This is a genomic window from Sphingobacteriales bacterium, from assembly GCA_016719635.1.
Classification (GTDB): Bacteria; Bacteroidota; Bacteroidia; order Chitinophagales; family JADIYW01; genus JADJSS01.
Genome location: JADJYT010000016.1, coordinates 230,686 through 288,356 on the forward strand (window position 1 = coordinate 230,686; position 57,671 = coordinate 288,356).

General features: G+C 42.1%; 51 protein-coding genes and 1 pseudogene (1 of these 52 running past the window's edge). 20 read left to right on the plus strand and 32 right to left on the minus strand.

Annotation, left to right across the window (positions count from 1 at the left end; all coding sequences use genetic code 11):
* The 6 genes from IPM95_15745 to IPM95_15770 all read right to left on the minus strand — a co-directional run.
* Positions 1-399, minus strand: partial view of an amidase gene (locus IPM95_15745; GenBank protein MBK9330710.1) — the 5' portion only. It extends 1,020 nt beyond the left edge of the window; 399 of the gene's 1,419 nt are visible here — the first part of the coding sequence; it begins with the start codon at positions 397-399; the stop codon falls past the left edge of the window.
* A 23-nt stretch (positions 400-422) separates the two neighbouring features.
* A complete protein-coding gene (locus IPM95_15750) occupies positions 423-1,847 on the minus strand; it encodes an arylsulfatase (GenBank protein MBK9330711.1) in 1,425 nt (474 codons plus the stop codon).
* An 18-nt stretch (positions 1,848-1,865) separates the two neighbouring features.
* Entirely contained in the window at positions 1,866-2,465 is a 600-nt protein-coding gene (locus tag IPM95_15755) for a hypothetical protein (protein ID MBK9330712.1), read from the minus strand.
* Positions 2,466-2,660: 195 nt separating this feature from the next.
* Positions 2,661-3,239 carry a class II aldolase/adducin family protein gene (locus IPM95_15760; GenBank protein MBK9330713.1) on the minus strand — a complete coding sequence of 193 codons (579 nt, stop codon included), beginning with the start codon at positions 3,237-3,239 and terminating at the stop codon, positions 2,661-2,663.
* Positions 3,240-3,244: 5 nt separating this feature from the next.
* On the minus strand, positions 3,245-4,774 hold the full coding sequence (locus IPM95_15765) for an FGGY-family carbohydrate kinase (protein MBK9330714.1): 1,530 nt from the start codon (positions 4,772-4,774) through the stop codon (positions 3,245-3,247).
* The gene (locus tag IPM95_15770; GenBank protein MBK9330715.1) at positions 4,774-6,225 is read right to left on the minus strand and encodes an aminotransferase class III-fold pyridoxal phosphate-dependent enzyme; all 1,452 of its coding nucleotides are present in this window, start codon (positions 6,223-6,225) and stop codon (positions 4,774-4,776) included. Before IPM95_15770 ends, IPM95_15765 begins: the two co-directional genes overlap by 1 nt.
* Before the next feature lie 118 nt (positions 6,226-6,343).
* On the opposite strand from IPM95_15770, the gene IPM95_15775 reads away from it, so the two are divergent.
* The 6 genes from IPM95_15775 (at position 6,344) to IPM95_15800 (ending at position 9,668) form a co-directional block, all read left to right on the plus strand.
* Positions 6,344-6,925: a Crp/Fnr family transcriptional regulator gene (locus tag IPM95_15775; GenBank protein ID MBK9330716.1), complete on the plus strand. Its 582-nt coding sequence runs from the start codon at positions 6,344-6,346 to the stop codon at positions 6,923-6,925.
* A 33-nt stretch (positions 6,926-6,958) separates the two neighbouring features.
* Positions 6,959-7,492, plus strand: a complete 534-nt coding sequence (locus tag IPM95_15780) for an RNA polymerase sigma factor (protein MBK9330717.1) — start codon at positions 6,959-6,961, stop codon at positions 7,490-7,492.
* A gap of 35 nt (positions 7,493-7,527) precedes the next feature.
* A complete protein-coding gene (locus tag IPM95_15785) occupies positions 7,528-8,154 on the plus strand; it encodes a hypothetical protein (GenBank protein MBK9330718.1) in 627 nt (208 codons plus the stop codon).
* A 21-nt stretch (positions 8,155-8,175) separates the two neighbouring features.
* Positions 8,176-8,670, plus strand: a complete 495-nt coding sequence (locus IPM95_15790; GenBank protein ID MBK9330719.1) for a hypothetical protein — start codon at positions 8,176-8,178, stop codon at positions 8,668-8,670.
* A gap of 438 nt (positions 8,671-9,108) precedes the next feature.
* Entirely contained in the window at positions 9,109-9,309 is a 201-nt protein-coding gene (locus IPM95_15795; protein MBK9330720.1) for a hypothetical protein, read from the plus strand.
* The gene (locus IPM95_15800; GenBank protein ID MBK9330721.1) at positions 9,306-9,668 is read left to right on the plus strand and encodes a hypothetical protein; all 363 of its coding nucleotides are present in this window, start codon (positions 9,306-9,308) and stop codon (positions 9,666-9,668) included. The genes IPM95_15795 and IPM95_15800 overlap by 4 nt, the downstream gene beginning before the upstream one ends.
* Before the next feature lie 66 nt (positions 9,669-9,734).
* Here IPM95_15800 and recQ read toward each other — a convergent pair whose 3' ends face one another.
* Positions 9,735-11,942: a DNA helicase RecQ gene (gene recQ / locus IPM95_15805; protein ID MBK9330722.1), complete on the minus strand. Its 2,208-nt coding sequence runs from the start codon at positions 11,940-11,942 to the stop codon at positions 9,735-9,737.
* A gap of 206 nt (positions 11,943-12,148) precedes the next feature.
* Between recQ and IPM95_15810 the strand changes: the two genes are divergently transcribed.
* Complete coding sequence (locus tag IPM95_15810; GenBank protein ID MBK9330723.1) at positions 12,149-13,231, plus strand: mannose-1-phosphate guanylyltransferase; 1,083 nt, start codon at positions 12,149-12,151, stop codon at positions 13,229-13,231.
* 77 nt (positions 13,232-13,308) lie between these two features.
* Positions 13,309-14,949: an amino acid permease gene (locus IPM95_15815; protein ID MBK9330724.1), complete on the plus strand. Its 1,641-nt coding sequence runs from the start codon at positions 13,309-13,311 to the stop codon at positions 14,947-14,949.
* Positions 14,950-14,961: 12 nt separating this feature from the next.
* On the opposite strand, the gene IPM95_15820 is transcribed toward IPM95_15815, so the two are convergent.
* From IPM95_15820 to IPM95_15855, 8 genes are all read right to left on the minus strand, one after another.
* Positions 14,962-16,491 (minus strand): DEAD/DEAH box helicase, encoded by a 1,530-nt coding sequence (locus IPM95_15820; GenBank protein MBK9330725.1) that lies wholly within the window; start codon positions 16,489-16,491, stop codon positions 14,962-14,964.
* Positions 16,492-16,611: 120 nt separating this feature from the next.
* Positions 16,612-17,511 (minus strand): GHMP kinase, encoded by a 900-nt coding sequence (locus IPM95_15825; protein ID MBK9330726.1) that lies wholly within the window; start codon positions 17,509-17,511, stop codon positions 16,612-16,614.
* A 19-nt stretch (positions 17,512-17,530) separates the two neighbouring features.
* Entirely contained in the window at positions 17,531-18,850 is a 1,320-nt protein-coding gene (locus IPM95_15830) for a hydroxymethylglutaryl-CoA reductase, degradative (protein MBK9330727.1), read from the minus strand.
* A gap of 13 nt (positions 18,851-18,863) precedes the next feature.
* Positions 18,864-19,445, minus strand: coding sequence for an NAD(P)H-dependent oxidoreductase (locus tag IPM95_15835; protein MBK9330728.1), 582 nt, complete (start codon positions 19,443-19,445; stop codon positions 18,864-18,866).
* A 13-nt stretch (positions 19,446-19,458) separates the two neighbouring features.
* Positions 19,459-20,511 (minus strand): type 2 isopentenyl-diphosphate Delta-isomerase, encoded by a 1,053-nt coding sequence (locus IPM95_15840; protein MBK9330729.1) that lies wholly within the window; start codon positions 20,509-20,511, stop codon positions 19,459-19,461.
* 65 nt (positions 20,512-20,576) lie between these two features.
* A complete protein-coding gene (locus IPM95_15845) occupies positions 20,577-21,104 on the minus strand; it encodes a hypothetical protein (protein ID MBK9330730.1) in 528 nt (175 codons plus the stop codon).
* A gap of 36 nt (positions 21,105-21,140) precedes the next feature.
* Positions 21,141-21,872 carry a M48 family metallopeptidase gene (locus IPM95_15850; protein MBK9330731.1) on the minus strand — a complete coding sequence of 244 codons (732 nt, stop codon included), beginning with the start codon at positions 21,870-21,872 and terminating at the stop codon, positions 21,141-21,143.
* 41 nt (positions 21,873-21,913) lie between these two features.
* Entirely contained in the window at positions 21,914-22,582 is a 669-nt protein-coding gene (locus IPM95_15855; protein ID MBK9330732.1) for a metal-dependent transcriptional regulator, read from the minus strand.
* Between the two features lie 89 nt (positions 22,583-22,671).
* Between IPM95_15855 and IPM95_15860 the strand changes: the two genes are divergently transcribed.
* The gene (locus IPM95_15860; GenBank protein ID MBK9330733.1) at positions 22,672-23,997 is read left to right on the plus strand and encodes an Nramp family divalent metal transporter; all 1,326 of its coding nucleotides are present in this window, start codon (positions 22,672-22,674) and stop codon (positions 23,995-23,997) included.
* On the opposite strand, the gene IPM95_15865 is transcribed toward IPM95_15860, so the two are convergent.
* The 6 genes from IPM95_15865 to IPM95_15890 form a co-directional block, all read right to left on the minus strand.
* Positions 23,989-24,519 carry a hypothetical protein gene (locus IPM95_15865; GenBank protein MBK9330734.1) on the minus strand — a complete coding sequence of 177 codons (531 nt, stop codon included), beginning with the start codon at positions 24,517-24,519 and terminating at the stop codon, positions 23,989-23,991. The genes IPM95_15860 and IPM95_15865 overlap by 9 nt on opposite strands.
* The gene (locus IPM95_15870; GenBank protein MBK9330735.1) at positions 24,503-25,054 is read right to left on the minus strand and encodes a CopD family protein; all 552 of its coding nucleotides are present in this window, start codon (positions 25,052-25,054) and stop codon (positions 24,503-24,505) included. The genes IPM95_15865 and IPM95_15870 overlap by 17 nt, the downstream gene beginning before the upstream one ends.
* A gap of 140 nt (positions 25,055-25,194) precedes the next feature.
* Positions 25,195-26,562, minus strand: a complete 1,368-nt coding sequence (locus IPM95_15875) for a hypothetical protein (protein MBK9330736.1) — start codon at positions 26,560-26,562, stop codon at positions 25,195-25,197.
* 17 nt (positions 26,563-26,579) lie between these two features.
* The gene (locus tag IPM95_15880) at positions 26,580-27,983 is read right to left on the minus strand and encodes a hypothetical protein (GenBank protein MBK9330737.1); all 1,404 of its coding nucleotides are present in this window, start codon (positions 27,981-27,983) and stop codon (positions 26,580-26,582) included.
* Positions 27,976-28,695: a type III pantothenate kinase gene (locus tag IPM95_15885; GenBank protein ID MBK9330738.1), complete on the minus strand. Its 720-nt coding sequence runs from the start codon at positions 28,693-28,695 to the stop codon at positions 27,976-27,978. Before IPM95_15885 ends, IPM95_15880 begins: the two co-directional genes overlap by 8 nt.
* A 16-nt stretch (positions 28,696-28,711) precedes the next feature.
* Positions 28,712-29,890 carry an amidohydrolase family protein gene (locus tag IPM95_15890; GenBank protein MBK9330739.1) on the minus strand — a complete coding sequence of 393 codons (1,179 nt, stop codon included), beginning with the start codon at positions 29,888-29,890 and terminating at the stop codon, positions 28,712-28,714.
* 57 nt (positions 29,891-29,947) lie between these two features.
* Here IPM95_15890 and rlmN point away from each other — a divergent pair, with 57 nt between their 5' ends.
* The gene (gene rlmN, locus IPM95_15895) at positions 29,948-30,988 is read left to right on the plus strand and encodes a 23S rRNA (adenine(2503)-C(2))-methyltransferase RlmN (protein ID MBK9330740.1); all 1,041 of its coding nucleotides are present in this window, start codon (positions 29,948-29,950) and stop codon (positions 30,986-30,988) included.
* Between the two features lie 29 nt (positions 30,989-31,017).
* On the opposite strand, the gene IPM95_15900 is transcribed toward rlmN, so the two are convergent.
* Entirely contained in the window at positions 31,018-31,890 is an 873-nt protein-coding gene (locus IPM95_15900; GenBank protein ID MBK9330741.1) for a hypothetical protein, read from the minus strand.
* 51 nt (positions 31,891-31,941) lie between these two features.
* Complete coding sequence (locus IPM95_15905) at positions 31,942-32,349, minus strand: hypothetical protein (protein MBK9330742.1); 408 nt, start codon at positions 32,347-32,349, stop codon at positions 31,942-31,944.
* 201 nt (positions 32,350-32,550) lie between these two features.
* Here IPM95_15905 and IPM95_15910 point away from each other — a divergent pair, with 201 nt between their 5' ends.
* Entirely contained in the window at positions 32,551-33,030 is a 480-nt protein-coding gene (locus IPM95_15910) for an RNA polymerase sigma factor (GenBank protein MBK9330743.1), read from the plus strand.
* Entirely contained in the window at positions 33,027-33,665 is a 639-nt protein-coding gene (locus IPM95_15915) for a hypothetical protein (protein ID MBK9330744.1), read from the plus strand. Before IPM95_15910 ends, IPM95_15915 begins: the two co-directional genes overlap by 4 nt.
* A 98-nt stretch (positions 33,666-33,763) precedes the next feature.
* Here the strand turns inward: IPM95_15915 and IPM95_15920 are convergent, their stop codons facing one another.
* Entirely contained in the window at positions 33,764-34,702 is a 939-nt protein-coding gene (locus IPM95_15920; protein ID MBK9330745.1) for a LysR family transcriptional regulator, read from the minus strand.
* 83 nt (positions 34,703-34,785) lie between these two features.
* Between IPM95_15920 and IPM95_15925 the strand changes: the two genes are divergently transcribed.
* From IPM95_15925 to IPM95_15935, 3 genes are all read left to right on the plus strand, one after another.
* Positions 34,786-35,271, plus strand: a complete 486-nt coding sequence (locus tag IPM95_15925) for a DNA starvation/stationary phase protection protein (GenBank protein ID MBK9330746.1) — start codon at positions 34,786-34,788, stop codon at positions 35,269-35,271.
* A gap of 47 nt (positions 35,272-35,318) precedes the next feature.
* Positions 35,319-35,864 carry a peroxiredoxin gene (locus IPM95_15930; protein MBK9330747.1) on the plus strand — a complete coding sequence of 182 codons (546 nt, stop codon included), beginning with the start codon at positions 35,319-35,321 and terminating at the stop codon, positions 35,862-35,864.
* Positions 35,865-35,946: 82 nt separating this feature from the next.
* Entirely contained in the window at positions 35,947-36,522 is a 576-nt protein-coding gene (locus tag IPM95_15935; GenBank protein MBK9330748.1) for a carboxymuconolactone decarboxylase family protein, read from the plus strand.
* Positions 36,523-36,748: 226 nt separating this feature from the next.
* Here the strand turns inward: IPM95_15935 and IPM95_15940 are convergent, their stop codons facing one another.
* Positions 36,749-41,047 carry a PKD domain-containing protein gene (locus IPM95_15940; GenBank protein MBK9330749.1) on the minus strand — a complete coding sequence of 1,433 codons (4,299 nt, stop codon included), beginning with the start codon at positions 41,045-41,047 and terminating at the stop codon, positions 36,749-36,751.
* Between the two features lie 15 nt (positions 41,048-41,062).
* Positions 41,063-42,142: a PorP/SprF family type IX secretion system membrane protein gene (locus IPM95_15945; protein MBK9330750.1), complete on the minus strand. Its 1,080-nt coding sequence runs from the start codon at positions 42,140-42,142 to the stop codon at positions 41,063-41,065.
* A gap of 246 nt (positions 42,143-42,388) precedes the next feature.
* Between IPM95_15945 and IPM95_15950 the strand changes: the two genes are divergently transcribed.
* The 4 genes and pseudogenes from IPM95_15950 to IPM95_15965 all read left to right on the plus strand — a co-directional run bounded on the left by IPM95_15950 (position 42,389) and on the right by IPM95_15965 (position 46,369).
* Positions 42,389-42,766: a hypothetical protein gene (locus tag IPM95_15950; protein ID MBK9330751.1), complete on the plus strand. Its 378-nt coding sequence runs from the start codon at positions 42,389-42,391 to the stop codon at positions 42,764-42,766.
* Positions 42,767-42,787: 21 nt separating this feature from the next.
* Positions 42,788-43,195 carry a heavy-metal-associated domain-containing protein gene (locus IPM95_15955; protein MBK9330752.1) on the plus strand — a complete coding sequence of 136 codons (408 nt, stop codon included), beginning with the start codon at positions 42,788-42,790 and terminating at the stop codon, positions 43,193-43,195.
* A 139-nt stretch (positions 43,196-43,334) separates the two neighbouring features.
* A pseudogene (locus IPM95_15960) lies at positions 43,335-45,422 on the plus strand (sodium-translocating pyrophosphatase).
* Between the two features lie 521 nt (positions 45,423-45,943).
* Positions 45,944-46,369, plus strand: coding sequence for a hypothetical protein (locus IPM95_15965; GenBank protein ID MBK9330753.1), 426 nt, complete (start codon positions 45,944-45,946; stop codon positions 46,367-46,369).
* A gap of 21 nt (positions 46,370-46,390) precedes the next feature.
* Here IPM95_15965 and IPM95_15970 read toward each other — a convergent pair whose 3' ends face one another.
* Positions 46,391-47,101, minus strand: coding sequence for a hypothetical protein (locus IPM95_15970; protein MBK9330754.1), 711 nt, complete (start codon positions 47,099-47,101; stop codon positions 46,391-46,393).
* A gap of 152 nt (positions 47,102-47,253) precedes the next feature.
* Entirely contained in the window at positions 47,254-48,747 is a 1,494-nt protein-coding gene (locus IPM95_15975) for an alpha/beta hydrolase (protein ID MBK9330755.1), read from the minus strand.
* A 145-nt stretch (positions 48,748-48,892) separates the two neighbouring features.
* Here IPM95_15975 and mfd point away from each other — a divergent pair, with 145 nt between their 5' ends.
* On the plus strand, positions 48,893-52,279 hold the full coding sequence (gene mfd, locus IPM95_15980; GenBank protein MBK9330756.1) for a transcription-repair coupling factor: 3,387 nt from the start codon (positions 48,893-48,895) through the stop codon (positions 52,277-52,279).
* A gap of 189 nt (positions 52,280-52,468) precedes the next feature.
* Here mfd and IPM95_15985 read toward each other — a convergent pair whose 3' ends face one another.
* Genes IPM95_15985 through IPM95_16000 form a run of 4 tightly spaced genes read right to left on the minus strand, consistent with a single transcriptional unit; the run spans position 52,469 to position 57,053 of the window.
* On the minus strand, positions 52,469-54,070 hold the full coding sequence (locus IPM95_15985; GenBank protein MBK9330757.1) for an alpha-glucosidase: 1,602 nt from the start codon (positions 54,068-54,070) through the stop codon (positions 52,469-52,471).
* Between the two features lie 47 nt (positions 54,071-54,117).
* A complete protein-coding gene (gene hemN, locus IPM95_15990) occupies positions 54,118-55,485 on the minus strand; it encodes an oxygen-independent coproporphyrinogen III oxidase (GenBank protein ID MBK9330758.1) in 1,368 nt (455 codons plus the stop codon).
* A gap of 43 nt (positions 55,486-55,528) precedes the next feature.
* Positions 55,529-56,125: an FMN-binding negative transcriptional regulator gene (locus IPM95_15995; protein ID MBK9330759.1), complete on the minus strand. Its 597-nt coding sequence runs from the start codon at positions 56,123-56,125 to the stop codon at positions 55,529-55,531.
* A 37-nt stretch (positions 56,126-56,162) separates the two neighbouring features.
* Positions 56,163-57,053, minus strand: coding sequence for a hypothetical protein (locus IPM95_16000; protein MBK9330760.1), 891 nt, complete (start codon positions 57,051-57,053; stop codon positions 56,163-56,165).
* Between the last annotated feature and the right edge of the window lie 618 nt (positions 57,054-57,671).

Here is a 57,671-nt window from a genome sequence, read left to right on the forward strand (position 1 = left end):
AGGCAGCAATCCAAATTCGGATGTACTGCTTTTACCCAAGATCACACTGCCGGTGATGGATAAAATCTGGTCGACAATCTTATCATTTTTTTTCGCCGGTAATACTTTAAAGGCGCTCGAACCCTTTAAGGTGGGAAGGCCCTGCACATCGTTTAAGTCTTTTATAAAAGTAGGCACCCCCGCAAAGGTTCCGGTATGCGGCTGCCTGGAAGTTTCTATTGCCTTGGGGTAATCGTGATTTACGATGGCATTGATGACACCATCGGATGCTTTTGCTCGCTCGATGGCACAAGCGACAGCTTCCTGTGATGAAATTTCCCCTGCTTTAATTTTCATCGCAGTTTCTGAAGCATCCATATCGCCTAAGATGCCGATATGGTAAGTACTTATTTTGTTCATCTTAATAATTTTAGATACTCTCTCTAGAACTTGAATGCCGCATTGAATGTATGTGCCTTTCTCATTAATTCTATCATGTGTTTCAGAATTTCAGGATACTGCCCTGAGACATCTTTCGTTTCCGAAACATCTTTTTCCAGGTCATATAATTCTATTCTGGTCTTGGCGGAATGCATAACGTTTAATTTTATTGCTTTCCATTTACCCTCTCTTATCGCCTGCTTTCCGCCTTCTTCGTGAAACTCCCAATATAAATACGGGTGTTGCATCTGCAAGTCCAGCTGGTCAAATATAACAGAATAAAGAGAAACACCATCCACATTTTTAAGCGGCTCCGTATGAATGATATCAGCAAATGTCGGCATCAAATCCCAGTTAGCGGAGATGAAATCTGATTTGCCGGATTTTATTTTTCCTGGCCAACTCATGATAAGCGGAACGCGGATGCCTCCTTCGTATAGATCTCTTTTGTATCCTCTCAATCCGCCGTTGCTGTTGAAGTAATCGGGAGCGGCGCCGCCTTCTTTGTGGGGTCCGTTATCGGAGGTAAAGATGATGATGGTATTGTCGTAGATACCTTCTTCTTTCAGTTTTGCAATCATCTGTCCCACCTGATCATCCAGCACATTTATCATTGCTGCAAAAGCCGCCTTTGGTGATTTTTGTGCATCGTAGGCACCAAACCTCGTTGCTACCTTAATCGTTTTAATTCCTTTATACGGTTGCTCTTCGCCAAATTTATCCTTGTATTTTGACATATAGGATTCAGGTGCTGCCAATTCCGCGTGTGGTATCGTGGTGGGCAAATACAGGAAGAAAGGGCGATTCTTATTCCTCTCTATAAACGTCAGTACACTATCCTGAATCAAGGCTGGAGCGTACACATTATTACTGTAATGATTATTCTTGTTGATGAAAAATTTGTCATCGTTGTTCCAGAGATATTCGGGATAATAATTGTGCGCTGCAAGGTGCCCGTAATATCCGAAAAAAAAATCCGTTCCTTTGTTGATTACATCTCCGGAAGAACCAGGATAACCCAATCCCCATTTTCCAAACATGCCTGTAGTGTAGCCTTCTTTTTGGAACATTTGCTGTATGGTAACGTCGGCCTCCGGCAAAGGATAATCTCCTTCCTTATTGGTTTTCCTATTGCCTCTGATGCTTGCATGTCCGGTGTGTCTGCCGGTCAGCAAAGCGCAACGCGAAGGTGCACAAACCGGCGCTCCGGCATAATGCTGGGTGAAAAGCATACCCTCTTTTGCAAGCTGGTCAATGTTTGGCGTATGGAATTTAGTCTGGCCATAGCAACTTACATCACCGTAACCTAAATCATCCGCTACAATAAGAATAACATTGGGTAACAAAGGCGGAGGCCCCTGTTTCTTATTAAAACTGCTGAGCAATATGAAAATAAAAAGGAGCGTTATGGTGGATTTTATCTTCATTTTTATTCCGGCAGCAATTTACTTGTTTTTCTTCGCTTCTTTAGAATATTTGAACTGATAAAATTTATGCATCAGCCAGGCTTCCAGCTTATTTATGGATTTTGCACCCCCCAGGTATTCTGCTTCAATAAAAGCCTTGGAGGTTTTCTCCAGAAGTTGTGCAGCCACATACGCTTCTTCCATATCATTACCCATACAGATGCTCTTACCATCCGGCAGGATGGAAGCAAATCGCCCGCATAGCGAATGCTCGACATCTTTCTCGGATTTGGCAATGCGAACGGAAACACCTAACAGTTGAGCCTGGTCGTCTAAAATAGGAGGTATGTCGCGTCTTACCTTTGACGCATACTCCTGTTGTGTCAACAGGATAACCTGTATGTTTCTTCTTTTTGAGAAAATCCCGTGAAAGAAAGAATTGCTTTTATCCTCACTTATTTCCGATATTGTAAGGGACGCCAAAGAAGCGTTTTTATCGGTTAGTAAAATATCATTATTATCTAATCGAACGGCAATCTGAACGACCTCCACCTTTCCCCAGCTTTTATATCCTGCCCCCTGCTGTTCAAAATAGTTGGCTGCATTTAAGAGTATCTGTATCGCTTCTTCTTTGTTCATCAATATCTAATTTTTTAAACACATAGGCACATAGTTTTTTATTTATAGCATATTCAGACATTGCAATTCTGTTCATTCGTTCAGATACGCATAGCTGTAAGCAATGCTTACACTATGATTACTATAACAAACTACAAATTACTGCTTACCATTTTTACTATCTTTATTACTATGTCTCTATGTGTTTTACTATTATTATGCGACTTGTTTTTTTGAAGCAATGAAAAGTTCACAGGCTTTTTCCAGTGTTCGTGCCACTTCAAAGGCGTTTTCCAAAGAAGTGCCAATACACACCACGCCATGATTGGACATCAGCGCAGCATTCGATTGCCCGATAGCATTTTCGGTTTCCACCGTAATCTTTTTAGTGTTGGGCAATGCATAAGGAGCCGCTTTAATGATTTTAGCTCCCAATATCTTCTGATGCTCTTCATCCAGTACCACAACATCATTTTGCGCCGCCGCTACAATGGATGCATACATCTGGTGGGTATGAATGACGGCATTTATATTTGGCCGTGTTTTATATACCTGACAATGCAACTTCAACTCGGAAGATGGTTTTATACAACCCTCATACTTTAATGTATAAATATCCACCAGTACCATATCGTCGGGTGTCAGCTCATCATATTTCCTGCCGCTTGGCGTAATGACCATTTGATGGTCATTCACCCTAATGCTTACATTTCCCCATGTCCGTGCCACCAGTCCCTCTTTCAGCAATTGTTTGCCGGCATCGCATACCTGTAGTTTAATTATGTCAATATCCATTGCTATTATATTTCAAAGCGTGCGCTGTTAACACCGTCATAGGTTTTCCTCAATTGATGGAAAACCGATTTATATTTTCCAAACAGCAGATTGTAAATTTCTTTATTTTCAGTATGGGGGGTATAGTTAGCTGTTGTATGAATCAACTGCTGAATGTCACTAAAACTTTTACAGGTACCGCTGCCCACCATGGCACACATGGCAGCACCTAATGCGCCTGCATTTTTAGGCTGGGAAGTGGTAATAATTTTCCGCTGGGTGATATCGGCGATGATCTGCATCCATGTCTTATTAAAACAGCCACCCCCGGCAATCTTTAGCTCACGAATATCAAACCCAAAATCTTTTTCAAAATTTTCAATAGTCCACCGCAGGTTATAAGCTATCCCTTCAAAATGTGCACGTGTGATGTGACCCCGGCTGTGCTGATGCGATAAATTGAAAATAGTAGCCCGCGTTGTGGTACTGCTTACCGGGCATCGCTCACCTAAAAACCAAGGCGTTAGAATCAGATACTCTGCTCCTGCGGGAGTTTGTTTGAATTCGTTCTCCATCAACTCATACAATGCTGCCGGTGGCAGGGTTGATTTTTCATGTCTGTAAAATGTAGATAACAGCCACTCTGTATTGGCTCCGGCAGATTCAGTAATTCCCAATACTAAATTCATATCGGGATCTGCACTCTGCATGGTCATTGCCGAATTTTTAAACCCTCTGTCATTTGCTGTTGCAACACCCACCCAGGCAGAAGTACCCACGTAAATATGAGCTTCCCCCTCTTCGGTGGCAGTGGTGCCCAATGCGGCACTTTGTGTATCATCACAGCCTCCGTAAACGCTTATGCCTTCACATAAACCCATCTCCTGCGCTGCCTGTGCCGTCAGTTTTCCGGCTTCATCGATGGAGCGTATTAAATCCGGTAATTTATCCGTGCCGGCTCCTGTCAGTTTAAAAAATAACCGCTCCCAATCCTTCTTTTTTACACTAAATGAATAAGAGCAGGCACCTGACCATTCCGTCATCATCTTTCCTGTACATTTGTAACGCAGATAGCCGTTTACATCCAGAAATTTATAGGTATTGTTGAATATATCCGGACGGTTTTCTTTGAGCCAGAGCATTTTGGGAATGACATCTTTTCCCATCAGGGCGACACCGATAATAAGCTGGATTAATTTCTTGCCGCCAAACCGGTTCATGACTCGGCGGGATTGTTTTTCGGCTCTTCCGTCCACCCACGAAATATTCCGATGCAGCACATTGCCTGAATTATCTACCGGAATCAAACCCATAGCCTGAGTAGTAAATGCAATCCCTTTGATATCCTTCAAAGCAATCTGTGTATCAGCTATCATCTTTCGGGTAGTCTTGCAGACCGCCTCCCAGTAATCCTGCGGGTCCTGTTCCGCCCATCCCGGACGAGGCATATACAAAGGATATTCTTCTATTGCAGAAGCAATGATAGTTCCGGCTTCATCCACGAGAATGGATTTTACGCTGCTGGTTCCTACATCATATGCTAAAAAACAGCTCATTATTTCTGTACATTTTTAAACACCCTTTCAAACCGATTCAGCGCCTCGTCAATTACCTCATCCGTATCTGCCAGGCTCATATAAAGCCGGCTGCCGGCCAATGTAACAATACCTTCCGCCATATAGGCAGCTCCATATTCTTCCATCAGTTTTTTTCTGAGATCAATCTCTTGCAGCACCTGTATTATTTTCAGGTATTTGATCTTCACATACAATGTGCCGGCAGTTTCCAGGTGTACGATAGCACCCTGGTTGAACGCAACAAACGGCAAACCGTATTTATCAATAAGGGCATTTAATCCCTTGGTCAACCGATCACCTGCTCTTCCTGCTTTTTCACAGGCGTTGGTACGTTCGATTTCCATTAAGGTATGATAACCGGCGCAGCAGCTTAAGGGATTTCCGGCAAGCGTACCGCCCACCTTTACTTTTTTACCCCCTTCCAGCCCGGCCGCCAGCCCCTGCATATATTTTGCCTTGCCGCCAATACCGCCTGCGGAAGGATAACCACCCGCTACCACCTTTCCAAAAATAGTCAAATCCGGCATGACATTCAAATATCCCTGAGCACCGCTTAATCCTATTCGGAAGGCGGTAACAACTTCATCAAAAATCAACAACGCACCATACTTGTCGCAAAGAGCACGCACCTGGCTGCAATATTCCTTATACAAAGGATATGTGCCGCTTTCCGGACCCATCGGCTCCAGTATCACCGCAGCCGTTCCGCCTCTGAGCTGATTGATTCTCATTGTCCACTCCAATGCCTTAATATTATTCGGGGGGACAGATTGTGTGTGCCAGGAACTGGCAAACGGAATTCCTTTCGCATCAAAAATAAAAGTGCCGGGTATGCGAAGACTATACACCATCTGGTCGCTCCAGCCATGATAGGCGCCGCCCATCTTAATCACCTTCTTTTTACCGGTTACAAGACGCGCAAGACGCAAGGCGCCCATAACGGCTTCCGTACCGCTGCCCAGCATCCTGAACATCTCTACGGATGGCATATGTTTACAGATAACCTCTGCCAGTTTTAATTCATATTCATGAAACAATCCTGTAGAGGGGCCGCACTCATTGATCAATTCTATCGATTTCTGTTTAACCAATTCGTAATTGCTGCCCAAAACCGTAGGTCCGCCGGCTTGTAAAAAATCGATGTATTTGTTTCCGTCCACATCATACAGGTAAGCTCCTTCTGCTTTGGCAAAAGCAATGGGAAACGGATAATTAAAGGCAAGATTATGTTGTACGCCACCGGGAATATATTTCTTAGCCTCATCAATCATTTTTTTAGAGGACGTACATTTAGTTTGGAAATAATTCAGATACTCCTGCATGGCCTGTGGTTGGATCTGCTGCAATGGCAGGGCAACCAATTTATTCAGTTTCTCATAAATCGGTTTGATATCATGGTATTTGCTTATTGAAAATCCGGTAGAAGACATCTATTTATTTTTTATCTTTAGAAAGTAATTTGATTGCAAGATAGTGTGAACGACACCTTTGCCAAACAAAGTTGAGACAATAACAGATAGTATTGTTTGATAAAAGTCAAATAAAAAAATGAGTAAAAGCAACAAAAAATCATTCAGTGCCTTATTGAAGAAATATGAAGATCTTCCGGAAGACCTGGCCATCCATATTGAGTCTCTACTGGAAACAGTTGAACTGCCCAGAAAGACAATCTTACTGAAAGCGGGAAAGGTTTGTGATTATTTGTATTTTATGGAGAGGGGAATGGCACGAAACTATTTCACGGATGAAGGCAAAGAATTGACCAATGATATTGTAATTGAGGGCGAACTGCTGGTCTCTTTTTCAAGTTTCATTTCACGGGAACCTTCCAACGAGTCAATTGAATTGATTGAAGACAGCATTCTGCACGCCATCCATTACAATGATTTGCAGGAATTATACAGAACCTACCCTATCATGGAGCGCATAGGAAGAAAGATGGCCGAGTATCATTATAATTCTCTCGCATCCAGAACCTACCGTCTAAAATTCAGCAGCTCTGCCGAACGTTATGATTATCTTTTCAAGAATAAAATAGAAATCATTCGAAGGGCTCCTATTGGAATCATTGCCTCTTACTTAGGCATGACGTTTGAGACCTTAAGTCGTATTCGGAGTAATTACGATTAAACCTTTGCTGTTTTTCAGCGTCTAATGTGTCATATGCCTTTAACTGACGAAGAAATTTTATCCCTGTTTAAGGACCCCGCCTCCAAGGAGAAGGCATTTCGTCATTTATTAGCCAACTATCAGGAAAAGCTGTACTATCACGTGCGCAGGTATGTTCATCATCATGAAGATGCGAATGACGTGCTGCAAAATACCTTCATAAAGGTATGGGGTGGGATGGATCATTTCAGAGGGGAGTCGGGATTATATACATGGCTATACCGAATAGCCGGCAATGAGGCTATTACTTACTTAAACAAAGCCAGGAAGCACGCAACGGCAGATATTTCGGAAACGACCGCTCACTACAGAGGAGGAACCGACACAACGGATGCTGATATATTAACGGCTAAACTGCAGAAAGCGATTGATGCCCTTCCGGATAAACAGAAACAGGTATTTATCATGCGGTACTATGATGAGATGCCTTATGAACAGATTTCCACTGTTGTGAACACTTCTGTCGGCGCCTTAAAAGCCTCTTACCACCATGCCGTAAAAAAAATTGAAGAAATGCTGACCGCCTGATTAAACCTTTTAAAAAATAATGAGTCAAAATTACAATGAGCAACTCAACAGAAATATTGGATGAACTGAAAGCTATTTCTCCCGTTCTTTTCAAATTAAAGAAAGAGGAGCAAACTATATCCATTCCGGCTAATTACTTTGTTAATCTGGAAAATGTCATTTTTGAGCACATTCAGGCGAGACCGGGTATCCTGTCTTCAATAAACAAACAAAAACAGGAGGTTCCGGAAAGATATTTTGATACGTTTTCAGATATACTCTTAGCTAAGATTAAAACGGAAGAATCCATCCTTCAGAAAGGAAAAATTATTCCGATCATTTCCGGGAAGAACTCCATTATACAATTATTTTCCCGTGCTGCCCTGGCGGCATCCGTTATAGGATTGGTAGTGGTATTGGGTGCCAGCCTGTTCAACAACCAATCTATCGCTACAGATGATTGCAAAGATGGAATTGCCTGCCTGACACAGGAGGAAATTTATAATTACATGTACAAAAACAGCTATGACTTTGATGTGCATCAGGTTCAGGATATGGTAAAACCTGAAATAACCAGTAGGGAGCAAAAGACGATTGAAATCAACAAACAGGAGATTAATCAATACATTGAGCAGAATGCCGGAACTTTTGAGCTGGAGGATGCCTCCACGGATATCTTTTAACAACAATTAAAATTAACTATCATGCAAACAATACTCAACATTTTTATTTTGATGCTTAGCGTGACTACTTCGCTTTTGGCAGAACCATTACCCCCGGAAGGACAGGGAAATGAAAAGATTGAAGCCCTGAAAATCGGGTTTATTACCAATAAGCTCAAGCTGACCCCTGAAGAATCCCAGAAGTTCTGGCCGGTTTTTAATCAGTACGAAGCGGAAAAGAAACAAATCCGTCAGTCCACCATCGGAATGGTAAAAGAACTGAAAGAAGACGGAGACTTTACCAATGCGGAAGCCGAACAGGCCATTGCCAAATATGTAGAATTTAAGGCCAAAGATCTGGACCTGATAAAAAAGTACGTCTCTGAGTTCAGAAAAATCCTGCCAGCTACGAAGGTTGCCAAGCTGATAACGGCCGAAGAACATTTCAAAAAGATGCTGATGAAACAGGCGCAACAAGGCGGGCCGAACAAACCAGGTGGACAAGGACCTAAACCATGGAAAGGGCAGGGACAATAAACCAAGCATCGCATATCTTACCTGAAGAGCGGCATATATAAACTGCCGCTCTTTCTGGTTTGATTGCCGGTCAAGTTTGATTACTTTTAATACTCTAAAGAAATCTTATGAAAAAGGTTATCCGGGTTGTTTCGCTTTGTCTGGTTGCATTTACCTTTACATCATCCTGCTCAAACGACTCACCGGGGCCCTCAATCATCAGTACCATTCCTTCGAATTAATTGTAAAAGAGAAAAGCATAAGCGGGAATTTTGATTCTGTTGTTTTAAATATCCGCTTATTCTCCCATTCAGACACAATATTTGCAGACAGCATCTATGACAACATAGGGCATACAAGTGTGTTGATTAACACGTCCAGATTTGCACAGAACCGCTTTGTCTATTTCGGAAAAGATGAAGATTTAAGTGAATATGATGGAGATACCGTTGCCTATCTGTGCTTTTGGATGATGACAACAGAATATGCGGCGTCAATGACAATTATGCCATAAACAGGAATAATCCGTTTCAGGTGAGCGGTCAGGTTGGCTTCACCTATGACAGCGATAACAGCATAAAGGAACTGCCGTATTATGGTTATGAAACCAATAGCGGTTATTCCCCCTATATGCTTACATCCACCGGTCAGTTTTTTTGAATGCTGGCAGAAAGGACAGCCTTGTTGTCGTCTCAGAAGGGCCATCCTGCGGTTCGTGTCCTTATTGTATCGATACCGTAATTGTAACCTTTCTAGGCACCAAGAACTATACCAACGTATGCTCCCTGTCATTTCCTTCCATGCCCTCCGGTTACTATCCGTCTTCCAATGATTACTTACAAATGCTCTCCTTCCTTCCCTTTCCAAAGATGAATGGTAAACTGATTGATAACATCTATTATTCAACCAATCATACCAGATATAGCAATACATACACTTTTGATACAGCTGGCAGAGTAAAGACTGCCAGGATATTATTTTTCGGCTCTTCCGAAAAATTAATAGAATTTAATTATTAAACATCCCGCTTAAAAAGATAAAAAGCCGGACACAAGTGTCCGACTTTTTATCTTTTAATAACCTTTCTAATTGGCCACTTCACTCAGGAATTTGAGTCGGACCAGTTGTATTTCGCGCAGTTCGATATCTTCTGCTTTCAATTTTTTATAGGCAACATTAACATCATCACTTTCCGCCTGCATGAAGTAATCATAAATCTCTTCCTGAATATCTTCATCAACCGCATCATCGAGGTAATAATTGATATTTACCTTAGTGCCTGAATTAACAATGGAATCGAGTTCCGTTATCAAATCCTCCATGTTCAATCCGAATGAACTGGCGATGTGTTCCAGCGGCATTTTCTTATCGATGGATTTAATGATATTGACTTTGATATTGGAGTTCTTGTCTGCTGTCTTGATGATGGAAAAATCGGCAGAACGCTCAATATTATTATCTTCCACATACTTTTTAATCGCTTTCAGGAACGGCTCTCCGAATTTTTGCGCTTTCGCCGTATTGACACCGTGCATTTTGGATAATTCTTCCTTATCAAAAGGAAAAAACGTTGCCATCTCTTCGAGAGACTGTTCGGAGAAGATGGCATAAGGCGGTAATTTCAGCCTTGCACCTTCCGATTTTCGGATACTTGTGAGAATAGACATCAATGCAGGTTCCAGCACACTGCCGGATTTTCCATTTAACTGCAACTCTTCATCATCTTCCCCATCTTCAAATTTATTGTTCAAGACAATCTTTACCGAGGACGGTTTTTTAATGAATCTCTTTCCTTCATCCGTGAGTTTCAAAACACCATACTGTTCAATATCCTTCTCCAGCAAATTCAGGAGTATGGCCTTACGCACCGCCGAATTCCAAAACAGCATGTCGTGTTCCGCACCTTTCCCGAAAATCTTTAATTTATCGTAATTATTGGTAGTGATATCTGCAGACTTTCTGCCAATCAGGATGTTGATGGTGTTCGGAATATTGACTCGTTCACTGGTTTCGGCCGCTACCTGAAGGGCTAATTTAATTTCCTCCTTGGCTTCCAGTTGTTCCTTCGGGTGTAGGCAGTTGTCGCACTTGCCGCAGTTGCCCATCTCTTCACCGAAATAATGCAGCACAAATTTCTTGCGGCATTCTCCGCTTTCCGCATAGGCCTCCACCTCGCTCAGCTGCATCACGGCGATTTCTTTTTCCGATACCGATTTCTCTTTATTGGATAAGATGAATTTTTCAAACTTATGTATTTCCTTCGGAGAATAATAGGCGATACAGTTTCCTTCCAACCCGTCACGTCCGGCACGACCGGTTTCCTGATAATAATTTTCGAGTGATTTGGGGATATCAAAATGAATGACAAAACGAACATCGGGTTTATCGATACCCATACCGAATGCAATGGTTGCCACTATCACCTGCACGTCTTCCATCAGGAACTGGTCCTGACGCTCACTCCGCACGTGCGCATCCAGTCCGGCATGATAGGCGGCCGCATTGACACCGTTCACCTGTAATATTTCCGCCAGCTCTTCCGTAGAATTGCGGCTCAGGCAATAAATGATACCGGATTTGCTGCCTTCTTTTTTGATGAAGCGGATAATATCCTTTATGGCGTCCTGTTTGCTTGGCTTCGGACGTATTTCATAATACAGATTGTCTCTTAAAAAAGAAGAAATAAACACATTCGGTTTTTTCATGCCCAGTGTTTTGACGATATCCGACTGCACTTTCGGTGTGGCGGTGGCAGTAAGGGCGACTATCGGAATATTATCTTCAATCTCGTTGAGCATCCCTTTTATTTTACGGTACTCAGGGCGGAAGTCATGTCCCCACTCGGAAATACAGTGTGCCTCATCAACGGCCACAAAAGAAATCTTGATGGTTTTAAGAAAATCGATGTTTTCCTGTTTTACCAAAGACTCGGGAGCCACATACAGCAGCTTACATTTTCCGGTGGTGATGTCTTTCTTGACAATATTGATTTGAGACTTGTTTAACTGAGAATTGATAAAGTGTGCTATAGTATCCGTGCTGCTGTATCCGCGGATTAAGTCCACCTGGTTTTTCATCAGGGCAATTAACGGGGAAACGATAATGGCTGTTCCTTCCGAAATAATGGCCGGTAACTGATAGCAGAGTGATTTGCCTCCGCCGGTCGGCATGATTACAAAAGTATCATCCCCGGAAAGTATACTTTCAATAATGGTTTGCTGGTTGCCTTTAAATTTTTCAAAACCGAAATACTCTTTTAATGCACCTGAAATAGAAATGGGTTGAGCTGTCATAAAATCTGTTGTTAGAATAAAAACGTTCTCGCAAATGGAGAACGCAATTACTACATTAATATACTCAAAAATACCGAAATACCTGCGGTTTTAAGTGTTAAAATTGATTATCGCTGTTTTAATTAATTGTATATTCATACTACCTTCAAATAACAGGCAGGTATTCTTTTTTTCAGCGGTTGATTTGTTTATCTTTGCATCTGACTATGAGCAACAACACGTATGCAGCCATCATGGCGGGAGGTATAGGCAGCCGTTTCTGGCCTGCCAGCCGTACAGCAGTTCCAAAACAATTTTTAGACATTCTCGGTGTCGGCAGAACGCTGATACAATGCACCTATGACCGCTTCCTGAAGATTTGTCCTAAAGAGAATATTTTTATCCTTACACATGCCGATTACATTGATCTGGTCAAATCACAGCTTCCTGACATTACCGATGAGCAGATATTGACCGAACCTGCACGTAAAAACACGGCACCCTGCATAGCTTACAGCGCATTCAAAATCAACAAGTTAAATCCGGACGCCAACATTATTGTTGCTCCTTCTGACCATATTATCTTAAACGAGGAGGAATTTCTGCGGATTTCCAATCTGGCAATAGATTTTGTATCCAAAAACAATGCTTTATGCACATTGGGTATCCGTCCGACCCGACCCGATACGGGATATGGTTACATCCAGTATTTTGAAGAGGAAGTAAGCGAAGGCATACACAAAGTAAAAACGTTTACAGAAAAGCCACAAAAGGAAGTTGCCAAACAGTTTCTGGCAAGCGGCGATTTTTTATGGAATGGTGGTATTTTCATCTGGAATGTAAAAAGTATTCTGATTTCTCTGGAAAAGAATCTGTTGGAAGTATATGATGCCTTTGTAGAAGCGGAATCCAGCCTGCTCACCGGAAATGAAAAAAATGCCGTTGAAAAAGCATTTATCACCTGCCCGAACATTTCCATTGATTACGGAATTATGGAAAAAGCCGACAATGTGTACACGTTGCCTTCCAGTTTCGGATGGAGCGATTTAGGCACCTGGGCTTCCCTCTATGCGGAAAAAGAGAAAGATTATTTCAATAACGCGGTCAATGGAAAGAATGTGGTGGTTTACGAATCCACCAATAATATCATAAACGTTCCCAACGATAAATTAGTCGTGATTCAGGGTTTGGAAAATTTTATTGTGGTTGACACCAAAGATGTCCTTTTGATCTGTAATAAGGACGAAGAACAGCGTATTAAAGAATTTACCCACGATATTAAAATGAAAAAGGGCGATAAATACCTGTAGCTGAACGTAAATATTCAGGTATAATTTCTATATTCACTCTGTAAATATTTCATTTTACTTATCCATAACCTATTCCTATGGCCAACCTGTTCGCTAGAAAACCCCTACACCTGTTAATGCAGGAAGCAGATGAATCTGAGAAAGGATTAAAGAAAACACTGGGAGCAGGCGGCCTCATTGCCTTAGGCATCGGAGCCATTATCGGAGCCGGATTATTTTCCATCACCGGCGGCGCTGCTGCAAATAATGCAGGCCCTGCCGTCACGCTTTCTTTTGTAATTGCGGGGATTGGCTGTGCTTTTGCTGGATTATGTTATGCCGAGTTTGCATCGATGATTCCCATTGCCGGCAGTGCCTATACCTACTCCTATGCAACGATGGGAGAATTTGTGGCATGGATTATTGGGTGGGATCTGGTACTGGAATATGCGGTGGGTGCAGCAACGGTAGCCATCAGCTGGAGCAGGTACCTTGTAAAGTTTTTTTCCAATCTGGGTATCGATTTGCCCGTCCAACTGGTGATGTCTCCATTCGATTCCGCCACCTTATCAGATGGAACTGTAGTACAGGGTATGATTAACCTGCCGGCTGTTTTCATTATCGTTATCGTTTCACTTATTTTAGCCAGAGGTATCAAAGAATCCGCCACCTTCACCACCGTGATTGTCGCACTAAAACTCGTAGTCGTTTTTGCATTTATCATCTTAGGCTGGAAATACATGAATCCGCAAAACCATGTTCCTTATATCATTGAAAACACCGGAAAGTTCGGTGAATATGGCTGGAGTGGTATTGTAAGGGCAGCTGCCATTGTATTTTTTGCCTATATAGGATTTGATGCAGTATCTACCGCTGCACAGGAAACCAAAAATCCGAAACGGGATATGCCAATTGGTATTTTAGGTTCACTGGCCATTTGCACGGTGCTCTATATTTTATTTGCACACGTGATGACAGGATTGGCGAACTACAATGAGTTCAAGGGCCAGGACGGTATTGCTCCGGTCGCTGTTGCCATATCCCACACACCGTTTGTATGGCTGAAACAAGGCGTTATCATGGCCATTCTGGCGGGTTACTCTTCCGTGATCTTAGTATTGCTGCTTGGTCAATCCAGGGTATTCTTTTCCATGAGCAGAGACGGGCTGATTCCAAGAGTATTCTCAGCAGTACATCCCAAATTTCAAACGCCCTTTAAATCCAATATGTTGTTTGCCGTATTTGTGAGCTTATTTGCAGCGTTTGTTCCCGGCAGAGTGGTAGGCGAGATGACGAGTATAGGAACGTTGTTTGCATTTATATTAGTCTGTATTGGCGTAATGATCTTAAGGGTAAAGATGCCGGAAGCACCCAGAGCCTTTAGCACGCCCTTGGTGCCACTGGTGCCGATATTAGGCATTGTCACCTGTTTATTCATGATGGTATTCCTCCCGCTGGATACCTGGATACGACTGGTCGTTTGGATGATTATAGGATTTGACCTTTACATCTTATACGGTATCAAGAACAGTCACATCGGAAAAGGTTCGGAAGACAACAGACAGGCATATGTTATCAGTTCATCCGGATTAATGACGTCCATCGTATTGATAATTGTAGCGATTATTCATCACAAGACAGCAACAGAACCGGATACGGGATTGTTTGTCTTCTCACTGGTATTCTCGGTAGTCCACATCATTGGATTCCTGATGCATTACTATAAGCATAAGAAATAACGACTCCGGAAGTTATTCTTCACTAAACGGCAAAGCGCCTTTCAGCTTGGCATGCAGCTTCTCATTATAGCTTTCCAGCAGGTAATTGAAATAATTCTTGGTAGCCTTGCTCAGACAGCTGATATAGACATTCAGCCGGTATTGGATTTCATCCTGCAACGCATTAATCAATGGCAATGCATCCAGATAATTGGTCGTATTCTCTTTAACACGCAGGAAATGGTTTTCTATGGAAACATCCAGGCACTCTAGTGTTTTCTTTCCTTTATTATATAAGTTGTAATACTCTCTTTCCATATCAAAATCAAAATTCTCTGTGTTAGGGAAATGTTCTTTTACCGTATCCGGCAAATCGTAAATCAATCCTTTTTCCATCTGTATCTCGCGCTCATACAGATGCTCCAGGAATTTTTCCGGATTGATAAATACATCCCGCCAGTCTATATAATCCTGCCACAAACCAAGACGTCTGGCATTATTACCCAAATCGATTACGGTGAAATGGCTCTTGCTTGGCAGACGTCTGCTGCCCCGTCCTATCATCTGATGATATAAGGTAAGCGAACGGGTCGCTCTGTTTAAAATGATACAGTCCACTGTTGGCTCGTCAAAACCGGTTGTAAGAATTCCAACAGAAGTGACAATTGCATCCGGTGTTTCTTTCAACCAAGCCAACACATCCTTTCTGTCCTGCTTGTTGCTGGTGCTGTCTAGATGTTTGATGGCCACACCCTGATCGGTAAAAAATTTTTCTACGGATTTAGACGTTGCAACAGAACTGTTAAAAATCAACACCTTTTTCCCTTTTGCCTTTTCCTGATAGGCACGCAGCAATTTTTCATGCATATCAAAATGCATGTAAATCCGGTCGAGAGAACTGACTGTATAGTCGCCGTCTATCCCTACTTTCAGTCCACCCAGATGCACATCATAGGTATAGGTGGTGGCATCACTCAGATAGCCTTTCGAGACCAGCTCCTTAATAGAGTCGCCGATAATCAGCTTCTTATAATTCTGTCGAAGCGGTAAGTTCTGATTGGAACTCAGAGGTGTAGCCGTTACACCTAAAATGATTGCATTCCTGAAATAGTGAAATATTTTTCGGAAGGAATTATAATGCGCCTCATCCACAATCACCAGGTCTATGTCCTGTAAATATTCTTCATCATCTTTCAGGCGGTTGTTGAGCGTTTCCACCATCGCCAGAAAACATAAATACTCCTGCTGGTCCGGGATATCATCCACTTCACTGGTAATGAGCTTACAATGAATGCCGGCTTCTTCCAATGCGTTGGATGTCTGTTTCAGCAACTCAATACGGTGTGTCAGAATCAAAATTTTCTTCTGATGTTCCTCTATATATTTTCTGGAAATCTCAGAAAAGATAACGGTCTTACCACCACCCGTCGGCAATTGGAAAACAATGTTTTCCCGTTTTTCATTTTCCTGCAGGTGCTGAAATATACGCTGGATATATTCTTCCTGATAGGGATACAACTGCTTGGCGGTTTCCGCTCTTTCCTTAATGCCGGTTATCTTCATGAAATGCTGTTAGTAGTGTCACTCAAAAATTACACCATCTCCGGCTTACTTTTTTGCAACCGCCCAATATACAAAATTTAAAGCGTGCCTGAAAGAAAGAGATATGCACACTCCAACAATTTACGTTAATATAACTTCCTGAAAAGTGAGGACAGTAGGAAATCCTTTATCTGAAAAATAATGTTTTATCTTTTCCGGAGACTCATCGCATGCCGCCAGCACAAAATCTCCGCCCCACGCCCCCAATGATTTAATGGTTCCGGGAAAATCCTTAAACCGGATTTCTTTTACTTTCTCTAACCCTAATGCATCCGACAGGATGTTCTCGTGAACTTCAAGGTAATAGCAGAACTCATCGAGTTCATTAGCCTGAATGATTTTACAGGTCAATTCGGAAATCTGTTCAATATAGGGTGTTTTATCAACCGTCAGGTTTCTATAATGCTGAATTCCTTCGCGCGAATTTTGTTTTCTGCCGAGATGAACGAAGTAGAGATGGTTGGAAAATGAAGGCTGATATTCTACAGGATTTGAGATGTGAGATTTGAGATTTGGGAACTTCTGAAACGTAATCGGCTGTCTGGCTGTTGCACAGGCAATATCATATCCGCTTCCGCCAAATGTTTTTGACAATATTTCATACGGATCTGCCCCGCTCCATTGTGCCACCAAACTGATTAAGGTGGAGGAAGAACCGAGTCCCCAATCTTGCGGAAAATCGAGTTTTGTGATGAGGTGAGAGGTGAGAGGTGAGAGGTGAGAGGTTTGAAGAATACTTTGGAGCATTTTTGCAACTCCATTATCGCTGGCTGAAATGATTTCTAAAGAATCTGAAAATCTTGCTTCAAACCAGAGGTTGTCTTCATGGTCGATGCTTTCCCATAAAATTCCTTTTCCTGCTGTTTCTTGAACTGTGAGTGTTTGGCCGAATTTTGTTGGAAGCGCCAGGCCAATGGCACCATCCAGAATAAAATATTCTGCAGTAAGCAATAATTTCCCGTGGGCGTGGTAGGTCTTCATTCAACAACAGATTCCGGAATTATTTTACCCCATCTTTTGCGCTTCTAAATTGCTCCAGCATCACACGCGTCGTGGTAAATGAAACAATCTTATCCTTAAAATATACCAACGCATATTCTTTTTCTTCTTCGGTGGCGTTGTAATGATTCAGGATATTGAGCAAATGCATTTTCATGTGTCCCTGCTGAATACCCACCGTTGTCATGGCTTTCAATGCAGCAAAGTTTTGTGCCAGTCCCGCCACCGCGCAAAACATCATCAGCTGCTCGGCATTCGGGTTGCCCAGTATCTGCAAACTGCGTTTTACCAGTGGATGCAATTGTGTCAAACCGCCCACGGTCCCGACCGCCAGCGGCAAATCTATCCAGAATTTAAAGATGCCGTTTTCCACCGTGCAATGCGTCAGGGAACCGTATCTTCCGTTGCGTGCCGCATAGGTATGCCCGCAGGCTTCCACCGCACGGAAATCATTTCCGGTAGCAATAATCATAGCATCCACCCCATTGTAGATTCCTTTGTTGTGCGTGGTCGCACGATGCGGATCCACTTCTGCAATTTTCACGGCGATACGTACTTTTTCCGCAAATTCTTCCGCACTTATATCACCGAAACTTCCGAGTTCTTCCACTCTGCATTCCACCGTTGCGCGAGCCACACAATCCGGTGTGTAATTGGAAACGATGGCTAAAATCACTTTCACCGTTCCGTATTTAGGGTTTTTCCCAACTGTTTCTTTCAGTGTCGAAGCATATTCTTCCAGGCAGGTATTGATGAAATTGGCACCCATTGAATCGCAGGTATTAAAGGATGCTTTCAATTGAAAATAACCGTCTTCGTACTGCGTCATGTCTACCAGTTCTATCTCTTTAACCCCTCCGCCGCGTTGTTCCATATTAAAAGAGATATACCTGCTGCCTTCCAACAACTGTGCTTTGATGGTTGGAAAATCTGCCTTTAATTGTGCCTCATCTCCTTTATAAATAAAATGTACCTGCCCGATTTTCGTGGTGCCTAAAATTTCCGTTTTAAAACCGCCTCGGGTACTCCAGAATTTTGCCGCGTTGGACATGGCTGCCACTACAGAACTTTCTTCTATTGCCATGGGCAAACAATAATAGTCGCCGTTAATCAAAAAATTAGGTGCAACAGAATACGGGAAAAAATAATTGGTGATGGTATTTTCTGAAAACTCATCTAAGACCTTTTGCGTTTTCAAATCACGATGCCAGTAAGAAATCAATTCTGCCTTTGCCTCCTGATCATCATTCAAATAGTTGGATACAAGCCAGTCTATTTTTTCCTCTTTACTGAGTTTGGAATATCCCGCTATATTTTTCATAGGTATGTGTTTTTTATGCTAAAATTTTTCCTAATTGTAAAACCTTCTTAAGGTGTGATTCCCTTTTGTCTTCTGTAATATTCCTTATGGGCGAAAACACCGTCACCCTTACCGGGGTGATTCCGCAAAACTGTAAAATGGTTCTCTTTAATTGGTTTATCCCCGGATTGCCATAGACCAGCCTGAAATACCAATATGGAGTATCCATTGTACAAATAATATGAGCTGATCTTCCAGTTAACAATTTATCCCACCAGACAGAATTTTCCTTATACTGAAAGGCAAATCCCGGCAAAAAGAGTCTGTCAAAAAAACCTTTCATCATTGCCGGCATACCACCCCACCAGATTGGAAAAACAAAGACCAAATGCTCCGCCCATTTTATCTTTTCCCATGCATCCAGCAAATCCGGTTCAAGCTCCGTGCGTTTCTGATAACCATATGGAAGATTCGGACTGAATTGTAAATCTCTGATGATAATCTCCTTTATTTCCGAGTTGCCCGCTGACGCACCTTCCTTATAGGCTTCTGCAAGGGCAAAATTCAAACTTTTTTTATTGGGATGGCCGTTAACAATTAGTATCTTCTTGCCCATAGTATCCGGACGTTTATCTCACCTTAAAAAATGCTTTTGCCAGCTGCAGCCCTTTCAGCTGATTGTCTACATACCCATACAATTCATCGTATCCGATTTCTGCATATTTCAGCAAAGCGGAGGCTTGCCCATATACGGCATCTGCCTGTAATTTCTCCATCAGGTAATATCCATCCAGAAAAGACCGTATACCTCCCGAAATAATAAACTGCCGGCAGGTAAAGTTAGCGCCCAACTCTGTTTTCAGTTCGTTAATACATGCAACCATCTCTTCTGCGCTATGTCCTATATGTGAAATGGAGTTAAAGACCTCCAGTTGTGTTTCGCTGCTTCGCAACAATTCCAGTTTAGAAAAATTAGTGCCGCCATGAGCCGCAAATTCTATTGCTTCTACCGGCATTTGCACCAAAGCGCGCAAGCTCTCTTTTCCAAACCCCTGGCCCACTTCTTTTACTATAACCTTTTGGTTGGTTTTATCCAGAAATTGCTGAATAGTTTTAACGGGGGCCTCCGTTATCTTATCACCTTCCGGCTGCAGCCATTCCTGCAATGGATTCACATGGATGATAATTCCGTCTGCCTGTAATTTATCAACCAGTTGGTCTATCTTATACAGTTCCCTGTTCTTTAGCAAGGCGGCTAATTGCGCGATACCAATATTGGCATAAAACGGCGACTCATCTCCGATGACTTTTCTGAAATCGAAATCACGGATACGTTCATCGCTTTCCAGCAAAGCCCTGCAGGAACCTAATCCCATGCCCATGCCAAATTCATGACACACTTTTGCGAGATTGGAATTAATCTGATACGCCTTTTCCGTACCACCCGTCATACTGGATACCCAAATCGGTGCATTCAACATTTTACCCAGAAACGGAAACGATACAGGTTTTTGTGCGGGATGTGCCGATAACATCGGTTCATAGGAGAACCTTTTATCAATAGACAGGCTTTCTACCTGTGAGCGGAACGCAAGCTGAATGTGGTCTTGTTTGCGCTCGGCGGCAGTCGGGTCGGCAGCGGGTATTTTTTCTAAACTATCCAATAATTCAAAGTTACGCATATAAACGGATGCAAACGTTAAATGTTTTATAGAATTTTGATTACAAAAACCTATAAAGAAACTCTTTATTGCACATTTAACGAATAGGCTGCATTTTGCAAGTCTTTCAGCCACAGCTGTTTTTTATGACGCAGCAGCCAGCCTGCAGTCTGATAAATATGCCCGTCTTTTGTTTCAAAAACATCCAGTACAAACAAGAACCGGTGGTCTTGCTTCTCAGAAGATACAATACCGGATATCTGATGTTCTCTTACCTTCAGATTGTCTTTTGTAACAAATGTCGTGTCTTTTGCCTCGATATTAGGTTCCTTTAGATTCTTTTTCAACTGAGTGGTAATGGAGTCGTACATGATATCAAAACCCTGCTCACCGGGTTTCATACCATGATCTACCAGAATAAAGAAAATATCCCGGTAATCATTTTTCACCTGCAAAAGTGTGTTTTTTGCAGGATATACATCATCCGTTTCAAAAAGATAAGAAGGATATTGGATACTGACATTCTCATGAGAAAACGTTTTGGGTTCCTTGCTGTATTTACAGGAAATAAGAACACAGCAGGCAAAAAGCGGCAGTAAATGCGATATTTTCATGCAGCAAAGATACAAAACAGCACCCAGAATGATATTCTAAAAACTGATTTTGCTGCCGTTTTGTTGCAGCCATTTCCGATGGATGGCATAATCCGGCATGGCGGCAGCCACGTGTTTCCAGAATCTGGAGGAATGATTCATCTCCTTGAGATGTGCCAGTTCATGCACGATAACATAATCAATGACAGAAGGCGGTGTCAGCAGTAGCTTGGTAGAAAAAGAGATCTTCCGGGCAGCAGAACAACTGCCCCAGCGGGAGATAGTATGTTTTAAGTCCACCTTCTGAATGGTTTCCCTGAAATAGATGTCATTCCAGTAGGATGTTCTCCTTTGAATTTCCGGCAGAAAGTATCGTTCTGTAAAACGCAACAGAAACCGCTGTATCTCCTGCACCTGTTTTTTATCCGACAGATGCTCGTGCAGATATATTTTTAAAACATTTTCGCCCCGGTAGCTTAATTTATTTTTCCCGCCAGCGATGAACTCTATATCTATGGTAAAAGTGGTTTGAAAAATCTGCAGGGTTTTTCCCTGATAATAGGCTATGCTATGCTGGTGTTCCTGGTAATATTTCTTTTCGTGAATCTGCTTTTTCGCCCATGCTAGGAACTGCTTCAGCGTTTTTTCCTTGTCCACCACTGAAATATGTTTGGGTAGTCGTACAATAATCTCACTTTTACCCAGAGACACACGTGACGAATTCCTGGACTCCACTATAATCTTAACGGGAACAGGAAAATTATCGGTGCTGATTACATTAATGCTCACTATGTAAAAGTAAAAAAGCAGAATCGTATTATCTCTCTTTTCTATAGTGCTTTTACCCACATATTTTGTGCCGCATCCTTGCTGATGGTAAGCTGTTTCCGTTCATTGACAATTAATAATATGGTTTCGTCAAATTCTTCTTTGTCAATAATCTTGATTTTATCGTTCAGTTCTAATTGAATCTTATTGAGGTATTTTAAAAATGCAGCTGATTCATCGTTCACATTTGCCAGCAAATATTGCCTTTTTAATTTGGCATCTGCAAGACAAATGACATTCGGGACTAAAATAGTTCCCTGCTTATCGGGTATAGGATCCCCATGCGGATCGAATTTGGGATGTCCCAGGTATTCATCCATTCTGTCTATCAGTTCATCTGACCGGACATGCTCCAGCTGTTCGGCAATATCATGTATCTTATCCCAGGTGAATTTCAGGTTCTTCACCAGAAATGTTTCCCACAGCCTGTGTTTGCGCAATACCTGGACGGCAATCTGCATCCCGTTTTTGGTCAAAGAAACACCGTAATATTTCTTATATGCCACCAGTTTTTTGTCTGATAGCTTTTTAAGCATATCTGTAACCGAAGCTGCCGAATGTTCCAGTTTGTAGGCTAAGTCATTCGTCTTTACCGTTCCGCCTTCATTCAATTCACTCAACTGAAAAATATACTTGAGGTAATTTTCCTCCACGGCGCTTAGTGTTGTCATGATTATAAAAATTTAGGCTAATCTAAAAAAAATATTGTTATCTTAAAAATTTATATTCTAACATTGCGCTGACCACAAGCTAAAAAATCATGCTGTTCAAAGAAGATAACTGGAAATTAAAACGAACCATTGTTTCGTTGCCGGAGGTATTTGCGAGTATTGCCGTTCCTAAAAAAGGAGGATTCTGGCGAAAACTGGCGGCATTTGGCGGGCCCGGATTGATGGTGGCTGTCGGATATATGGACCCGGGCAACTGGGCTACAGATATAGAAGGCGGTTCGCGTTTCGGCTATACACTCTTATCCGTTATATTAATTTCTAATCTGTTTGCCATCCTGCTACAGCATTTATCGTTGAAATTAGGTATCGTAACGGGGCGAGATCTGGCGCAGGCATGTAAAGACAGTTATTCCAAACCGGTCAGTATGGTGCTTTGGATCTTATGTGAAATCGCTATTGCCGCCTGCGACCTGGCAGAAGTCATTGGGTCCGCCATTGCCATCAATTTACTATTTGGCATACCGCTCACCATCGGCATCATTATTACGGTATTGGATGTACTGATCCTGCTTATGTTGCAGAACCGCGGTTTCAGATACCTGGAGGCATTCGTGGGTGGGTTGATGTTTATTATATTCTGCTGTTTCAGCTACGAATTATTAATATCCAAACCGGAGTTTGCAGCCGTTGTCAACGGCATTCTGCCGGATACGGAAATCATTACGAACGGCGATATGCTCTATATTGCCATTGGGATCTTAGGCGCTACGGTAATGCCACATAATCTGTACTTACATTCCAGTATCGTTCAAACCCGTAATTTTGAAAAAACAACTGACGGCAGAAAAGAAGCGATAAAATTCGCCACAATCGATTCAACGGTTTCGTTGTTGTTTGCCTTTTTTATCAATGCCGCCATATTAATACTGGCGGCTTCCGCCTTTCATTTTACAGGCCACCATGAAGTTGCTGATATCAATGATGCCCACAAATTACTGGAGCCTATCTTAGGTGTAAAATTCGCATCGACATTCTTTGCCATCGCACTATTGGCCAGCGGGCAAAACTCCACCTTAACAGGAACCTTGGCGGGACAAATAGTGATGGAAGGCTTCATCAACATACGTCTAAAACCGTGGCTGAGAAGGCTGATTACTCGCCTGGTGGCGGTCGTTCCCGCCTTAATAATTTCCATCTTATATGGTGAAAGCGGCACCGGGCGGCTGTTGGTCTTCAGTCAGGTAATCCTGTCCCTCCAGTTAAGCTTTGCTGTCATCCCCCTGATTCAATTTACAGGCAACAGCCTTAAGATGGGTGGTTTTGTAAACGGGCCCTGGCTGCAACGAATCGCCTGGGTGATAGCAGCCATTATCCTTGGGCTGAATATGTATATGCTGACAGGAATCTTATTGTAAATCCAGTTCATATTTATCAATGACCCGGGTATTCAACGCGCCTTTCCTGACATAAAGGATGATAGCTGTCGGATTATCCCTGAGTTTCTTTCTGGTATCTGCATCAATATTCAGCCGGTATTTTTTGCCGTTCCACTGATATGTGATATATTTTGATTGTTTCTTCAGAGATTTGGAATAATAAGTCAGCGGACATTTTATGACCTCCGGCGAACTATTCCGGGAAGACTGAATAATATAATAATTTACGGGAATCTTTATCAGAAAAAATAATAACGATGCAAGAATGATTCCATATACTGCGTACATAAATTTTGTCGCATTCTCTTTAATGTTCTCTTGCTTTTTTTGAACATATCCAATGCCCCATGCCGCAACCACACAAAAAGCAGCCAAAAATAAAGTCAGGTTTATCCAACATGGAAAATTGATAATGGACTGCGTTGACTTTCTGTACAGGTACAGCAGTATGACAAATCCCAATACTGCGGGGAAAAAATATCTTTTAAGGTTTTCTTTCATTTTTTTCACGAATGATTTTATACAGTTTTATCCCAAGCATTAGAACGACAACTAAGATAATCAGCCCGGCAATGCCGCTTAGCCAGCTCAAGTTGGTCCTTACTATCACCAGAAAAACAATTGCAAATAAAAAGATGGTAGCTACTTCATTCCATATCCTCAACTGTGTCGAGGTGTAATTAAAAATTTCATTCTGCTGAAGTTTAAAAATATACTGCAGCGAGAAATGATAGACATACAAACCCAAAACAAATGCAAGTTTGATCTGCATCCAGCTTTGAGTCAGGAATCCTGGCTGGATTGTCAGCAATAATACCGCCAGGCACAAAGTGATGACTGCGGACGGCCAGGCAATGATGTACCAAAGCCGACGCTGCATCAGGAGCAACTGCCCTACCAGAATGGATTTTTCCGGTTCGTCTTTTTCACTGGCCTCTCTGGAATAGATAAACAACCTTGGCATATAAAACAACCCGGCAAACCAGTTTACCACAAAAATGATATGCAGCGACTTGATATAGTTGTAATACTCCATTGCTCTGTAAATTTACAATTTACATGACAGCATGTATCCGTTGTCGAAATAAAAAATCCGGAAATGGATCTTCATTTCCGGATAGTGCTGACTGTTTTATTTTTATTTTTTGGGTTTGGTTTTTGGGGGAGATGCCGGTGTTAGTTTTTTTTTTCAACTCCGGGCGCACCGCCACCTGATTTTACCTGAACCGTTGTCGCTTCATTGATCCAGCAACCTATGGTATAAGGAGCGCCGGCTTTTAATTTTTTAGCTGTTATCTCTGCTTTTGTCGGCAAATACTGCGTATAGGTAGAAATCATCTTTTGAGCTTCTGTTTTGGTGTCATCTGTACCTACCTCAATTGCCTTTCGGAAATAATCAAATGCCGGCCATAAGACAATCTGGCTTTGGAAGCCGGTGCCGGGTCCGCATAATTTTCCGCTGGCTGCATACAACGTTCCTATCAACAGATAAGCCTTCCCTAAATTAGGATTCAGCGTAAGCGCCAGTCTTGCCATCTCACGAGAGGCAGCAAAATCATTTTTATCCGCTTTCAATGAAGCCATGATATAATATAAATCTGCTCTCTTGCTGGAATCTTTTTCCTTAGCGACTGCATTTTCATATAACACATAAGCTTCGTCAAACTGATTGTTCTTCATGTAAATACTCCCCAAGCGAATGGCATAACTGTAATTGGGGTCGAGTTGGTTCAATTTCTTCAGGAACTCAACATTCAGAGAGCTGTCCGCACAGCCTTTTGTTTTAGTATATACCGTACGCACGACGTCAGGATCATTTGGATTTGCATTATATTTCTTCAGGTATATCTCCAATAATTTTGCACAGTCCGACGGATCGCTTTTATCTGCGAAATTTTGTGTATATAAATCATCTATCAGGGTTTTAACCTCTTTATATGCCTGCAGCTGCTTATTATCGGGCTTGGCAATATTTTTATCTATAACAGCGGTTAACTCATCGTATTTCAATTTTATAAAATCCGGCGTAATATCCCCTACACCATTCTGATTGATCAATAACTTGAAATAGGTCTGGATGTAATAGGGAAATGCCTTATCACCGCTTATCTGTATGCTTTGTTCAAGGAATTTACGCGCCTGCGGAATATCTGCATTTTTTCCATATTTCAATAAGTCAATCGCTTTTTTACCGAGAACATATTCATCTTCTCCGTGACATTTAATCTGGTTGTCATAAATCATGAACAGGGTATCAATATACTGCTGACGCAATGTATTGTCGGTAGTCGTCTGAATCAGATTGGTATACATTACTCCGCCATCGATAAACGTTTGTTTTCTGAAACCAGGGGCATTTGCATACATGTTTCTCCATTGTGGAAATGCATCACCATATAAGTTCTTTTTAAAGAATTCCCGGTAAATAGAATACGCAGGAGTGGTTTTGATACTGTCGCCGTCAATATACCGAGGACAGTTTTGAGCCTGCAGGATACCAAGCATCAAGAACCAAGAACCAAGAATCAAAGCAATTTTTTTCATTTTCTAAAGCATATTTATTAATAGTATCTTCTTTTTACAAACCATTTGTCATTTAAAGAAATGCCGAATTTAAGACGTACAAAGTTTTCACGGACAAGGTTATTTTGTATAGTCCCTCTGCTTCCTGCTTCCACTCCGATGTTAAAAGCATACGTGTAGACTTTCTGTAGTAATCCTTCATTGCTCGCTGTGGTAATGATTATAGGTATACCTATTCCAAAGTTTATGCCAAACTCATCGATTGCCTTATTATTGATATTGATATTGGTTCTGGTATAGTTAAATCCGGCCCGGTATTTCAGGCGGGCAAAGAATTTTGAGAAATCCTTGTCATTGGGCAATATCTCTCCGCCGAAAGCAACTCTCCAGCTATTACTCAGTCGGGAAGCGGAATTATTTTCGTAACCCACATATTTGCTCCAAGGCTGGAACTTAAAATCAATTCCGACCTTCCATTTTATTCCACGGGATGCCATTATCCCTATATTAAAAGTAGCCGGGATTTTTATGGAGGCTGCTTGGCCGAATGTTTCAGAAAGCGTATCCAGAATCCCGGTCGTCAGTGTTCTTGGTCTGATAAAGTCCGTTATAAAATCATTCACGCCGGCATCCGGTGTTCTGGAGCTCAGATAGCCGGATTCAAAAGAGTAGGTCCCATTATCTATATTGGTGCCTTTGCTGAATTTAATGGGTGCAGAACCAGATAAACCAAATACGATATTATAAATTTTAGAACTGTCTTTCTTACTGTTTATGGTGAGATTATATTGTGCCCCGGCATTCCATATGACACTGCTAACCTTGGTATCCGTAAACGTCCAGGTTGTATAAGCCGAATTATCAAAAGAACCCGTTATTTTATCTAAAGGATAAACCAACGTGTTGTTATTGAGTTTTCCAAATAAGTACCCTATATTAAACCCCAAATGAAACCCCTTATACTTGAAGCCGTTTCCCCAAGAAACATTATACAGTGTTCCAGTTCCTTCATATTCGTATTTAACACTGTTGGAGGTATCAAATGTCTGTGTTTGCGAAACCAGGTAGTCTTTTGCCGAAAAAGGCAATAACGAAACGCCGGTTGTCCAGTATTTATTTACAGGAAAAAACAAAGAAACATAATTCAGGCTAAAGGTATTTTGCTTAGCTCTTAAAGCCGTGGTTCTTAGTGTCGTAAAGTTACCGCCAAAGCCTGCGTCAAACGTGGTCAGCTGTAAAGCGGCATAAGAAGCGGGGTTCAGATAGTTTACTGTTTCACCGGACTGGAACGCAGCACCCAATCCCCCCATCTGCGCGGACTGAGCATTATTGTTGTCAGCAGCAAAACCTAATCCATATCGGGAATACGGGGTATGCTCCTGAGCCACTGATGACTGGATGGCAATTGTAAAAAAGAATAAAAGTAGAAAGGTATTACGCATTGTATTCCAATATATGATTGAGCCCCATAAGTGTTAAATTGGGAATGGCAAATATCTCCTTTTTAAGCCGAGAAACCAACAAATCAGCATCTCCGCCGGTAATAATAATGTTCATTTGAGGAAATTTAACTAAATATTCATCTATCATTCCGTCTATTTCTTTGGACGCAGCCAGCAAAACGCCGGAAAGCAGGTTGGTTTTAGTATCATTTCCAATCAGTTCGGCCTTGTTTTCCAATTCTATTAAAGGCAATTTTCCGGTAAATGTATGCATCGCCAGCAGTCTCATTTTCAATCCGGGATGAATACTTCCTCCCAGGAATTCATCCCGATTATTGATAAAATTGAAGGTAATGCAGGTGCCGCAACCTATCACCAGGTTATTTTGATGCGGAAACCGGGCATGTGCGGCAGCAACCAGCGCCAACCGGTCTTTCCCCAAAGAATTTTTACTGGCATATTGATTCAAAAAGGGGAGTGGTGTAGTCTCGCTCAGAATAATATTCTTTTCGGCCTTCAAGGTGATGCCTGAAAGATAATCCGGCAGATCGATGGTGCTGGAAATGATGACCCTCTGTATATCAAATCCATCCATCATGTCTTTCAGAACGGCAGATTCGGATGTATCGAAAGTAAACACCGTCGACAATGCTGATTGGTCAAAAACACCCATCTTGGTGCGCGTATTGCCTATGTCAACTGCTAAATTCATTCTTCAGTTTCTATATTTACAATTTGACGGCAATGGATTTGTCCGTTAATTTATTATTTTCCATATCCTGTATCCATACCAGTCCTGGTATTTTTCCTACCTCAATACTCCCCAACTCGTTTTCAAAACCAAGCGCTTTGGCACCATTGATCGTTGCCCATTGCAGTACCGATTCAAAATCAAGGTACGACTGATATTTTAAAATGGTTTTCATCTCTTCCAAAATATTCAATTGCCAGTTGGAAGTGAGACTGTCCGTCCCGATACACACCGTCGCATGAGCCTCCATAAACTTCTTATATTCCGGCAGGCGGTTCTCAATATATAAATTGGCATTGGGGCATGTTGCCCAAAAAACCTGCTCTCTTCCCAGCCGCGCATGCGCAGCATTAATATCATCGATTGTAGTTAGTGTATTGTGCACGAATAAATTCCTGTTCTCTTTTTTCAGGTATTCCAAAGCATAATAAATCGAAGGCATTCCGAATACAGGAATATCCTTTGCACTAAAACCTATTCTCTCATAAAAAGAAATAAAGCCTCCTCTTTTACTTAAAAAAAGCTCGTTCTCCGGCGGTGTCTCCTGGTTGTGAATGGAGATGGTAAGGTGGTCACAGCTGTTTTTCAGTGCATCAAACAGTTTTTGCGAAACGGAATACGGTGCGTGCGGCACCTTCGATTTTTTATTAAATGTATCGGCCTTTAAGCTGTCAAATACTGCATCGTATTGCTGAAGAATTTTGTTCGTATCCGCCTCCTGGAATAAATCAAAATACTCTACAAATGTGTAATAATGCAACCTGCTTTTTTGTTTCTGTATAAACGTATCTGTTGTATTGGAAATGTCGCCGACGGCAACTATCCCCCTTTCCAGCATATTTTGTTCTTCCCTTACTATTGCTTCCTGTATAATTTCCTGCGAATGGTTTCTGTTCTTAATGACTTGTGCAATGAAATCAATCAGGCCGGTGCCGGTTTGTGTGATACCTTTCAGGTGTGATAATTCAAGATGACAATGTGCATTGATAAAACCGGGAACAATAATCCCCTGATATATCTCCAACTCCGCAGAATCAAATTTATCCCGTGTGGAAATGTCTGTAACCTTGCCCTGTTCATTCATCACCACCACTCCGTCTTTTATAGGTGCAGCAGTAACGGGAAAGATGATATCGGCAGAAATCTTACGGTACATTTCTCAAAAATACGCAAAAAGTATTTGTGATAATAATTCGACTATCTTTGCGGTACATTGGAAAAGAAAACGGACATACGACAATTATCCAAAGAGGAACTGATTGCCCGGCTGGAGCATTTGGGAGAGAAGCCGTTTCGTGCCAGACAGATTTACGGGTGGATCTGGAAAAAAAGCGCCGTACATTTTGATGAAATGACCAACCTCTCCAAAGAATTAAGAGAAAAACTGGATACCCATTTTGTTATTCATCCGGTTGCCGTTTACAAAGTACAGAAATCGAATGATGGGACCATAAAGTCTGCCTTCCAGCTTTATGATAAACACTTAATCGAAGGTGTCCTAATTCCAACGGAAGACCGGGCTACCGCCTGTGTGTCCTCTCAGGTAGGCTGCAGTCTGACTTGTTCTTTTTGCGCCACCGGCTACCTGAAAAGAGAGCGCAACCTGGAGGTTGCCGAAATCTATGACCAGGTGGTATTAATCAACCGGCAGGCACAGGAGAGTATCGGCAGAAGATTATCCAACATCGTATTCATGGGCATGGGCGAACCGCTCCTGAATTACGGCAATGTGATGAAAGCCATTGATAAAATTACCTCGGAAGAGGGCCTGAATATGGCGGCAAAACGCATTACCGTTTCTACAGCAGGTGTCGCCAAGATGATAAAAAAACTGGCCGACGATGGCGTCCGGTTTAATCTGGCATTATCCCTTCACGCAGCCGATGATGTCAAACGCAACACCATCATGCCTATCAACGAGCAGAATAACATTGAAGCGCTGATAGGGGCTTTGCAGTATTTCCAATCCAAATGCAAAGGAGAGGTGACATTTGAATATATCTTATTAGCCGGTGTGAATGACACCCTGGAAGACGCCAAGAACCTGGAAGTCTTGTGCAAACGGCTGAATGACGTAAAAGTCAATGTGATTGAATACAACAAGATTGACAACGCTGACTTTCACAAATCCACGGTGGAAACGAGGGAGAAATTTATTGACTATCTCACCAAACATAAGGTCATCGCCCATGTGCGCAAAAGCCGCGGAAAAGATATCGATGCCGCCTGCGGACAGCTCGCCAATAAAAATTAAAGAGCCGCCTTGCGGCAGCTCCCAAACAACTAAGGAATATTGAAACCGGATCTGTACGTAATTGTACTTACCGCTATCTTCTGAACAGAAGTACTGGATGTGGTAAACGTGATGGTATCGGTAATTTTAGACACCCTGTTTTGACCGTCAAATTCATATACAAAATCATGTAATTCAAATCTGCCAGTTCCGTTATTAATAATAATCTGTTTAAGTAATTTATTGTACAGTTGAGTCGTTGTGGCATCCTCCTGTTCCAACAGCTTAAAGTATTTTACTGGTGTAATGGAAAAGGGAATTTCGTTAATGCCTTTCTGATAAGAAAGGTTGTGGGAATAGTTGACATTTATCTTTTGTACTTCCATTTGTATACCGTTCAGGTTATTGCTGATGTAATCAAATCTGGCTAAAGGAAGATCGGTTCTTGGCTGCGTAATACTGTCTATTCTGAACTGTGCATTATGATTAAATATGGCCTGATCGACGACGCCACCGGTTGACGAAGATAATAAATCGACCCGCTTATACGTTTTATTGGAATTTAAGGCCAAGCCCATATTGACCCTGAGTCCTCCACTCCTGATTGATCTGTATGAAACCTGATTAGGCTGCATGATGACTGAATCCACGGATGCTTCATTTTTCGAAGCATAAATGGTCAGCATTCCCTGGCTGTCATACGTATACGACTGTATTCTTGTTGTCATTCCGTTCACAACGGTTATAATTTCTTTCGGCTTGGGCACAGACACCGCTGCTGGAGGAGTTACAACGGGTGGTGTGGTAACGCCACTGCCCGGGTTCGGTGTGATTTCATTTTCATTTTGGCAACCTGTTGCCGTTGCTGCAAAGAGGATAACCATCATGGCCGCCATACTTCTGATTGTTTTAATTGTTTTCATGATCACTGTTTTATTGGATGACTAATTCTTTTTCGTGTTGATTAATGTGTCTTATTTGCTGGCAAACGCTGCCGTCGGTTTGGAATACCCAGTTTCTTCCCCGAAAACCAGCTGGTTGTCTGTTGCGCTGTATGCCGCGACGGAAGAAACCTCTCCGCCGTTCACAATGGTGATTTGTCCGTTTTTCACCATCCAGCTGCCTCTGCCCGTTACCATGATCTTGCCGTTTGCCTGTGTAAAGGAAACATAGGTTCCGTTGGCATTGAACTGACAGAACTCGGAAGCGGTGCCGGAAGCGGCATCTTTGTTCTTCTCCCAGGTACCTACGATGCTGTTGTCGATACCCTTGAACACCAGGTCAAACCGGTCTTTGGTCATGGTGGTGGTTTTAGCCGAAGCAGAAGTGATGGTCATTACTGCGATCAGGATGGCTGCGATGGTGGTGGTTACTGTTTTCATTTTGGTTATTTTTTAGTGGTGATGAATGTGTTTGTTTGATGATGTAAAATTCCGCCAAACGGGAAACTTTATCTTCAGCCCAAACCACCAAAGAAATAATTCAGGGAAAACCACCGGTAGAGAAAAGGATATTAAAATGGCCCGGATTGTAATATCTTTGCAGTATCAAAGACTAATAGAAACAAGCACTTATAAACCGTTTTGGAACAACTTTTTGTACAAACCATCAACACGCATCAGGGTATTCTGCATAAAGTATGCAGGATCTATGGCCATACACAGCACGACAGGGATGATTTGTTCCAGGAAATTGTTTTGCAATTATGGAAAGCCTTTCCTTCCTTTCGAAACGAATCCAAAATCACCACCTGGATGTACCGGATTGCGCTAAATACTGCAATATCCGGATTGAGAAAAAAGAAAATTGAAACCACCGGCCTGGAAAAGATAGCCATTCAGCTCGAGGATAAGGCAACGGAAAATACCGATGAAGACTTGAAGCAATTAAACAAGGCTGTAGAGCAATTATCTGATGTCGAAAAATCTATAGTATTGTTATACCTGGAAGATAAGCCGTATGAAGAGATTGCAGAAATTACCGGTATAACCGCCAATTACGTAGCGGTTAAGATGAGCCGCATTAAGGAAAAATTGAGAACACTTATAAAAACAGAGCGATGATAGAATTAGACGACCTGAAGAATATCTGGAAAGATAAAATCGACTCCAATATCGGCCGGCAACAGATGGAGCAGGATAAAATCCGCGAACTGCTCAGCCATACATCCACCAACATTATTGACCGCCTGCGCAAAAACCTGCAGATTGAAATTGCGATGTTTTGTGCGTGCCTGTTGCTGATTGCCGGTGTGCCGTTTTATTTTAACAACAAAGAAGTGACCTTTTTGTGTATCCTGGTACTGGTATTTATCTTCATCCCCTATTTCATTTATTATATACAAAAATACAGAGAGCTCAACCGCTTTTTTTCCTATCATCAGGATATAAAATCCAGCCTTCAGGCGCTGATTGTCCAGCTGGAAAAATACCTCAGCATTTATTTCTGGGGAAGTTTATTGCTGACGCCGGTTTCCGGTTTCCTTTCCGGATTTGCCATTTTGTATCAAATGAAAGCATTGGGATTTCTGGTATATTTTGATGCCTTCAGTTCTGCCACCTTATCCATGATATTATCCTTTGCCCTATTGCTTACCCTCGTCTCCTATCCGGTGATGAAATGGTATGTCCGAAAGTTATACGGGCAGCATCTGGAAAAACTGAAAGACTGCCTGAAAGAACTGGAAGAGGCAGAATAGAGAATGGAACTAGGATTTTTAGATTTATACTGGTTTTCTCAGAATCAAATAAAGATCAAATTCAATCTTAACTATCCGTTTTATCCGTGTTTGATTCATCACTTCCATTCCACCACGGCTCCGCGCTTTTTATTCAGCAGTTCTTCCGGCATATTCTTTATAATTTGTTTTTTCAACACATCAATAAACTTCTTTTTGGATACGCTTCGGGCAAACACGATACTCACTTCTCGCAACGGCTTGGGTTTTTTAAATTCGGCGACCTGATTGATTTTTTTAGCGGACAATTCCAATACCGCCAGCTCCGGCAGCAGTGTAAATCCACCCTCCATTTCTACCATTTTCTTTAATGTTTCAATAGAACCGCTTTCATATTTTAGCTGCTCATTCAGCTTTATCGGATTAGCACAGATATTAATGATCTGGTTTCGAAAACAATTCCCTTTTGACAGCATCCAGATATCATCCCGCATAATATCCTCATGCTCCAGGTATTTTTTCCTGGTCAGCGGATGGTTGTAATGGGCATATACCTTAATTTCTTCATAATACAGCGGTTCTTCAATCAGGTTGTTTTCATGCAGCGGAGTCGCCAGGATGCCCACATCAATCTCATCCTTATTGAGTTTTAGAATTATTTCATCCGTCTTCAGCTCATGTATCACCAGTTTAATCTGTTTGTATTTTTTGATGAAATCCCCCAGAAAATACGGCAGCAAATACGGTGCAATCGTTGGAATGATTCCAATCGTCAGGCTTCCTTCAAAGGTATTGTCGTAATGCCTTGCAATATGGTCCAGCTTCTTTGCCTCCCGCAGAATGATACGTGCCTGTTCAATCACCTCTTTTCCGGCATCTGTCGGTATAATAGGCTGTTTGCTGCGGTCAAAAAGAGTAAGGTGCAGTTCTTCTTCCAGTTTTTTCAACTGCATGCTCAAGGTGGGCTGAGTCACCAGACAGGCGTCGGCCGCTTTTGCAAAATGGCGGTACGTATCAATTGCCATCAGGTATTCCAATTGGGTCAGCGAGATGTTCATAATTTTTTCTTATTGAATAATAAAATTAATTGATTTTTTCTATAAAACAATATGTTGCATCTTTGTTTTGAAAAAAAAACACCATGAGCAAATCGAAAAGTTTCACTCAAATAGGTCTGGACAGGAGGCAATCAGAAGCCTTGGCTGCTGAATTGAACAAACTGCTGGCCAATTTCCAACTGTACTACCAAAATGCACGCGGGTTGCATTGGAACATTAAAGGCAAGCATTTTTTCGAACTGCATGTGAAATTCGAAGAAATCTACAATGACGCGCAGCTGAAAATTGATTTGGTGGCAGAACGAATACTGACCTTAGGTTTCACCCCCTTGCATACGTTTACGGATTATTTAAAAAATTCTTCCATCCGGGCGGGAAAAGACATCTCGGATGCTAAGACGGCAGTTGAATTGATTGTAAGCAGCCTGCAAACAGTTGTTGTGCTGGAGCGGTCAATTCTGAAAACGGCAGAAAAACTTGAAGACGAAGGTACCATTACGATGTTGACGGATTTTATCACCCAACAGGAAAAAGAAATCTGGATGTATGCATCGTGGTTAAGGAACTAACTTGTAATTTTGCACCCAATTATTCACTCAATTAAAATAGATAAAAAATGGCATTAGCAACAGTAGGACAAAAGTTCCCGCGATTTGAGAAAACTTCCGTAGTAAGTTTAGAAAAAGGAAAAGAGTTTCAAACACTTTCCAACGACGTTCATGAGAAAGACGGAAAATGGCTGGTGATCTTCTTTTGGCCAAAAGATTTCACGTTTGTTTGCCCGACAGAGATTGCTGAATTCGGCAAACACGTTGGTGACTTTAAAGACAGAGACGCAGTATTATTAGGCGCATCTACCGATTCAGAATTCGTACACCACGCATGGCGCGTACACCACGATGACTTGCGTGACCTGAAATTCCCGATGGTAGCCGACACGTCCAAATCACTTTCCCGTGAACTGGGTATATTAACAGAAGGCGAAGAAGTGTGCTACCGAGCAACCTTCATCGTTGACCCGCAAGGTACTATCCGTTGGGTAAGCGTTTACGACTTATCTGTGGGCAGAAGCGTAAAAGAAGTTCTCCGCGTTTTAGACGCATTACAAACGGATGAATTGTGCCCATGTAACTGGGAAAAAGGACAAGCAACGCTTTCGTAGATAAATAGACCAGAGATTTGAGAGGCGAGACTATAAAAATCTCGTTTCTCACCTCTCATTTCTCACATCACAAATCCAAACCATGCACGAAACAGTACAAGAATTGTTGGCTGATCTTGGTATCCAGCCTGAATATACGAATGCGACCTTGCAGCATCTGGCAGCAGCAGACTCCAAATACCTGCGCGATCTGAAGATGAATGTTAAATCCGTCTTGACGTCAGAATCATTGCAGGCAAAGGAAAGCTATCTGCTGGCTTTGGCGATTGCCACGAATAACAACAATACAGTTCTGGTCAACGCATTTGCTGCAAAGTCGAAAGAAAATGAAGCCTCCGATGCTGAGATTGCAGATGCACAGGCTTGTGCTTCTTTACTGGCGGCCAATAACGTCTTTTATCGTTTTCGGCACTATGTAGAGAAAGACTTTTACAACAATGCACCAGCCAGGCTGCGCATGAATATCATGATGAATCCGGTATTGGGTAAAGAGTTTTTTGAACTGGCGAGTTTGGCGGTAAGTGCCGTGAACGGGTGTGAGATGTGTGTGAAAAGCCACGAACAGTCTGTATTACAAGCAGGCAGCAGTGAACAGCGTATATGGGATGCCATCCGACTGGCCAGTGTAATAACCAGCTTATCTAAAATAGTGTCTTAACTCCTGAAGGAATTTATGTAAACACATAGACACAAAATTGATGCAGTCATTTTATCCTAGTGGTTGGTGTCCTCACCGACCACCTATTTTGGTTGGTGAGGACACCAACCGATAGTTGAAATAGTCTATCAAAAGAATCTAATTTAAATAAGACGACACTTTGCTTAATTTTGCCTGATGACATCCCTGATAGCATAACTTAGTCTACGATATCTACAACATCATCTTATCTTAATAACAACAGGGAACCCATGATAGCGGTCTTGCCGGTTTTCGGATCTTTCATTCCTTCCCATGCTTTTCCGTCTGTAAAGATGGCGCGTATTTTCCAGACGTAAATATCTTGTGGCAGCAAGGTGCCTTTGAATCTGCCGTCCCAACCTTCTGTCGGTTGTCCGTTCTCTAACAGACTAGACTCCCACAACAGTTGACCGTAGGTAGAAAATACCTCCACACGGTATTCTTTCATGCTCAATCCTTTTGGTTTCCAGATGGCCGATTCGCCCACGCCCACTTCCGGAGCAAAGACATTCGGAACATACAACTGTCCTGAATAATCGACCCCCAATGCTTTTGAGACGGTATCTTTACAGCCCTTATTGCTTACGGCAAATAGGGTGACCCGATAAGGTCCTTCTCCGCTGTATAGATGAGTTGGATCTGTTACGCGTGAAGAGTCGCCATCGCCAAAATTCCAAAAGAAATTTGTCCCGAAAACGGTCGTATTGGTAAAAATAACGGGTGCATTAAATCCGTCTCCGGTAAATTCATACAGAAAGTCAGCTATCGGTTTCGGATATATCTCTACAGCTGCCACACGTGTCAAGCTGTCTCTGCAATCACCATTGATAGCCGTTAGTGAAACAGTATAAACTCCCGGATTGGGATAGGTATAATTCGGTGCAGGAGACGCGGAGGATTCTGCATTCCCGAAATTCCAGCTGAATGCGGTGGCGTCTGTCGAACTGTTGATAAAAACAGTCGGCTCTTCTTCACAGATACTTGGATTGGTTACATTGAATCCCGCTTTTGGGGTTACAGAAACCCGCACCTGTTTTATGATAGAATCAACACACGGACGGCTGTTGGCAACAATTAGTTTTACCGTATACACCCCCACCGCACTGTAAACATGGGTTGGGTTAGGCCTGGTGGATTGCGCTCCATCACCAAAATCCCAGATATAACTGTTTCCATTCGTGGTTCTATTGATAAACTGCGCTTCTGTACCCACACATGGCGTCAGCACATCAAATTCAGGTTTAGGTGTACCGAAAACATTGATGGTCGTGATAAATGAATCCCTGCCGCAATCCCCGATAACCAATATCTTAGCACGGAATACACCTGCGCTGTCGTATACGTGAGACACCTGATCGGCATAAGCGGAAGTGCCGTCACCAAAATCCCAGATAATTTCAGCGCCCGGTGTGGAAATATTAAAGAAATCAACGGTCAGTGGCTGGCATCCCTGATTGATATTCGTGAAATACCTGGCAAAGATATCGTTGCCTTTGACCGTAATGGTTTTGCTTATACTATCTGCGTCACAGCTATTCACCGCTTTCAGGCTGATTGTAAATGTGGTATCCCTGCGAGTAGTATTTACATAAGTCGGAGCAACAGGATTGGCTTGTGTGGTGGTTTGTCCATTGCCAAAATTCCAAAGATAGGCTGTAGGAGAACCATAAGATATGTTTGCGAGTATTGGCTGAAATGGGGAGCACCCTATATTCTGAACACCAAAGTTTGCCTTCGGCGATGCTTTTACTTTGATAGTATCGGTAAAGAAGGATGGTCCGCAGTTATAATCTGCACGTAGCGTTACTATATAATTGGTATCTCTTAATAATGGCTTAGGGAATGAAATTGTCTGTGGATCCGGAAGGTCGGATTGCAGCGAAGAAATGCCAAAATCCCACAAATATTGTGTTGCAGTATCATGTCCTGCGGGAAAAGTGAATGATATATTAGTACCTGTACAGGTGCTGTCCGGATTGACGATGAAACTTAGCGGAGGATTGGTAACAACATTCACCGGGAATCGGATGGTGTCTTTACACCTGTCAGCAGTTTCAGCAAATAGAGTGACCGTATAAGTACCCGGGGCGGCATATATGTGGGATGGATTAATGATGAAACCATCCGGTGTGCCGTCTCCAAACTTCCAGATGGCAGAGGTTATATTTCCAACGATACTTCCGAAATTGAAAGGTTGGTTAACGCATAAATCCGGAGGTGTTGAAATACGAACACTGTCAAATATGGTTACACGTTTGAATGCGCTGTCACTGCAGGCCCCGGAAGGGTCCCTGAAAACATAGCCAACCTGATAATTGCCGGGAGCCAGTCCGGTGGGGTCAAAGGTACCTAAGGTGGAGTTCACCACACCCGGACCTGTCCAGTTTCCACCCGGAAACAATGGGTCTGAGGTCAGCTGCAGGGTTCCTGTTGATTTACAGATTGTCTGGTCTGGCCCGGCTGTCAATCCTACTATTTCCAATACCCTTATCTGTATGGTATCATAGGTCGGACAGGTGCTTGCCGGGTTGAGTATATAAATAATCGAATAGGTTCCTGTCGGCACCGCTCCGGAATTGAATATCCCCTGAATGGAATCGGTTATTCCCCGTCCTCTCCAGATTCCTCCTGCAGGGTTGGCGGTTAAGCGCACAGGTGCTGCAAACTTGCAGACTGAAATGTCCGGGCCTGCATTCGGCTTGGGAAAATTATTCACGGTAATCTGGTTGGACAAGGTGGAATCACCGCATTGCGCCTGAATACGGAGCGTAATCGGAAAAGTACCCGGGCCGTTATAAGTGACACTTCCCGGATTTTGCTGTGAAGAAGAAGCCGGATTTCCACTGTTGAATGTCCAGGTAAAGGTGGCATTGGGATCACCTCCGTTTGTGAATGTGAAGAAGTTTGCAGGATTATTCAAAACAAAGGGGAGAGAACAACCTTCAGGGATTTTTGATGTATCTATGGCCGGTTTTCCTTTAATAACCAATACACTGTCCCATATGGAAGGATTACATGCGCCGTCTACCTGTAACCGCACCGTGTAAGAACCGGAAATGGTGAATCGAATCGTTACGCTGTCTGCGTTAGGATTCGGGAGTATGGTTGTTCCCGCCGATGGAGTTACTGACCAGGTATAACCGCGGGCAGATGGCCGCTTCGTGGAAAGATTGGTAATCGGTACATCAATAAATCCGCTGGGCGGAATACAGGGCGGTGAGGTGAATGCGGCCAATGCCTTAATTTTATCAACGACTACAATATCCTTAAAGGTGTCTTTGGTGTTACACTCCCCGATAACACCCAGGTTTATACGGTATATACCGGTTTGGGTGAAGGTGATATTCAGGTTATTAAAAGTTGGTGTGCCCAGAGGTGTTCCGGTATTAAAACCACTTCCCGGAACAACTGTCCAGGTTTTCTTCGGTTCATTACACAACCTGTCACGGCTGAACTGATCTAAGTTTCTGTATTGTTCCAGGTCACCGACACATACTGTATCCTTACCGCCTATTTTCGGCCTCACACTGTCCAGTACCAAAAAACATTGAGCAACATCCGTTACATCACATTCGTTCACTGCATAAATCCGGACTGAAAAGTTATTGTCGTTGTTACAGTCTTTGGAAACAGAACCGCAACTTCCTTTCGTGAAACTGTAACGTATGGTATCGGGAAGGTTGGAATTATTGTAAATCGTATCCAACTCGCCGTTTACAAAAATTTTATATAATGTACTGGCAGAATTCACACCCGTTGTTTGTGTGAGCGAAATAGGTAATTTATAACTTGCCGGAACACAAACCGTCGGGTTGGATGGAATGATTGCCAGTGTTGGCGCCTTTCCTATCAGCACATTGTATTTTTTGGTGGCAGCATTACAGGGTGCCGGTGTATTGCCGGTTACAGTATAGGTGATGGTATAACTTCCCGGAGCATACAGATGTGAAAGGGGGGCATTGAATGATGCAGTATTTACGACAGGACTTCCGTCTCCCCAGTTTATGGTATAATTGGTGTTGATGCCCATTGTGTTGGACGCATTGGTAATATTAACCGTCTCGGATGTGGTAGAGCCGCAAAAAACGAAATTATTTGGTTCAGTCAGAAACGGATCGGGAGAGGGATTGACGGTGATTAATTGTCCGCCATTGCAGGGAATCTGTGGAATCTGGTTGAAATCATCATTGCTTTCCGCCAAATAGATCCTGAACTGCTGGACAACGGTAGAACCCCTGAATGTAATCTTTATTTCGTTGTCCTTTGTAGGGTCATAGGGCAACAAGACACTGTAATCAGTCGGTTTTACGGCCACTGAACCTATTGGATACGTACCTTTGTAAACAATGATGTTGTGGTATTTGGCATAAGGTTGATTCAGCCGGATGGTAACCACATCCCCCGCGCAAACGGTGGTTTTGTCTATCGTAAAATTACATACGGCGAAACTATTTACAGCCTGTAAAACAAAGGCCAGAAACACGATTCTATAAATAGTCTTCATCCGCATTATTTAAAGTTAAAACAATTTCACGGCATTCTTACCCGGGAAATCGTAGCAATTTATTTTCTTGCCCTTTTTATTTTTAGGAGAATAAAGGGCAACATTATTAAAATTCATTCGAAGGGTCACTTCATGCTGTCCCCTGCTTTTAGATGTTACTCCGGTAAAATCCAGCTGATAGCTGTACCCAACATTCAATGTCATTAAATCATCTTTTCCTAAGTCCCAGTCAACCCCTCCTATAAATATCAGTCCGTGTGTCTGATTGCCGTCAAATTTATTTAACTGATACATCACCCCTGCATATATTGGTTTGAAAGTAGATAAAACACCAAGGTTATACACTCTCAGTTTCTCCATGAAATCAAATTTGAAGACCGGTGACAGATAGAAATCTATATTTCGTTTGTTTTTTCCTCTTGAAACAGGAAACATACAACCGTAAGTCACCGTGAAACGCATGGGAATGCGCGTGGAAATATTTTCAAAAGATTCATCCGGCCGGGTGAGGTGATGAACGGCAAACCCTAATGAATTATGGACTGGATGATCATGAATGCTATATCGAAATCGCAATAATATACCGGCATCCAAATCAAAGAAATTCACTTTTCTCAGTACAATATTCGTACTGGAACCACCGGGAACTACACCCACCTCCGGGTCCAGCTGGTCAGTAAAGATCAACCGGCTCTTATCTATAGATTTATTGACAAATGCGGCATTGATTCCGAAATGAAGGTTGATGTTTTTTGAAATCTGCGCGATATAGGCATAAGAAGCTGAAAAATAATTGGTCTGCAATGTTTTAGCCTCCACATTACGGTATGCCATAATTCCTACACCGGAAGATATTCTGGCAGATTGTATTTCTGCGGAAATACCGTATGTGTTGAATCCTCCGGGGACATAATTCCATTGGTTTTTGTAAATCATCGAAACACTTAATCCTTTCTCGGAACCGGTTGCTGCCGGGTTTAAGTACATCCGATATTGATAAAACTGTGCAAACGTCGGGTCTTGCGCTTTAGCAACACCAATAGCAAAACAGGTAAGCAGTACGCTTAAAAAAAACTTACTAAAAAAATATTTCATTCCAACGGTTGTAACGGCTTTACTCTATCTGGAAATCACAGCATGGTTAGAAAGTGCTAATTTAAACAAATAGTTTAGTATAAATTAATTTTGTGTTTAAAAGTTTAACATAACATAAGGAAAATTAACGATTTAGTTTTAACATTTGTGGACAAGGGTTTTAACAGAATATTAGGAGAGCGCAAAATAACCAAATACACCTGATTTCAGAAGAAACTCCTTACCTTTGGGGTCAAATTGGAAATTATGGACTACAAATTGTTACTGCATCTGCACCTGGGTTTTGCCGTATTATTCTTTATATCTTATTCTATCAAGTCGGTCCTTTTCCTGGCAGGTAAAAGCAATGCCTTTTTAGCATATAAGAAGAAAACCCTTATTGTGGAAACATTGTTATCTGTTGGATTTCTTGTTTTAGGATTTTGGATGTACTTTTTCAGAATTAAGTGGATGGGAGGTATACCGGCAGAAATGCATATGTGGCTGGATTCAAAGGTCTTACTCGCATTAGCGGCCATACCATTAGGTATAGTAGGCTTCAAAAAGGAAAATAAAGTATTAGTGGCATTATCTTTGCTGTTTTTTACCATCACATTGGTCTTAGGATTAATGCATTATCAATAATAAATTAAAAAAGTTAGAATCATGAAAAAAATCTATTTAACGCTGTTGTCTTTTGTAATTACCGTTTCTATGTTTGCCGGCAGCACCCTTCAGTTAAACGTAAAAGGAATGCACTGCGGCGGCTGTGAAACGAAATTCAAAAGTGCAGCAACTTCTATTAACGGAATTACAGAAGTCAGTTCAGTGAGTGCGGCTAACAGCAATGCAGTTGTTGTCATTGACGAAAAGGTAATTTCTGCGGAAAATGCGATTAAACAATTAGCCGAACAAACAGGCTACACGGTATCCCTGAATACCGCAGCGGGTACAGTGACTTCCTCCGGAGCTCCGGCAGGCTGCTGTATGAAAGGACAAAACAATCCTTCCTGTAAAGCCGGCGACAAAGCCAAATGCGCAAAATCGAAGTGCAACAAACCGTCCAATCCATAACAAGAAACATTTATAATCAACTATTTAGCCACCAAAACAAGGTGGCTTTTTTGTATTTTGGTTAACAAAACATCGGGTTGTTAATTATTCTAAACTTTGTTGTACTTTTGCACCGCTTTAAAAATCAAAATAATACAAGATGAACAGTTTATTTTATGTCGTTCCTTTTCTGGGAATTTTCGGATTGATAATCACAGCAATAAAATATGCTTGGGTTAAAAAACAAGATGCAGGTGATGAAAAAATGCAGGAACTGGCTGGCTATATCGCTGATGGCGCCATTGCATTTTTGAAGGCAGAGTGGAGAATTTTGACCTACTTTGGTATCATTGCCGCTGTTTTGCTGGCATTTTTGGGATGGAGAGGTGAAAATTCCAGCCCGATTATAGCTGTTGCATTCCTGATCGGTGCTATATTTTCAGCTACCGCAGGATATATAGGTATGAGAGTGGCAACATTAGCCAACGTGCGTACCACACAGGCCGCCAGAAGCAGCCTGGCAAATGCACTGAAAGTGTCTTTCACCGGGGGTTCCGTTATGGGATTAGGGGTTGCAGGATTAGCCGTTTTTGGATTAGGTGGTTTGTTTATCGTATTTTATTTCCTGTTTGCGAATGGTGCTGGCGCCAACAGTCATGAGATGCTGAAAGCAATCGAGGTACTGACCGGTTTCTCATTAGGTGCAGAATCCATTGCTTTATTTGCCCGTGTGGGAGGAGGTATATATACCAAAGCGGCTGACGTAGGCGCTGACCTGGTAGGAAAAGTGGAGGCTGGCATTCCGGAAGATGATGTTCGTAATCCTGCTACCATTGCAGACAACGTGGGTGATAACGTAGGAGACGTTGCCGGTATGGGCGCCGACTTATTCGGTTCTTATGTGGCAACCGTTTTAGCGACGATGGTATTAGGACAGGAAACCATTTCCAACGATAATTTCGGCGGAATGGCACCCATTTTATTACCAATGGCGATTGCAGGTATTGGAATCATATTCTCCTGGCTGGGTACTTTCTTCGTAACTATAAAAGATGACAAAGGAGATGTACAGGGTGCCTTGAATAAAGGAAACTGGGGTTCCATTATTCTGGTGGCAGTTGCCGCTTATCCTTTGGTTAAATATATTCTTCCGGAGCAACTGGAATTACGCGGGCATGCCTTTACTTCCACCGGTGTGTTTTTAGCCATCATGGTAGGATTGGTAGTAGGTACATTAATGTCCATCATCACAGAATATTATACGGCTATGGGTAAACGTCCTGTAATGTCTATCGTGCGTCAGTCCTCCACGGGTCACGCCACCAACATTATCGGCGGTTTGGCAATAGGGATGGAAAGTACGGTATTGCCGATTTTGGTATTGGCTGCCGGTATCTTCGGGTCTTATTATTTTGCAGGATTATACGGAGTGGCTATCGCCGCTGCCGGTATGATGGCAACTACAGCAATGCAGTTGTCTATCGATGCTTTCGGACCGATTGCAGACAATGCGGGCGGTATCGCCGAGATGAGCCAGCTGCCGGAAGAAGTACGCGGACGTACGGATATCCTGGATGCGGTGGGTAATACTACGGCTGCTACCGGAAAAGGATTCGCGATTGCTTCTGCGGCATTGACGTCCTTAGCTTTATTTGCAGCATTTGTCGGTGTATCCGGCATCTCTGCCATTGATATCTACAAAGCTCCTGTTTTAGCGGGCCTGTTTGTGGGTGGTATGATTCCGTTCATCTTCTCTTCACTGGCTATTTCTGCCGTGGGCAGAGCGGCCATGGATATGGTAAACGAAGTACGCCGTCAGTTCAGGGAAATTCCGGGCATCATGGAATATAAAGCCAAACCGGAATATGAAAAATGTGTGGCTATTTCTACTGAAGCATCCATCCGCGAGATGATGTTGCCGGGTGCTATCGCTTTGGTTACACCGGTTGTTGTAGGCTTTATCTTCGGACCGGAGGTATTAGGTGGTTTGTTGGCGGGCGTTACCGTTTCCGGTGTACTGATGGGTATGTTCCAGTCGAATGCCGGTGGCGCCTGGGATAACGCTAAAAAATCATTTGAGAAAGGCGTTGAAATCAACGGGGAAACTTTTTATAAAAAATCTGAGCCGCACAAAGCCGCTGTTACAGGTGATACCGTGGGAGACCCTTTTAAAGATACATCCGGGCCATCCATGAATATCCTGATAAAACTGATGTCTATCGTTTCATTGGTGATAGCGCCGTACATCAACGGAATCGGTTTTAATATGGATAAAGGGAATACTGCGGCTTCTGCAGCGTGCTGCGAAGGTATGGACAGGGAAGCCTGTGCTGAAGAAATGGAATCTTGTGATGGTAAAAACTGCACCTACTTACTGGATACGACTTACACCAATGCAGAAGGACAAACTATTGTAGAGAAAAAATGCATCCTGATGAAAGAAGATGCTGCCTGTGATCCTGAGGCTTGCAAAAAAGCAGGTTGTGAGAACCCGGGTAAATGCGATCCTGCATCGTGTGACAAACCTTGTTGTGCTTCGGGTAAACAACAATGCGCAGCCGGTGAGATGAAAAAAGAATGCTGCAAAAAGAAGACGGAAGAATAAGAATAACAGCATTGACAAAGCGTTTATAAGCCCTGTATTTTCAAGTACAGGGTTTTTTTATGGCACAATAATTGAACTTTTTAAACGTTTTTAACATTACTCTTACAGATAATATAGGGTAAATAAAATTTGTTAATTCAATTTATTATATTTAATTTTAAACAATGCGATTTTTAACAGGGATAGTATGCATGGTTTTATTTACCGGTGTTTTTGGTGCACAGGCCACCAAGGCGCTGGAAAGATACAAACCCGGCAACAGTCCGGCTCCTTGTGTACAGGCCTTTCTGAACGGCGACCTGCTTGCTTATGGTGCAGCCATCAACAAAAAGACAAAGGGCATCCTGACGGTTTCCAAAGACCACATCAACAGAATCTATTTCAACATCACCCTGAAATCGAATATCGGAAAGAAAGACGAACCGCCGATTTACCTGCGCTTTATCAAACAAAAACAACTGGATATCACCGAGCTGCTGGAGTATGCGGAGGACGGTGATGAAATCTACATTGAAGAGTTTGTCCCCTCTCTGAATAAAATAGATTTAAACTGCTCCCCCGCGAGTTTTACCGTGGATACCAGTTTATAAACAATACAACAAAATTATTTTTTAATAATAATCTATCGCATATTTGTACAATATAGCATTGACAGTGGTATCTGTAATGGTCATTCCTGTAACCTTGTTTTCTGAGTTTGTCTCGTAGGTATATCTTCGTTCCCCTGCTGTTCTCAGTAAGTTATAATTGGCATTGCAGGTTTTATACCCTAATAACCCAAACAAATACAAAGGATCAAACCGCAAAATAGACTGTTCCATTTCTAATCTTCCAAAGGCGCTTAGTGTAAATAAATTCTGAAAAGGTAGTTGATGGGAATTTAGCAAAGGGGTATATGAAAATATTAATGTATCGTAATATGTGTATATACTGCCATAGTAATCAGATCCGGTATTATTATATTTCATCTCTGTATTATTTTGTCCGTTAAAAAGTAAATCATACTCATTTATCGAAATTTTAAAAAGTGGATTGTAAGATAACAGGAATTTCATGGAATCAATGGTTGCACCGGTATAATTAAATCTGTACTTTTCACGGTATGCTAAACTGAAGCTGTCAAAGGTATAGACAGAAGTGATTTGGTTTTGTGGGTTAATGAATGCTGTGTATTTACTGTAAAAAACACTCGGCACATTAAATAGTATATCCACTTTATTTATGTCATGTTCTATGGTAAGTACGCCTAAAGTATCAAAATCAATTCTTGTTAATTTAGCATCTGTAGAGTCATAATGAAAATAATAAAATATGCTATTCATATTTTCATCCGGAGCCTGAATTAATTGTAATTTCTTTATTTTTCCTTTTAATGGGTTTGCAGGGGGAATTACATCGTTATTTGAGCACGAAGTAAACATTATTACAAGTACTAAAAACTTAAGTATTGAACTCATCTTATGCATTTTGTGAATTAATTATGCCCGTTTAACCACCGAACTACATCTTGGCGTACAGCCACTCTTAAGCCAAGAGGTATTGGACTATAGAAATATGCTCCATTCCACCCATGTTCAGCGTCATTATAAAGCTTAATAACATGTTTGTTGGTTAAGGTATTATATGTTACTGGTATTTGTTGATTTATGAAGGCATTAAAAAATGTATATGTTCCTATAAGTCCGCCATAAGCAGTATTAGCTAAGTTAGTACTCATCCCATCTGTAGATTTATTGTAAGGGACTAAATGATCTGCTACTCCATTCCCGTGCATGATAAAAGTTGGGATAATATTTGCACTGGTGGTAAGCTTTACTTTGGGACTATAAGCAGATAATGTTGTATTTGTTGAGGGGTTTAATATTTGTGATTTCATGCCTGATTGTATCAAATTAAATGATTTTATTATCTTCTTGTATGAAGGTTGATTTGCAGCTGTACAGTTAAAGGGTGAAACTGATTGATATATTGTATAAGGAGAACTTTCATCAAAGATATAGTAATAAGGCATATTGTTATTATAGAAATTTCCTGAACAAATAAACGGTACCGAATAATTATCTAAGGTATCCGCATATTGATTCATGTTAGTTGGGGCATACATGGAGACTACAGACTTAAGAAAAGTACTGTTTTGTGGTAATGAATATGCATATAGCAAAGCAAGATGACCTCCTGCGCTTTCTCCTAGAATATGAATTTTTTCAGCACTTACTGAGTATCCATATAAACAGGTATAAAAGTTTGCTCGAATGTGATTTATTGCATTCTGTATATCTGCAACTTGATCGTACCACCAATTTGTTGTTAGTGGAAACTCATTAATGTCATTGCCATAATCTATCAATCGATATAAAAGAGACACCACTACATATCCATTATTTAATAAATCTTTTACCATGCTCTCATTTGTATTATAATCAGCCCAATTATAAGGAAAGCCTAAAATAGAAACATCTTGTCCTGAAAACCAACCGCCACCGGGTATCATAACCACTACAGGGGAATTTGCGGTTACATTATTGGGCAAATAGACATAGTATCTCTGCCTGTCATCCGTCCCATATTGTCCAATATAATCTACTTTATTGCCAAATGCATCATAAGGGTAATAATAGGTGCCGGGATCTGGGTTTGTGGGAACTGTTAAGCAGATTCCGTTACAGCAATGAAAATCTTCTCCGCCACCACCACCGCCCGCATTAATACTAACAGCCGACCGCGAAATAGTATTTAGGTATTCAGGATTATATCTTAATATATCCCTTAATGGAGAGGTTAGCATGCTGAAATCTGTACTCTCTTCTTTTTTTGAAGCATCAGCAGATGTCCTTAAATGAGTACCAGCAGATTCTGTTACAACTGTTTCATTTATACTTACTTCTTTATCACAACTGATTAGAAGGACACTTAAAAGCAGGTATAAGAAAACGGAAATGCTATTTTCTTTGATATGCGATTTTTTCATTTTATACCATATTTATATTTTAAAGTTACTAATTTAAAACTAAAGATGCAAATATCCTTTTTATATATAAGCAACAAATTATTCCTTACCTTCGCACCGGCTTATTTTTTGCAGATTTTAGTTTTTGCAATAGCCAACCGAATACATGGATTTGCAGCAATTGTTGTTCCTGTTCCGTGATGATCAGCGGACACAGGAATTGTCACACCACCTTTCTTCTCCGCAGGCACGCGTCCTGCTGCGGGGGACTATTGGCTCTTCCGTCAATTTTATTACCGCTTCGCTGTTTCTGCAGGCAGAATATACACACGTCATTATTGCCCATGATGCCGAAGAGGCACAATATATTCAGAATGACCTGCAGCACCTCTTAGAGAAGAAAGAGATACTTTATCTGCCGTCTTCCTATAAAAAGCCATACGCCTTTGCGGAGCACAGTGGTCACCATATCTTATTGCGTGCGCAAACCCTGAACGCCCTGATGAATGCCAAGAAAGGCGGCGAACTGATTGTCACCTTTCCGGATGCCTTGCAGGAATTGCTGGTGCGCAAAGAGAAACTCATAGAAAACACCCTGTTCTTAAAAACCGGCGAAAAAATAGACGTGGATTTCATGCTCGATGTACTCCTTGAATACGGATTCAACCGCACGGATTTTGTGTACGAACCCGGTGAGTTTTCCATCCGCGGCGGTATCATTGATGTCTTTTCGTTCGGCAATGAATTGCCGTATCGTATTGAGCTGTTCGACAATGAAGTGGAAAGCCTCCGCACCTTTGATCCGGAAACGCAACTGTCGCAACGCAAGATTTCCGAGCTGACGATTATACCGAATATCAACGAACATTTTACACAGGAAACGACGGCATCCCTGTTTGAATTCCTGCCGGAAAATACCGTGTTCTGGTTCCGGGATGCTGTATTGTTCCAGGAGCTGTCGGAGAAACAGTATGACAGAGCTTTGGAAGAAATGGAACTCCTGAAGAATCCCCCTTCAGGGGGCAGAAAGGGGGTAGAACATCCGTTTCTGAATAAGGCATTGAACCAGCTCTTCGTCGCACCCGAAGAACTGATGAACGAATTGGCAAAGTATCGAATAATTTCGGCCTCACTGCTGCCGGCTGTACTTAAAGAAAAAGAAGAAAAACATATCACCTACCGCCAATCTCCCCAGCCGTCGTTCAACCGCAACTTTGATTTGCTGATTCAGGATTTAAGGCAGCAACGAAAAAATCATTTCCAATTATTTCTCTTCTCTGAAAACGCGCGTCAGATCGAACGGTTCCAGCATATTTTTCAGGATAAAAAAGCAGATATTAATTTCAATCCCTGCTATGTTGATTTGGCGCAAGGGTTTATAGACAAGGATTTACAGGTGGTGTGTTACACCGACCATCAGATATTTGACCGTTACCACAAATACAAAACCAAATCCGGATTTAACCGGACCAAAGCGATTACCATCCGACAGCTGAAAGATTTGAATCCCGGCGATTATGTGACACATATCGACCATGGCGTTGGCGTGTTCTCTGGCCTCGAAACCATTACCGTCAACGGACAGTCGCAGGAAATGGTACGCCTGATGTATAAAGACAATGACCTGTTGTATGTCAACATCAACTCGCTGCATAAAATTTCCAAATTCACCGGCAAAGAGGGGCATATTCCGAAAGTGAACAAACTCGGCAGCGACGCCTGGACCAACCTTAAGAACAAGACAAAGAAAAAAATCAAGGACATCGCGGCGGAACTCATCAAACTGTATGCGCAACGGAAAGTAGCCAAAGGCTATGCCTTTCACAAAGACACCTATCTGCAGGATGAGCTGGAAGCAAGTTTTATGTATGAAGACACCCCCGACCAGATAAAGGCTACCGCCGATGTGAAAGCGGATATGGAAAAGCCACATCCCATGGACCGGCTGATTTGCGGCGATGTGGGATTCGGTAAAACGGAAATTGCCATTCGGGCAGCCTATAAAGCGGTCACCAACAGAAAACAGGTAGCGGTTTTAGTGCCTACCACCATCTTGGCGTGGCAGCATTTCAAGACGTTTTCCTCCCGTTTGAAAGAGCAGGGTGTGGTGGTTGATTTTCTCAACCGCTTTAAATCCGCCAAAGAGAAGAAGGAAACGCTGGAAAAAACAAAAGAAGGAAAAACCGACATTCTAATTGGCACACATGCCCTGCTCAATAAAGAACTGATCTTTAAAGATCTGGGATTGCTAATCATCGATGAGGAGCAAAAATTCGGCGTTTCCGCGAAAGAAAAGCTGCGGCATATTTCTGCGAATGTAGATACGCTGACACTTACCGCCACACCGATTCCACGCACACTAAAATTTTCACTGATGGGTGCGCGCGATTTGTCCAATATCATGACACCACCCACCAATCGTATTCCTATTACGACGGAAGTACAGGTCTTTGATGTAAAAAAACTCAAAGAAATCATTGAGTTTGAGGTATATCGGGGTGGCCAGGTTTATTTCGTACACAACCGGGTAAAAGACTTGCCGGAACTGGAAACGGTACTGAGAAAGTTATGTCCGGATATCAGCATTAAAACAGCACACGGGCAACTGGAAGGCGATCAGCTGGAAGAAATCATGCTGCAGTTTATCAACGGAGAATTTGATGTGCTGCTGAGTACCAATATTGTGGAAAGCGGACTGGATATTCCAAATGCGAATACGATTATCATCAACAATGCACATCATTTCGGGTTGAGCGATTTGCATCAGCTGCGCGGTCGGGTTGGGCGTTCCAACAAGAAAGCATTCTGCTATCTGTTAGCACCTCCAAAATCCACGCTGACGGATGAAGCCCGAAAACGCCTGCAGACACTGGAAGAATTTTCCGATTTAGGTTCCGGATTCCAGATCGCCCTGCGCGATATGGACATACGCGGTGCGGGAAATCTGTTGGGTGGCGAACAAAGCGGATTTATCACGGATATCGGCTTTGAGATGTATCATAAAATCCTGGATGAAGCGATACAGGAATTAAAATATACAGACTTCAAAGAAGTCTTTAAGGAACAGATTGAAGAGCAAAAACAATTCGTGTATGACTGTACGATTGACACGGATGTGGAGATGCTCATTCCGCTGGAATATGTGCAGAATACGGAAGAGCGATTGCGATTGTACACAGAATTAGATGCCATTGAAAGCGAAGAAAAACTGCAGGCTTTCGCGAAGAAGACAGAAGACCGGTTTGGAAAACTGCCGAAACAAATCAGTGAGCTGTTTGACGGACTGCGCATCCGCTGGGTAGCCAAAAAAATAGGGTTTGAGCGCATTATCCTGAAAGGCGGGAAGCTGCGCTGTTATTTTTTAGACAATCCGAGATCTCCCTACTACGAAAGCCCCTATTTTCCAAAAGTGATGGCCTATATTCAGAATTCTAAAAAGAGGTGCAACCTGAAGCAAAGCGGCAACAGTCTGATACTGGTGTACGACAACATCAAAACCATGCACGAAACAGAATTGTTGTTTAAAGATATTGATGTGAATGTATTTGGGTAACCCACCCCTTAGTCCCCTCCGGGGAGGGGAAAGCGCAAGTGCATTTCTGTTCGGACTGTTCGTTTGTATTTTGTCATTTAAAAATTAAAAATTGTGCTGAAATTAAAATATTATGGCACTGTCCGAATCTCCCTTCAAGACGGGATTAAGCCTGCCTGTCAGCAGACAGGGGGTGTGTAAAATTCAGCCCTACACACGCAACAGCACGCCGCCAAATCCCTGTAACGTAATTTGATTGCCCGAAACAACGGATTGTTTTAAGGTGTATACCTTTTCTTTAATATTGAAATTTATCCTGGTGCCTCTGTCTTCGGAACTGAAATTTAAGATAATCAGTAATTTTTCTTTCGGCGAGCTGCGCAGAAAAGCCAGTAAATCCTTGCTGTCTGCAGAAAACACCTCGATAGAACCATCCTGCAGAGAAGTATAATCCTTTCGAAGCTGGTTCAGTTTTTTGAAGACATTGAGCAGTGACTGTTCATCCGCCTGCTGCTGTGCCACATTCCTGTTTTCCAGATCATCCGCTATCGGGAGCCATGTAGAACTGGCTGCCGAAAAGCCTGCATTTTTTCCATTGTTCCACTGCATCGGCGTACGGCACACATCCCTGTTGATGGGCACCGGAATCCGGTCGGCCAAAAACTGCGGTACCCAGGAAAAAGTATGAGCCAAAGCATCTTTCGCGATTTTAATGGGAATCTTCACATTGGTCATTCCAATCTCCTCCCCATAATAAACCGTAGGAACACCGCGCATGGTGTACTGCAGCAAAGCCAGCAGTTTAGCTTTCTCTAAATTGTTGCGGAGGCGGCCGATGCTGCGCAGCTGGTCATGGTTCGAGAATACGATAACCGGTGTATAGGGTTTCGGATATTCCTTTTCGTACTCCAGGATTTTTTTTCTGAAAAATCCGGCATCGAAATTAAACATGACCACATCAAATAAGAAAATGAGATGCAGCCCGTCCTGCCGTTCGCCGAGGTATTGTTTTTTCAGTTTGTGCTTTCCAAACACTTCTCCCAGCAGCAACCTGGCCGGTTGAAATTCATTTATGACGCTCCGCAATTCTTTCGCCAGCGTAAAATTCTCCGGTTGATTTACGGAATATTTTCGTACCTGAAAATTCCCGCCCGGATATTCTTCGCTGGGAATGGCACACAGGATGGAAAATGGGTTGTCGCGGAACTGCGGGTCTTTGATGATGCAGTTGAAAATATCCAACCGAAAACCATCCACGCCTTTTGCGAGCCAGAAACGGCAGGCATCAAACATCTGTTGTTTTACTGCAGGGTTCTGGTAATTCAAATCCGGCTGGAAGGGCAGGAAAGAGGCAAAATAATACTGGTCTCTTTCTTTGCAATAATGCCAGCCTTTCGGCCCTACAATACTTTTCCAGTTATTCGGTTGGTCGCGCCAGATATACCAGTCCGCTTTTGGATTAATCCTCGATGATTTGGACTCCAGGAACCAGGCATGCTGATCAGAGGTATGGTTCATCACCATATCAAATACAATCTTCAGACCTTTATCGTGACAGGCGGCAATCAATGCTTCAGCATCCTGCAGTGTACCATATTCAGGAGCGATATTGAAATAATCGGCGATATCATATCCAAAATCCACCTGCGGGGATGTGTAAAAGGGAGAAATCCAGATAGTCTCAAACCCGAGGTCTCGTATATAATCCAGTTTCTGAATGATACCGTTCAGGTCGCCGATGCCATCGCCATTGCTGTCATAAAAGGAACGGGGGTAAATCTGGTAGATAGCCGTTGTGTTATACCATGCCATGGAGTGAAAATACTAAAATAAAACAAGGATAAAAAATTTACGAAAGCTTATACAGCCTGGCTGAATTTGGGCGTTTCCTGTGGCGAGTCAGATATGGAATCGTTCATGCGCTTGTCAAAAACGGCACATATATTTCGCAGGAAACTCCAACCTGACGGCGTAACCCTTAGGGTGGTATTTTTCCAATCTATCAAACCGTCTTTTTGTAAATCTTCCAGCTGGTGTCTCATTTTTTCAGTCAATTCAAACTCGTTTTTCCAGTTTGTTTTCCCCTTACAGGCAATATGCAAAATCTGTTTGCGGTAAACGATATCCTCTTCTGTCAGGTTGATACCCCGATGTATAGGCAATGTGTTTTTTTCCAGGGCTTCATAATATTCTTCGACCGTTTTCAGGTTCTGGCGGTAGCCGTAAAAAACATCACTGATTGCCGAAACCCCTAATCCAATCAACACCTCTGTGTTGGTGGTGGTATATCCCATAAAATTGCGGTGCAGCGTTCCGTTGTTTTTACTGATCAACAATGCATCTCCCTCTAAAGCGAAATGATCCATCCCCACATCGGCATAGCCGGCCTTGACCAGCATAGCTTTACCCAATTCATATAATTCAAACTTCTCGTTACCTTTCGGCAAATCATTTTCGTCATATGCCCGCTGTGATTTTTTTGTCCAGGGTACATGCGCATAACTGTAAAATGCTATCCGGTTGGGTTTTAATTCAATGACAGATTGTATTGTCTGTTCTATACTTTCTTTTGTCTGAAACGGCAAGCCGTAAATCAAATCGAAGTTGACGGATTCGTAGCCGATCTCACGTGCCCATTCGGTCGCCTGTTTGGTCTTCTCATACGGCTGTATGCGGTTAATGGCGGTCTGTACCTTTATATCTAAATCCTGCACACCGTAACTCACCCTGCGAAAACCCCTACCATACAATGTTTGCAAATGTTCGTAGGTGGTGTTGTTCGGATGCCCCTCAAAACTAAACTCCCGTTCGGGATGTATGGCAACGTCTTTAAATAATTCCGTAAGGAAAGCTTGTAGGTTTTCCGGACTGAAAAAAGTGGGCGTTCCGCCTCCCAGGTGTAATTCCCGAATCACCAATCCTTCTCCGAAAATGAATTTATAGTGTTCCCATTCCTTTAAGAGATGGTCAATGTAAATGGTTTCGACACTGTGGTTTTTAGTGATGCGTTTATTGCATCCGCAATAGGTACACAGTTGCTCGCAAAAAGGCAAATGTATATAAAGGCTGATACCCTCTTTCGTTTTACCCGCATGGATTGCTTTCTGAATTTGAAGGGTCCAGTCTTCATTATCCGTCATGTTGTCCTGCCAGTACGGAACAGTAGGATAGCTGGTATACCTTGGAATAGGAACATTGTATTTTTCTATCAGCGGATTAAAAGCCATATGCAAAAATAAGGGGATTGCGCCAAACCAAGTATGATTTATATCACATCCGCCTGGCTAAATCATTTTTAAGGGGATCATTGCTGTCTTCCAGGTGCTTTTTTACGGTTTGTCTGTCCTGTTCGGATTTGTTCTGAGACAGTTTTTCCTTTCCTTGCAGTTCGCTGACTGTTATCTTGAAGGCTACGATACCTTTAAGCAAGCCATTCACATATTTTTCATCCAATGACCTGAACTGTTCCAGGTAAGAAGGTTCATAAGCCTGCATTTGTCTGTGAAGGACCATCAATTTTTCTTCATCGGTATGGTATAATTCTATTTTTCCATAGGCATGGACCGCCATAAAATTCCAGGTAGGAACATTCTGCGGATGCTCATACAATGTGGGCGAAATATAGGCGTGTGGTTCGGAGAAGATAACCAGCACATTCTGACCATCCATATTTCTCCATTGATGGTTTGTGAGAGAGAGGTGCGAATAGAGTACGATATCTTTTTCTTGCTTTTCTATCACAAAGGGCAAATGTGTCGCAAGAGGGCGATTGTCTTCTGCAGAAATCAGTACAGCAAAATTATATTGTTGCATGAATGCCAGCAGTTTGCCGGTATCTTTCTGCTCAAAATGTTTAGGTATGTACATATCCGCCCTGAATATTTGTCATTAAAGAATCCCGGAGCTACCAGGTAGAAATTGTTTTGACGACAACCGTATCTCTGTTGTCCGGTGTTTTCTCTAAAATACGGGTGTTGATGTTGCCGCTTCCGGCAAAATCAATCAGGTTCCTTCGTTGCCGGAACACCTCTTCGGGATGTGCCCTAAACTTTGCCAGCACCACCCATTTGCCTCTCTTGAAACTATACAGCAACACATCCCCCACCATTCCATCCGGCGATTTTATAACGATAGAAAAATCATCCGATCCGTCTCCGTCCACATCATTTTCATTTAAGACATTGACACCCACACATTGCGGTATCCTGATTTCCGGCAGATCTAAATTGGTAAAGGATATTTTTGTTTCCATAGTCACATATGTCCCCGAGGAGTCCGGTTCCGGTTTTAGAATGATAAGGTCTTCATTTTCTCCGTCACCGTTAAAATCGCCGGAAGACTGACTTTCACTTTCTTCAAACTCTTCGAACAAAGAAACCATCTCCGGCCGGCTGTCCGCCTCCTTGTCACTTTCTATAATTATATGCCAACTGCTGTCTGCCTGTTTTTTGAAAATGAGATACGAATGATAGACGTTGGGTTTGTTGTCAATAGTCACCAGTTTTAAGAACTCACATTTGTAATCGCCCGTATCAGAAGCATAAATTCCCACCCTTCCGATGATACGTTCTTTGTATGAGTCTGCTTTTCTTATCTTAAATACTTTAGTATCAATAACCGATTTTCTTGAAACTCTTTTTTTGAAAAACAGCACCGGGTCGTTGTAAAATTTATAGAGGCTGTCAATTCGGGTTGAGTCATGCGCTGCATTCCACTCATACACTACATCAATAACCGTTTGCTGTTCGGTGGGCAGCATTTTATAAGACTGTTTGATCTCGTCTTCCTTAGACAACACTGTTTTTTTTGCTTCATTATTACAGGAAGAACATGCTTGAAATAAAGAGAGAAGAACGGCGATAATTATGAAATAAGAATTTTTCTTCACACGGTATATTTAGTATCAAAGATAAGCATTAGATTAAAGTACCCGGTTATAATCGCTAATTTTTTTAAAAACAAATCCTCAATAGAGACAAGTGCCCTGCCGAAACTTCAGGGTTGCAGCAATAAAAAAATACGACAGCTGCATTTTGCATAAATAGAAAACGGAAGCGTGTGGCTTTGTAAAAAATGATTTTTACATGGTATTTTGAGGCATTGTAACAAAATATTTTTAAAAAAAATTTGCCCTTGTTGAAAACGTAAAGCATATATTTTTTCGACAAGGTGTAATAATTTTACAGGCAAGGGTTTATGGTTGTGTTTGTGTTTGTTTTAAAAAAATTTTTTTTGACATTCCCTGTAACATCAGTCTTTACTGGTTTTTCGTCCGGGCAAATGGAAGAAAATCTTTTATCAATGAATCCTTTTTGAATGATACGAAATATTGGAATGAAAAAATCAAACCTAAAAAAACCGTCTGAATTATTTTTACGAATAAAGACTGGCTTTACGTTATCCACAATTATCA

Coding starts and splice junctions, on each gene's coding strand:
- IPM95_15925 (MBK9330746.1), top strand. CDS start 34,786: ATGAGCAAATCGAAAAGTTTCACTCAAATAGGTCTGGACAGGAGGCAA.
- IPM95_15810 (MBK9330723.1), top strand. CDS start 12,149: ATGAGCAACAACACGTATGCAGCCATCATGGCGGGAGGTATAGGCAGC.
- IPM95_15900 (MBK9330741.1), bottom strand. CDS start 31,890: ATGAAAACAATTAAAACAATCAGAAGTATGGCGGCCATGATGGTTATC.
- IPM95_15975 (MBK9330755.1), bottom strand. CDS start 48,747: ATGAAAAAATCGCATATCAAAGAAAATAGCATTTCCGTTTTCTTATAC.
- IPM95_15995 (MBK9330759.1), bottom strand. CDS start 56,125: ATGTACATACCTAAACATTTTGAGCAGAAAGATACCGGCAAACTGCTG.
- IPM95_15885 (MBK9330738.1), bottom strand. CDS start 28,695: ATGAATTTAGCAGTTGACATAGGCAATACGCGCACCAAGATGGGTGTT.
- IPM95_15935 (MBK9330748.1), top strand. CDS start 35,947: ATGCACGAAACAGTACAAGAATTGTTGGCTGATCTTGGTATCCAGCCT.
- IPM95_15965 (MBK9330753.1), top strand. CDS start 45,944: ATGCGATTTTTAACAGGGATAGTATGCATGGTTTTATTTACCGGTGTT.
- IPM95_15920 (MBK9330745.1), bottom strand. CDS start 34,702: ATGAACATCTCGCTGACCCAATTGGAATACCTGATGGCAATTGATACG.
- IPM95_15770 (MBK9330715.1), bottom strand. CDS start 6,225: ATGTCTTCTACCGGATTTTCAATAAGCAAATACCATGATATCAAACCG.
- hemN (MBK9330758.1), bottom strand. CDS start 55,485: ATGGCTTTTAATCCGCTGATAGAAAAATACAATGTTCCTATTCCAAGG.
- IPM95_15830 (MBK9330727.1), bottom strand. CDS start 18,850: ATGAAAAATATAGCGGGATATTCCAAACTCAGTAAAGAGGAAAAAATA.
- IPM95_15840 (MBK9330729.1), bottom strand. CDS start 20,511: ATGCGTAACTTTGAATTATTGGATAGTTTAGAAAAAATACCCGCTGCC.
- IPM95_15835 (MBK9330728.1), bottom strand. CDS start 19,445: ATGGGCAAGAAGATACTAATTGTTAACGGCCATCCCAATAAAAAAAGT.
- IPM95_15790 (MBK9330719.1), top strand. CDS start 8,176: ATGCAAACAATACTCAACATTTTTATTTTGATGCTTAGCGTGACTACT.
- IPM95_15950 (MBK9330751.1), top strand. CDS start 42,389: ATGGACTACAAATTGTTACTGCATCTGCACCTGGGTTTTGCCGTATTA.
- IPM95_15940 (MBK9330749.1), bottom strand. CDS start 41,047: ATGAAGACTATTTATAGAATCGTGTTTCTGGCCTTTGTTTTACAGGCT.
- IPM95_15855 (MBK9330732.1), bottom strand. CDS start 22,582: ATGACAACACTAAGCGCCGTGGAGGAAAATTACCTCAAGTATATTTTT.
- IPM95_15880 (MBK9330737.1), bottom strand. CDS start 27,983: ATGCGTAATACCTTTCTACTTTTATTCTTTTTTACAATTGCCATCCAG.
- IPM95_15905 (MBK9330742.1), bottom strand. CDS start 32,349: ATGAAAACAGTAACCACCACCATCGCAGCCATCCTGATCGCAGTAATG.
- IPM95_15785 (MBK9330718.1), top strand. CDS start 7,528: ATGAGCAACTCAACAGAAATATTGGATGAACTGAAAGCTATTTCTCCC.
- IPM95_15780 (MBK9330717.1), top strand. CDS start 6,959: ATGCCTTTAACTGACGAAGAAATTTTATCCCTGTTTAAGGACCCCGCC.
- IPM95_15820 (MBK9330725.1), bottom strand. CDS start 16,491: ATGAAGATAACCGGCATTAAGGAAAGAGCGGAAACCGCCAAGCAGTTG.
- IPM95_15860 (MBK9330733.1), top strand. CDS start 22,672: ATGCTGTTCAAAGAAGATAACTGGAAATTAAAACGAACCATTGTTTCG.
- IPM95_15955 (MBK9330752.1), top strand. CDS start 42,788: ATGAAAAAAATCTATTTAACGCTGTTGTCTTTTGTAATTACCGTTTCT.
- IPM95_15865 (MBK9330734.1), bottom strand. CDS start 24,519: ATGAAAGAAAACCTTAAAAGATATTTTTTCCCCGCAGTATTGGGATTT.
- IPM95_15750 (MBK9330711.1), bottom strand. CDS start 1,847: ATGAAGATAAAATCCACCATAACGCTCCTTTTTATTTTCATATTGCTC.
- IPM95_15930 (MBK9330747.1), top strand. CDS start 35,319: ATGGCATTAGCAACAGTAGGACAAAAGTTCCCGCGATTTGAGAAAACT.
- recQ (MBK9330722.1), bottom strand. CDS start 11,942: ATGACAGCTCAACCCATTTCTATTTCAGGTGCATTAAAAGAGTATTTC.
- IPM95_15755 (MBK9330712.1), bottom strand. CDS start 2,465: ATGAACAAAGAAGAAGCGATACAGATACTCTTAAATGCAGCCAACTAT.
- IPM95_15870 (MBK9330735.1), bottom strand. CDS start 25,054: ATGGAGTATTACAACTATATCAAGTCGCTGCATATCATTTTTGTGGTA.
- IPM95_15765 (MBK9330714.1), bottom strand. CDS start 4,774: ATGAGCTGTTTTTTAGCATATGATGTAGGAACCAGCAGCGTAAAATCC.
- mfd (MBK9330756.1), top strand. CDS start 48,893: ATGGATTTGCAGCAATTGTTGTTCCTGTTCCGTGATGATCAGCGGACA.
- IPM95_15875 (MBK9330736.1), bottom strand. CDS start 26,562: ATGAAAAAAATTGCTTTGATTCTTGGTTCTTGGTTCTTGATGCTTGGT.
- IPM95_15970 (MBK9330754.1), bottom strand. CDS start 47,101: ATGAATAGCATATTTTATTATTTTCATTATGACTCTACAGATGCTAAA.
- IPM95_15815 (MBK9330724.1), top strand. CDS start 13,309: ATGGCCAACCTGTTCGCTAGAAAACCCCTACACCTGTTAATGCAGGAA.
- IPM95_15890 (MBK9330739.1), bottom strand. CDS start 29,890: ATGTACCGTAAGATTTCTGCCGATATCATCTTTCCCGTTACTGCTGCA.
- IPM95_15915 (MBK9330744.1), top strand. CDS start 33,027: ATGATAGAATTAGACGACCTGAAGAATATCTGGAAAGATAAAATCGAC.
- IPM95_15945 (MBK9330750.1), bottom strand. CDS start 42,142: ATGAAATATTTTTTTAGTAAGTTTTTTTTAAGCGTACTGCTTACCTGT.
- IPM95_15845 (MBK9330730.1), bottom strand. CDS start 21,104: ATGAAAATATCGCATTTACTGCCGCTTTTTGCCTGCTGTGTTCTTATT.
- IPM95_15775 (MBK9330716.1), top strand. CDS start 6,344: ATGAGTAAAAGCAACAAAAAATCATTCAGTGCCTTATTGAAGAAATAT.
- IPM95_15825 (MBK9330726.1), bottom strand. CDS start 17,511: ATGAAGACCTACCACGCCCACGGGAAATTATTGCTTACTGCAGAATAT.
- IPM95_15985 (MBK9330757.1), bottom strand. CDS start 54,070: ATGGCATGGTATAACACAACGGCTATCTACCAGATTTACCCCCGTTCC.
- IPM95_15760 (MBK9330713.1), bottom strand. CDS start 3,239: ATGGATATTGACATAATTAAACTACAGGTATGCGATGCCGGCAAACAA.